The sequence below is a fragment of the Achromobacter sp. GD03932 genome, from assembly GCF_029839485.1.
In the GTDB taxonomy this organism is placed as follows: domain Bacteria; phylum Pseudomonadota; class Gammaproteobacteria; order Burkholderiales; family Burkholderiaceae_B; genus Achromobacter; species Achromobacter bronchisepticus_A.
In genome coordinates, this window is the sequence record NZ_JAOCAT010000018.1 from 1 (window position 1) to 54,186 (window position 54,186).

Sequence of the window (54,186 nt, forward strand, 5' to 3'; positions counted from 1 at the left end):
ACCTCATCCTGCAACCCCATCGCCGCCGCTTTCGCTTCAGACCCGAGATCGGTTACCGCCTGGAGGCTAGCGATATAAGGGATAACCCTTAATAAACATCACCAGCCAAGCCCAAGACTATAGCACGATTTTTGCAGATTACGCAACTGGCTTCTGCCTAATTTGTTGCAATCCTTGCAATAACCGCTGGGCAACATCGCTGCTGCCCTGGCGGCAGGCCGGCTTGGTTTCCCTTAGCTAACCCGCGTGCTTGCTTGGCTTCGCGCTTCAAAACTGCCCGAATCGCGAAGGAGCGAGACTATAGCACGGAATTTTGGCGGGATTGCGAAGGTGACACCCTTTTTTTAGAGGTTTTTTTTTGGGGGACGCACTGCTCGTCCAGCACAACCTCACTGCAAACCCCAAAGAGCGGTACCTATATAGAGAGTGGCTGAAGGCCATAGCTAAAGCCGGAGCTCTGTGGTTTCCTTGATCTGCTGAAGGGCGAAGAATGAACGCATGTCTACCACTGCGGGATGGCGCATCAGCGTATCCATGGCGAAGCGGGAGAAATGCGCCAGGTCGGCAACCTGTATCCGCAGCAGGTAGTCCATGTCTCCGGACATGGCGTAGCACTCCACCACCTCCGGCCATAGCTGCACATCGCGGGCGAAGTCGCTCATGGGAGCATGACTGGATCCGCTGTGCTTGTTCAGACGGATGTTTACGTAGGCGAGCAGGCCCAAGCCGACCTTCTTCGCGTCGATCAGGGCGACGTACTTCTTGATGAAGCCTTTCTCTTCCAGCCGGCGGACCCGCCGCAAACAGGGGCTGGGCGACAGCGACACACGGTCGGCCAACTCCTGGTTGCTGAGGCGACCGTCACGCTGCAGTTCGGCCAGAATCCGTATATCTGTCCTATCCAGCTCAATGTCAGACATTTTCAGCCCTTAATATTTTCTATCCGGCAATATTATTGCTCAACTCAATGGCTTTCGCGACATGTTTGCAATTGTCTGCCCGTCGTTCCTTCCTACAATCTCCGTCTAGACTTGAAGAACAAGTCGTCCTTAAAAACGATGCAAGGGAGCAGACTTATGAGCAGCGCTTTCCAACCCTGGGACAACCCGATGGGTACCGCCGGGTTCGAATTCATTGAATATGCCGCGCCGGATCCCGCCGCGCTGCGCAAGGTGTTCGAACTGCTGGGCTTCAAGGCCATCGCCAAGCACCGCCACAAGGACGTGACCCTGTACCGCCAAGGCGGCGTGAACTTCCTGATCAACGCAGAACCGGATTCCTTCGCCCAGCGTTTCGCGCGCCTGCATGGCCCGTCGATCTGTGCGATCGGCTTCCGTGTGCAAGATGCCAACGCCGCCTACAAGCGCGCCCTGGAACTGGGCGCGTGGGGCTTCGATTCGCACAGCGGCCCGATGGAACTGAACATTCCGGCGATCAAGGGCATCGGCGATTCGCTGATCTACCTGGTGGATCGCTGGAGCGGCAAGGACGGCCACGGCGGTATCGGCGACATCAGCATCTATGACGTGGACTTCGTGCCCGTGGATCCGCAAAACGCCCAAGCCGACCTGAATCACCGCGGCGCCGGCCTGACGCTGGTGGACCACCTGACGCACAACGTGCACAAGGGCCGCATGGCCGAGTGGGCCGAGTTCTACGAACGCCTCTTCAATTTCCGCGAAGTGCGCTATTTCGACATCGAAGGCAAGGTGACGGGCGTGAAGTCCAAGGCCATGACCTCGCCTTGCGGCAATATCCGCATTCCGATCAACGAGGAAGGCACGGAAGAGAAAGGCCAGATCCAGGAATACCTGGACCTGTACCGCGGTGAAGGCATCCAGCACATCGCCATGGCCACGGAAGACATCTACGCCACCATCGAGGCGCTGCGCCAAAATGGCGTGGTGTTCCTGGACACGCCCGAAACCTACTACGAGCTGCTGGACCGCCGTCTGCCGAACCACGGCGAAGACGTGGCGCGCCTGCAGAAGAACCGCATCCTATTGGACGGCGCCCCCGGCGGCGGCCTGCTGCTGCAGATTTTCACCGAAAACCAGATCGGCCCGATCTTCTTCGAGATCATCCAGCGCAAGGGCAACGACGGCTTCGGCGAAGGCAACTTCAAGGCCCTGTTCGAGTCGATCGAACTGGATCAGATGCGGCGCGGCGTGGTGAAGACCGTCGAATAAAGACTTCCCCCGCCAGCGCCCGGTGCTCGGGCATCGGCGCTGGCTTTGAAACCTCACCTTGTGGTGAGGTTTTTTTTGCCTGCTACTTTTGCAGCCGGTCCTGAAACTGCTTGCGGAACTTGGCGACCTTGGGCGCGATCACGAATTGGCAATAGCCTTGCTCGGGATGCAGGGCGAAGTAGTTGCTGTGGTAGTCCTCGGCCTGCCAGAACTTCGCGGGCGGCAGCACGTGCGTCACGATGGGCGCATCATAGATTTGCTGGGCATTGACCTCGGCAATGACGGCTTGGGCCTGCTCGCGCTGCGCCTCGTTCTGCCAGAAGATGGCGGATTCGTATTGCGGACCGACGTCATTGCCCTGGCGGCCCGGCGTGGTGGGGTCGTGGGTCGCGAAGAATACGCGCAGCAAGTCGCTGTAGGACAGTTCAGCGGGATCGAACTCGATGCGGGCCACTTCGATGTGTCCCGTGTCCTTGCCGCAGACCTGCTCGTAGCTGGGATTGTCCACATGCCCGCCGCTGTAGCCGGGCAGCACGCTCTTGACCCCGCGCAGCTCGGCGAACACCGCTTCGACGCACCAGAAGCAGCCGCCGCCAAGTACCGCGACCTCATTGCCCGGAGAGGGTTGTTCTGCCATGACGATTCCTTCCTGATAAAGGGCCGCGGAATGCGGCCCGGCGCTCCGGCTTTGTGCTTGGAGCGCGAGAGAACAAGACTACTGCTTGGGGGGAGCCAGCGACAAGATCCATTCGGCGAGCGCGCGGGCGTCGTCCGGGCTGACCTGGGTTTGCGCGGGCATGGGCACGGCGCCCCAGGCGCCGCGGCCGCCGCCGCGGATCTTGCCTGCCAGGTAATCGACCATGGCTTCGCCCTGCCCCGCATAGCGCTCGGCCACGCTCTTGAGCGGCGGGCCGACGCGCTTGGCTTCGACCTGGTGGCAGGCCATACAGGCCTTGTTCTTGGCCAGATCCAACCCGGTGGTTTGCGCTTGCGCCGCCCCCGCGCCCAGGACGCAGGCGGCGGCCAACAACAGACTACTCTTCAAATGCATCGGTAACTGCCCCACGGCTCGCGGTGCTGGCGAGCTTGCCGAACTTGGCAAGCACACCGCGTGTATAACGCGGCCGGGGCTGCACCCAGGCCTGGCGACGAGCCGCCATTTCTTCGTCGCTGATATTGAGCTGCAACAGCAGCTTGTGGGCATCGATGGTAACCGAATCGCCCTCGCGGATCAGCGCAATGGGACCGCCCACGAAAGCCTCTGGCGCGACGTGGCCCACGACCATGCCCCAGGTGCCGCCGGAAAAACGGCCGTCGGTGATCAACCCCACCGTTTCGCCCAGCCCCTGGCCGACCAGCGCGGAGGTGGGCGCGAGCATCTCGCGCATACCAGGGCCGCCTTTGGGTCCTTCGTAGCGGATGACCACCACATCGCCATCGCGGATCTGACGCGCCATGATGGCCGTCATGGCGTCGTCTTCGGAATCGAAGACGCGCGCCGGGCCCGTGATGACGGGATTCTTCAGGCCGGTGATCTTGGCGACACAGCCTTCGGGGGAGAGATTGCCTTTCAGGATGGCGAGATGACCCTGCGGATACAGCGCCCGGTCCAGCGGCATGATGACGTCCTGGTCCGCCCGGGGCGCGTCGGGCACATCAGCCAGGGTCTCGGCGATGGTCTTGCCGGTGATGGTGATGCAGTCGCCGTGCAGGAGACCCGCATTGAGCAGCAGCTTCATGACCTGCGGAATGCCGCCGGCGCGATGCAGGTCGGTCGCGACATATTTGCCGGACGGTTTCAGGTCGCACAGGACAGGGACGCGCTTGCGGATGCGTTCAAAGTCGTCGATGGTCCACGGCACTTCCGCGGCATGCGCGATTGCCAGGAAATGCAGCACGGCGTTGGTGGAGCCGCCCGTGGCCATGATGACGGACACCGCGTTTTCGATGGATTCGCGCGTGATGATGTCGCGCGGGCGCAAGCCCTTCCTGACCGCCTCGACCAGCACGCGCGCAGACTCCGCGGCGGAGGCGACCTTTTCCTCGTCCTCGTTGGCCATGGTGCTGGAGTACGGCAGGCTCATGCCCATGGCTTCGAACGCGGAACTCATGGTGTTGGCGGTGTACATGCCGCCACAGGACCCGGAACCGGGAATCGCGCACTTCTCGATCTGCTTGAAATCTTCTTCGGGCATGCGGCCCATGGTGTATTCGCCCACGGCCTCGAAGACGGAGACGATGGTGAGATCGTTGCCCTTGTAGTGGCCGGGCTTGATGGTGCCGCCATAGACATAGATGCCAGGCACGTTGGTGCGGGCCAGTGCGATCATGCCGCCGGGCATGTTCTTGTCGCAGCCGCCTATCACGACCACGCCGTCCATCCACTGTCCTTGCGCCGCGGTCTCGATGCAGTCGGCGATGACCTCGCGGGAGACCAGCGAGTACTTCATGCCCTCGGTGCCCATGGACATGCCGTCGGAAATGGTGGGCGTGCCGAATACCTGGGGATTGGCCTGCGATGCGCGGATGGCGTCGATGGCCGCATCGGCCAGGCGTTGCAGGCCGCTATTGCAAGGCGTGATCGTCGAATGGCCATTGGCCACGCCGATCATGGGATTTTCGAAGTCGGCTTCCTGATAGCCCAGCGCGTAATACATGGCGCGGTTGGGCGCGCGCGCGACACCGTGGGTGATGTGGCGGGAACGATCGTTGTTCGGCATGGTCTGTCTCCTGTCGGCCGCCGGGGCTCGGACATGGCAACCGCCCCGGGGGAACTGGCTCGCTTGCGCGCGAATCTTCAATGTTCGCCGGTTATTATCATTCAACTTTATTGTGTCGGGCAGAACATGCTGCAATATCCCCAATTTGATCCCGTCGCCCTGCAGATCGGGCCGCTTGCCATCCACTGGTACGGACTGATGTACCTGGTGGGCTTCGCCCTGGTGTACCTGCTGGGACGCCGCCGCATCACCTCCGGCCACACTACGTCACTGAACGTGAAGGATCTGGAAGACCTGATCTTCTATAGCGTGCTGGGCGTGGTGCTGGGCGGACGGCTGGGTTATGTGCTGTTCTACAAGCCCTCTTACTACCTGTCCCATCCGCTGGAAGTGCTGTACCTGTGGCAGGGCGGCATGTCGTTCCATGGCGGGCTGATCGGCGTGATCGTGGTGATGCTGCTGTTCGCCCGCAAGAAGAAGCTGCCGTTCTTCGCGGTCAGCGATTTCATCGCGCCGCTGATTCCGCTGGGGCTGGGTTTTGGCCGCCTGGGCAACTTCATCAATGGCGAACTCTGGGGCCGGCCCACCGATGTGCCGTGGGCCATGGTGTTTCCGGGCAGCGGCGACGGACTGCCGCGCCACCCCTCGCAGCTCTATGAACTGGGCCTGGAAGGCATCGTGCTGTTTGCACTGCTGTGGTGGTTTTCGAGCAAACCGCGCCCGCTGGGCCAGGTGAGCGGGCTCTTCCTGATGGGTTACGGAACGTTCCGCTTCCTGGTGGAATTCACCCGCGAGCCAGACAACTTCCTGGGCCTGCTCGCGGGCGGGTTGAGCATGGGACAGTGGCTGTCCGTGCCGATGGTCGCCCTGGGCGCCATCATGTTCAGCCTTACTGCAAAACGATCGTCCCGTTGACCGCGATGCTGACCGTGACGTTGCCCGCTTCCAGCGGGACGTCCGGGCTATAGCCGCCCGAGGCATCCTTGGCCATGGCCGCGGCGCCCATCATGCGCGGCATCGGCACGGGGCCGCCCGAGCCGCCCAGTTCCAACTTGGACAGGCGGTAGCCCGAGAAACCGAAGGCGTTGGCTGCGGCCAGCGCGCGGTCCTTGAAGGCTTGCGCGGCTTCCTTGAGCAGCTTGCGCTCTTCGGCCTCGCGCACTTCGCGCGACAGCAGGAAGCTGATGTTGGAGATGGCGGTCTTGTCGGACAGCTTGGACGCCAGAGCGGCCGCGGCTTCGAAGTCCTTCGATTCCAGGATCACTTCGCCCTGGCCGCGCCACGAACCGATCTTGCCCTTGCTGGAAGTGTTCGGCCAGACGTTGTAGCCGCCGGTGCGCACTTCCACGCCCTTGGTGTCGCGCGCACGCTTGACCACGTCGTCCAACGCCGCGCTCAGCTTCTTGCCTGCGGCGGGCTGGTCGGGCGCCTCGACTTCGGCGGACAGGGAAATGCGGACCGTGTCCTGCTTGACTTCAGAAGACGCATTGGCCTGCAGAGTCAGTTCCGGGGCGCGGCTGGCCGACGCTTCCGCTGCGGCGGCGGGCGCCTGGGTCTGCGCATGGGCGAGCGGCGCGGCGCTCAGAGCGGCCACGGTTGCGCACGCCGCGCCGAGTTTGGTCAGCGAGAAAACAGGGTGTTTGAACATGGACTGGTCCTAGAGGGAGGACGAAGGGGAGTGGGGAGGCGCCCGAGGCGGACCTGCTCTTATGGCAGGCCCGCTGGGATAGATGCCCCGCCTGTGCCGTCAAGGCCGGCATCTCGAACCCTGAGGTTCAAGGTGGTCGCGTTCCGAAGAGCGTCGGGTTCGTCTACAGGAGACGATCACTCCAGCTCTGCACTCCCGCAACCAATATGCCAAAAGACATAGGTTCAGAGAATGTATGGCCTAGTCACGAACACGGCAGGGACAAACTGAAAATACTTGAATACTGCTTTATGAACTGTCAGAGCAGTTTTTCCTGACCCGACAAGGCGTCATCGAGTACTGCGTTCATGTCCTCGATTCTACGCTTGAAGTCGCCGACCGCCAAACCGCCCAGCGGACCATCGGGCGCTTTCATGGCGAGCAGCTCGCCCGCGACTTGCAGCGCGGCCATCACGGCGATGCGTTCATTGCTGGAGACCTTGCCCGTGCCCTGGATGCGCAGCATCAGTTGGTCCACGTGGCGCACGGCGGCCAGCAGCGTCGGCTTCTCTTCGGCGGAACACGCCAGGGAATAGTCGCGCCCCAGTATGGTGACATCTACGCGTTCCATCAGTGTTGCTCTCCAGACGGTGCGCCCGGCAGGCGGGCCAGCACGGCGTCGATGCGCTCGCGGGCCGATGCGGCGGCCACGCGCAAGCGCTGTAATTCGGTGTCGCGGGTCTGCAAGCTACCCTGCAATTCGGTTTCACGGGCGGAGAAACGCGACTCGAGCGACTGGCGCTCGGAGGTTTCGCGGGCCAGTTGCTCGCGCAGCGCGGCCTCGGCCTGCTGGGCTTGCTCGAGCATGGAGGTGACCGCGCCGTCGTGATCCTGAAGCTTGCTCTGGAGCGTGACGATTTCGGCCTCGCGCTCGGCGGCGCGCTGCTTGAGCACACGCTGCTCAGCTTCGGTTTCGTTCAAGCGTTGGCGCAACGCGTCACGCTCTGCGTGGAGTTGCCGGGTGCGTTGCACCAGTTGCCCTATGCGGGCGGCGAGTTGGTCTAGATCTTGCAGCATGGGCGCTATCGTAAACCATCCTGAGTTGAACGGGGTCTCTTCACGCAAGGTGAGAAACCCGGCAATATTCAGTAGGATTTATCCCTCCCTCATTCGAAAGCTACGCATCCGGCCGATCCTGCTTTCGTCTTTCTTTCTATAAACTTTCACTTAGCTTTCAAAAAGCCCTCAAACTTCCTGACCCGTTACAACTCGGGGTCGGGAGTTCCCGAATTCTAGGGAAAACCCCAGCCTTTCACCGACCTTACAGGGTTTGCAGCGTGGCGGGCGTCCATTACCATTCGCCCTTTCAAGAATCCCAGCCTTACCTTTCATAAGAACAAATGGCACCCCGAAGTGCCTTTTTTGTGCCTGTCACTCGCCTGTCGGCGGGATTGGCCACAGACCTTTTTATCTACATGCTGTAAACAGGAGCCAACCAATCATGCAGCTACGCAATCGACAGGACTTCTGGTCGGGGGTGATGTTCATCGCCCTTGGACTGGGATTCGCCTGGCAGGCCAGCAGCTACCAAATGGGTACTGCCGCCCGAATGGGCCCAGGGTATTTTCCTTTCTGGCTAGGCATAGTTCTGGCATTGCTGGGCGCCATCGTGCTGCTTGGCTCGATGTCCAAGAAGGCGCACGAAACCCACGTCGACAAGTTCGATTGGCGCATCGTGTTCCTGGTGGTCGGATCGGTCGTGCTCTACGGCTTCATCCTCAAACTGCTGGGCATCTACATCTCGGTATTCGTTCTGGTTGTGGTCAGCAGCCTGGCCAGCCATGAGTTCAGCCTGAAGGTCGCCGTCGCCAACGGCATCTTCCTGGTGGTGTTCTCGTATCTGGCATTCGTCAAGGGGCTGGGGCTGATTTTCCCGCTGTGGCCGTCGTTTCTGGGCATGAACTAAGGAGCCTTCGGCCATGGAATTGTTTGACAACCTCATGCTGGGCTTCTCGGTGGCGTTCACGCCCGAGAACCTTGCCTATGCCTTGCTGGGCTGCATCCTGGGCACGCTGATCGGCGTGCTGCCGGGCATCGGCCCTGTCCCGACCATCGCTATGCTGCTGCCGATCACGTACGTGCTGCCCCCGGTGGCCGGCCTGATCATGCTGGCAGGCATCTACTACGGCGCCCAATACGGCGGCTCCACAACGGCAATTCTCGTGGCATTGCCAGGGGAAACGTCCGCGGTGGTGACCGTGCTGGACGGCCACCAGATGGCCCGCAACGGCCGTGCTGGCGCCGCGCTGGCAATCGCCGCGCTGGGTTCGTTCTTCGCAGGCTGCGTGGCCACGCTGCTGCTGGCCGCCTTCGCGCCCCCGCTGGCTGAAGTCGCGTTCAAGTTCGGCCCGGCCGAGTACTTCTCGCTGATGTGCCTGGGCCTGGTCGGCGCCGTGGTGCTGGCTTCGGGTTCGCTGCCCAAGGCCATCGCGATGATCCTGCTGGGTCTGCTGCTGGGCATGGTGGGCACCGACGTGAACTCGGGCGTCGCCCGCTTCGACTTCGGCATCCCCGAACTGCAAGACGGCATCGACTTCGCCATCGTGGCCATGGGCGTGTTCGGCTTCGCCGAAATCATGACCAACCTCGAGCAGAAGGAAAACCGCGTCGACATCACCGACAAGATCGGCTCGCTGTATCCCAACAAGCAGGAATTCAAGGAAGCCGCCCCCGCTGTGCTGCGCGGCACGGCTCTGGGTTCGGCCCTGGGCATCCTGCCTGGCGGTGGCGCCGTGTTGTCGTCGTTCGCTTCCTACACGCTGGAAAAGAAGATCTCGCGCAATCCGGAACGCTTCGGCAAGGGCCACCCGGCCGGCCTGGCTGGCCCGGAATCGGCGAACAACGCCGCTGCCCAGACCTCGTTCATCCCGCTGCTGACCCTGGGCATCCCGGGTAACGCCGTGATGGCGCTGATGGTCGGCGCGATGACCATCCACAACATCCAGCCCGGCCCGCAAGTCATGACGAGCCACCCGGAGCTGTTCTGGGGCCTGATCGCCTCGATGTGGATCGGCAACCTGATGCTGGTGGTGCTGAACCTGCCGCTGATCGGCCTGTGGGTCAAGCTGCTGAAAGTACCCTACCGCATCCTGTTCCCGGCGATTCTGGTCTTCTGCACGATCGGCGTGTACTCGTTGAACTACAACACGTTCGACATCTTCACCACCGCCATCTTCGGCATCATCGGCTACGTGTGGTCCAAGCTGAAGTGCGAAGGCGCACCGCTGCTGCTGGGCCTGGTGCTGGGCCCCATGATGGAAGAGAACTTCCGTCGCGCCCTGCTGCTGTCGCGCGGCGACTTCACGACCTTCGTGACGCGTCCGCTGTCGGCCTCGCTGCTGGCCGTCGCCGTCTTCCTGGTGATCCTGGTGGCCCTGCCGGCGATCCGCAAGAAGCGCGAAGAGACCTTCGTCGAAGAAGACTAAAGCGCAGCCTGCCGCCTCGCTGCGGCAGTCCCGCCCTGAAAACCCCCGGGTTCCGCCTCGGGGGTTTTTCTTTGCGCGCACGGTATTCGGTCCGATAGACGCTACCAATCAATACAACTCAATACGGGTTATGTTCAAACGCAGTTCGCGTACGTTAAGCTAGGGGTTTACCCCACGCGATGATTCGAGATGAATTTCAACTGGAACAACCCCTATCCCACCACCCGGCACCCAGTGTTCGCACGCAACGTGGTTGCCACCTCGCAGCCGCTGGCCGCCCAGGCAGGCTTGCGGATCCTGGCGCAAGGCGGCAACGCCGTCGACGCGGCGATCGCCGCGGCCGCCACGCTGGCCCTGACGGAGCCGGTCAGCAACGGGCTGGGATCGGATTGTTTCGCCATCGTCTGGGACGGCTCGAAGTTGCATGGCCTGAATGCCTCGGGTACGGCGCCGGCAGCCTGGAACATGGATTACTTCCGGCGCAAGCACCAGGGCGCCATCCCGACGCGCGGCTGGGACAGCGTGACGGTGCCTGGCTGCGTGGCGGGCTGGGCCGCCCTGCATGAAAGGCTGGGCCGGTTGTCCTTTGCCGATGTGCTGGCGCCCGCCATCGAATATGCCGAGCGCGGCTTTGCCGTGTCGCCCATCGTGCAGGAAAAGTGGGCGGCGCAGGCCGACCTCCTGCAGCCGCAGCCAGGCTTTGCCGAGCATTTCCTGCCACGCGGCCGCGCACCGCAGGTCGGCGAGCACTTCTTGCTGCAAGGCGCGGCCGCCACGCTCAAGCGCATTGCGGCCAGCGGCGGCCGTGACTTCTACGAAGGCGAGACCGCCCACAAGCTGGTGGCGCATGCCCAGGCCCACGACGCCGCGCTGACGCTGGCGGATCTGCGCGATTACGCGCCGCAGTGGGTGGCGCCGATCAGCCAAGCCTACCGCGGCCACACGCTGCATCAGATTCCGCCCAACGGCCAGGGCATCGCCGCCCTGATCGCCCTGGGCATCCTGCAGAACTTCGACGTGGCGGCCCGTCCGGTGGATCACCCCGCAACCCAGCACCTGCTGATCGAGGCGATGAAGCTGGCGTTTGCCGATGTCTACGCGCACGTGGCCGACGCGCAGCACATGCAGGTCACGCCCGAACAGATGCTGGCCGCGGACTATCTGGCGCAGCGGGCGCGCCTGATCGACCCCAATGCGGCGCAGGCCCACGCCAGCGGCCACGCGCCGCGCGGCGGCACGGTCTACCTGACGGCCGCGGACAAGTGCGGCATGATGGTCAGCTTCATCCAGTCGAACTACATGGGCTTCGGCTCCGGCGTGGTGGTCCCAGGCACCGGCGTCAGCCTGCAGAACCGCGGCCATTGCTTCAGCACCGACCCTGGCCACCCCAATGCGGTGGCGGGCGGCAAGCGCCCCTTCCACACCATCATCCCGGGCTTCCTGATGCGCAATGGCGCACCCGTCATGAGTTTTGGGGTCATGGGGGGCAATATGCAGCCTCAGGGGCAGGTGCAGACGCTGGTGCGGATGCTGGACTACGGCCAGCAGCCGCAGGCCGCCTGCGACGCGCCTCGCTGGAAATGGAACCATGGGCTGTCGCTGGACGCGGAGGCCGGCCTGCCCGCGGCCGTCGCCGAGGGGCTGCGCGCCCGCGGCCACGTGCTCGAAAGCATGGCGGATCCCTACATGGACTTCGGCTCGGGACAGTTCATCTGGCGCCTGGGCGACCCGGCGGTGGACGGGTATGTCAGCGCCAGCGACAGCCGGCGCGATGGACTCGCCGCGGGCTTTTGATTGCGTTAAGGTTAGGGCCTGTTTACTGGCGCCAGCGCCCCTGATGGCCCCAATCACATAAAGCGGAGTCCCCTGCATGGCAACGATCGGTACCAAGAGCTACGACGCTGTCGTACCCCAGAAAGTCACTTTCCTCGGTTTGGGCGTGATGGGCCTGCCCATGGCCGGCCATCTGGCGCGTGCGGGACATGACGTCACGGTCTACAACCGCTCGCCGGCCAAGGCCCAGGCCTGGGTCGCCGAGTTCGGCGGCAAGAGCGCAGCCACGCCGCGCGAAGCCGTGGCCGGCGCGCAGATCGTGTTCGCCTGCGTCGGCAATGACGACGACCTGCGCAGCGTGGTGCTGGGTCCCGACGGCGCGTTCGCCGGCATGACGCCAGGCGCGGTCTTCGTCGACCACACCACCGCGTCCGCCGACGTGGCGCGCGAACTCTACGCGCAGGCCAAGGACCTGGGCCTGAATTTCGTCGACGCGCCGGTGTCGGGCGGGCAGGCCGGCGCGGTCAACGGCGTGCTGACCATCATGTGCGGCGGTGAACAAGCCGTGTTCGATGCGATCAAGCCCGTGGCGCAGAGCTTCGGCCGCGCGGTCACGCTGGTGGGTCCGCCCGGAGCCGGCCAACTGGCCAAGATGGTCAACCAGATCTGCATCGCAGGCGTGGTGCAGGGTCTGTCCGAGGCGATCGCCTTCGGCCAGGCTGCCGATCTGGACATGAAGCTGGTGCTGGACGTGATCAGCAAGGGCGCCGCGCAGAGCTGGCAAATGGAGAACCGCGGCGGCACCATGGTCGACGACAAGTTCGACTTCGGCTTCGCGGTGGACTGGATGCGCAAGGATCTGGGCCTGGTGCTGGCCGAAGCCCGCCACAATGGCGCGCGCCTGCCCCTGACGGCCCTGGTGGACCAGTTCTATGGCGACGTGCAGAAGCTGGGCGGCGGCCGCTGGGACACCTCCAGCCTGATCAAGCGCCTGCGCGACTGAGCCCTGCCCTTGCGGCAAGAAAAAAGGCGAACCGCGAGGCTCGCCTTTTGCTTTGGACGCCTGCGCTTACGCGGCCAGGCTGTCCTGCTGCGCGGCGGGCAGCAGCGCGTCGATGCGCTGCTTGGCCTGCGCCATGCCTTCCAGCGCTGCCACTTCGCCCATGGCCATGCCTTCGGCGGCGATGAAGGTGACGTCGGTCATGCCCAGGAAGGCCAGCATCTGGCGCAGGTAAGGCGTCATCGTGTCCGAAGGCGTGCCTTCGGCCTTGCCGCCGCGAGCGGTCAGCACGAACACCTGCTTGCCCTTGACCAGGCCTTCGGGCACGCCTTCGGGGGTATAGCGGAAGGTGACGCCGGCGCGGGCGAGATGATCGAGATAGCTCTTGAACTGGGCGGGCATGTTGAAGTTGTAGACCGGAACGGCGAAGACCACGCGATCGGCCTCCATCAATTCGGCTACCAGTGCATCGCTCATCTCAACCAGGCGTTGCTGGTCCACGCTGCGGGCATCGGCCGGGGTGAACAGCGCGCCAGCGGTGTTTCCGTCGAAGTACGGGATGGGCTGGGCGCCGATGTCGCGAACCTTGATGGCCGCGGCCGGATTAGACGCCTTGACGCGGTTGATCAGGTGATCGGCCAATTGCTTGCTGTTGGAACGATCGCCGAGAATAGAGGAAAGGATAACCAGGGTCTTCATTGCAAATTTCTCCAGTGAGGGCCCGCTCGCTGCGGGCGGTCAGGATCCGTAGGCTTTGATCAGATCCCGAGTGCATGGCGTCACTGTAGACGGGTTAATTGTTCACATAAATCCGGTTATGATGAACTATTCGTTCCAGGAATAGAACAATCATGCAAGATCTCAACGACCTCTACTACTTTTCCCAGGTAGTCGAACAGGGGGGCTTCAGCGCCGCGGCCAGGGTGTTGGACATCCCGAAATCCCGCTTGTCGCGCCGGATCTCGCACCTGGAGGAAAGCCTGGGCGTGCGTCTTTTGCAGCGCACGACGCGGCGCTTGCGCCTGACCTCGGCCGGCGAGCGTTATCTGCACTATTGCCGCGAAATGGCCGCATCGGCGCGCGCCGCCGACGACGCCATGCGGCAACTGCAGGCCGAGCCCACCGGCCCCGTGATCGTGAGCTGCCCCGTGTCCATCGCGCAGGACGTGCTGTCGCCGCTGTTGCCCGAATTCCTGGACGCCTGGCCCGCCGTGTCGGTGCAGTTGCTGGTGACCAACCGCCGCGTGGACCTGATCCGCGAGGGCGTGGACCTGGCCCTGCGCGTGCGCACCAAGCTGGATACCGACGCCGAACTGGTCGTGCGCCACTTCGGCACGGCGCGCGGCACGCTGGTCGCCAGCCCCAGCTATCTGCAGCGCCATGGCACGCCCGACAGCCCGCAGGATCTCGCCACGCACACCACGCTGAGCTTCAGCGATCCGCAAAACGAAGTGCGCTGGCCGCTACGCAACGACAAGGGTGAAGAGGTGCACGTGGAATTGAAGCCGCAGCTGTCATGCAACGACTTCATCGTGCTGACCGAGGCCGCGGTGCGCGGCCGCGGCATCGCCCTGCTGCCCTCGATCGCCACGCATGAACAGCTGCGGCGCGGCCAGCTGGTGCAGGTTCTGCCGCAATGGCAGTCGCCCGAGGGCATCGTGCATTGCATCTATCCGTCGCGGCGGGGCATGATGCCCGCCGTGCGCGCCCTGCTCGATTTCCTGTCGGAGCGCCTGCCCGCGATGTATCAGCGGCTGGAAAAGGCTCCGCTGCCGCCGGCTCAGTAGCCGCGCGAGCGGTCCACCACGCCGGTGATGGCTTCGCCGCGCTGCAGCTGCGCGACCTTGCCCGCGATCTGGCGGATGCTCTCGTCGCGCAAGGTGCGCGCCGCGATGTGCGGCGTCACATGCACGCGCGCATCGCGCCAGAACGCGTGGTCCTTGGGCAAGGGCTCGGTGTGGAAGACGTCCAGCGTGGCGCCGTCGATCTCGCCTTCTTCGAGCATCTGCACCAGATCGTCCTCGACCAGATGCTCGCCCCGGCCGACGTTGACCAGATGCGCATGCGGCAGCAGTTGCGACAGCGTTTCGCGGTTGAGGATGCCGACCGTGTCCGGCGTGAGCGGCAGCACGTTCACCAGGAAGCGCGTGCGGGCCAGGAACGCCGGCAAGGCGGCCGCTCCCGCAAAGGTTTCGACGCCGGGAATCTCGCGCGGCGTGCGCGACCAACCCGCCACGGGGTAGCCGAATTCGGCCAGGGTCTGAGCGACCCTGGCGCCTACCTGCCCCAGGCCCAGCACGCCCACCGGCCAGTCCGCCTGCCGCGAACCTTCACGGGTGTCCCAATGCTGCCGCGCCTGCGCATGGTCGAACGCTTCGAAATCGCGCGAGACGCGCAGCAGCGCATACAGCGCGTATTCCGCCATCTGCACCGACATGCCCGCGTCTTCCAGGCGGACGATGCGCACCTGCGGCGGAATCTCGGGCATCTTCAGCAAGGCGTCGACGCCCGCGCCCAGATTGAACAGCGTGGTCAGGCCGGTTTCGTGCTTGAAGAGTTCGGCCGGCGGACGCCACACCAGCGCCGCCTGCGCGCCCGAGGGCGGGCCGTCCGGATTCCACACGGAAATGCGGCATCCGGGCATGGCGGCTTCCAGCAGCGGAACCCAGGCGGCGGGATCATGGTGGGGACAGGCAAAGAGTATGTGCATGGTGGCTCTGTGTGCAGGCTCGGGAAGCCTCAAGCATGAGGGATGCCGCCGCACAAATCAAACGGCCCGGCATATGGCCGGGCCGCGTGCAGACAAACGGAAAAGCGCTCAGGCCGCCTGCGGCACCTCGGGCTTGCCTTTGCCCTTGTTCTTGTTGCGGCGCAGGAAGGCCCACACCTGCAGGAACACCAGCAAGGCGCTCGCGCCGATGAACCACGCGCTGATCGGGCGCTCCACGAACACCGCCAGATCACCGCGGGACAGCAGCAACGCGCGGCGGAAGTTCTCTTCGACCATGGGGCCAAGCACGAAGCCGAGCAGGATGGGCGCGACCGAGAATTCCAGCGTCATGAGGATGGCGCCGATCACACCGAAAGCCAGCACCTCCCAAATCTGGAAGAGACTGTTCTGGGTGCTGAACACCCCCACCGCGATGAAGAACAGCGCCGACGGGAACAGGTAGCGGTACGGCACCTGCAGCAACTTCACCCACACGCCGATCAGCGGCACGTTCAGCACCATGAGCAGCACGTTACCCACCCAGAAGCTGGCGATCAGGCCCCAGAAGATGTCCGGATGCTCGGTGATCAGCTGCGGGCCGGGCTGGATGCCCTGGATCAGCAGCGCGCCCAGGATCAGCGCCATCACGGCGTCGCCGGGGATGCCCAGACTCATCGTGGGGATGAAGTCGACCTGCGTCTTGGAGTGCGAGGACGCTTCCGGCGACGCCACGCCGGCGATCATGCCGGTGCCGAACTTCTCGGGCGTCTTGGAGATCTTGCGCTCCAGCGCATAGGCCACGAAGGTGGTGATGGTGGGGCCGGTGCCGGGCATGGCGCCGAACAGCGTGCCTACCGCCGTGCCGCGCACCATGGGCCAGAACGCGGTCTTGAGTTCCTGCTTGCTGGGCCGCATGTCGCGCAGGCGCAGCTTGGCGCCGCTGCCGATGATGGTCATGCGGTTGACGCTCATGAGGAAGTCGGCCACGCCGAACAGGCCCATGGAAATCGCCACCAGTTCCAGGCCGTCGGACAGGTCCAGCAGCCCGAACGAAAAGCGGATGGTGCCGGTATTCACGTCCGTGCCCACCACGCCGCACATCAGGCCGAACAAGGTCATCGCCACGCCCTTGAGCGGCGAGCCGCGCGACATCGTGGCGCCGGCCAAGAGGCCCAACAGCATGATCGAAAAGATCTCGGTGGGACCGAACTTGAACGCCACTTCAACCAGCAGCGGCGACGCGAAGATCATGACGATGATCCCCACCGACGCGGCGAAGAACGAACAGATCATCGTGATGCCGAGCGCGGTTCCGCCCTTGCCCTGTTTGGTCAGCGGATAGCCGTCCAGGCAGGTGACCGCGTGCGGCGGATGCGAAGGCAGGTTGAGCAGGATCGCGCCGATGGCGCCGCCGTACTGCGAACCGTAGAAGATGCCGGCCAGCATCAGGATGGCGGGCACCGGATGCATTACGTAGGTCAGCGGCAGCAGAATGGAAATGGCCGACAGCGCGCCCATGCCGGGCAGCACGCCGATGAGGTTGCCCACCAGCACGCCGAAGAACGACCACATCAGGTTGTGCCACTGGAAGGCGACGCCGAAGCCGTACCAGAGGTCCATCAAAGATTGAGAAATCATGGCGCTTCAACCCCAGCGAAACAGCGGAAGCTGCAACTGCAACGCCCACCAGAAGACGACGACCGCGATGACGGTCATGGCGATCGACAGCAGCAGAGCCTGCTTGATCGTGTTGTTGCGGTCGCCCAGCGCCGAAATGAACACGATGGCGAACGTGGCGGGCAGCAAGCCGCCGTAGTGGCCCAGCAGCAGGAAGGCCAGGATGCCCAGCAGGATGCAGGCGCCGCCGCGGAAATCGGGCAGGCCGTGGCCATGGCCGTCGCCGGGCGGCGGCGCGGACGACTCGCCCGAACGCGCCGAGATGGCGATCAGCACGCCGGTCAGCGCCAGCAGGCCGCCGAGCGCCGCCGGGAAAAATCCGGGGCCCATGTGGCTCAGGGTGCCGATGTGATAGTCGGTGCCGCCGTAAATCGCCCCCAGCCCAATGAGGACCATCAGCGCTCCGCCGTAATAGTCCTTTCTATTGATTGTCTTTTGCACTTCATCCTCCTTCGTAGTGCGGCCGCACGCCTCGCCGGGATACACGCTCGAACGAGCGCCGCCCGGTGCCTGACGACAGGTCCGGACGCAGATTACGGAAGGAAGCTGCTAATCCGCTTTCTATGCGCTGTCGTGCTCCTGAATCCGGGGGTTATCCCTGAACGGAAGCCGCACATGAATGCGGAAATGCGGAGAAGTTACTGATCGCCCTTGAGCTCGACATCGAGCGGACGAGGATATTGCGAGACGATGGCCGCTAGCGGCAGCCACAGCACGGAAGCCAGGCCGACGCCACCTTGCGCGTTCGGTTCGCCGTCGCGCAATTCGATGTCGCCATCGTTGCGGCGTGCGTAAGCGCGGGCGATCGCCAGCCCCAGGCCCGAGCCCGACGAGGCGACCGGCTTGTCCGTGCCGACCCGCTCGAAACGCGCGAAGGCGCGCTGGCGCAGTATCGGGTCCAGCCCCGGCCCGTTGTCGGAAACGGCAACCTCGGCGCGGTTGTCGCGGCAGCAGACCGACACGGTGATGCGCGCGCCAGCAGGCGCGTAGTGGATGGCGTTGTGCACCAGGTTCGACAAGGCTTCGTGCAGTTCGGCCTCGTTGCCCGACACCGGCGCGGGGGTTTCCTGACCCTCTTCGGAACCCGCCTGCACCCAGCCCAGGTCCTGCTGCTTTTCATGCGCCAGCGGCAGGTACTGCAGCACCACCTCGCGCGACACGGCGTTCATGTCCAGCAGTTGCCTTGGCAACTGGTCGGCCTGGTTGGCGTGAGCCAGCGACAGCAGCTGTTCAGTCAGGCGGCGCGTGCGGCCCAGCTGGTCGACGATGCCGCGCAGGCCCTCCTGCGCCCGGGCCGGATCGCGTTCGCGCAGCGCGTACTGCGCCTGCGTCAGCATGATGGCCAGCGGCGTGCGCAATTGATGCGAAGCATCGGCCAGGAACTGCGACTGCTCGTCGAGGACGCGGCGGTAGCGGGCGATATGGTGATTGACCGCATCGACCAGCGGCGCCACTTCGCTGGGCACGCGCGAGGCGTCCAGCGGCGTCAGGTCATCGGGGCGGCGCGCGCGGATATCGTTGCGCAGCCGGCGCAGCGGCTTCAACGCCCACGACACGCCCCACCACACCAGCAGCGCGACCAGCGCCAGCATGCGCGTGTCGCGCAGGATTTCCTGGCGCCGGGCGTTGTTCTCGGCCTCGATGCGCTTGCCTGTGCTTTCGGCCACCACGACCAGCACCTGGCGGTGCTGCCCCTGGTAGTACAGGTCGCGCACCACCGCGACGACGCGCACGGGATCGTTGCGATAGACGCTGTCGTAGAAAACGGGCTGGCTGTTGGAACGCGGCCAGGCAGGCGGACGCGGCATTTCCGGCATGCCGAGCAAGGTCTTGCCCGGCTCGGTGGGGACGGCGGCTCCGTCCGGCAGCGGCGGATCGATCTCTTCGATGCGGAAATACTTGCGCAGGCCCGCGCGGGACTCGAGCATCACCTGCGCGTACAGCGGCGTAGCGACCTGCAGGTTGCCGTCAGGCGTGAATTCCAGGCTGCTTTCCAGCACCCGGGCAGGCTCGACCAGGGCGCTGTCGTAGGCTTCGTTGGTGATCTCGGCCAGCGTGCGGTAGTCGTTCACGCTGTCCACGACCAGCAGCACGATCACGCCCGGCAGCAGCAGAATGATCAGCAGCGCGCGGATGCCCACGCGCGGCAGCTCGGATAGCCGCAGCCTCACTCAGGATTCCGCGGACTCGCTGGCGACGCTTTCCAGCATGTAGCCCAGCCCGCGCACGGTGACGATGCGCACGTCGCTGCCGGCCAGCTTCTTGCGCAGCCGATGCAGCACCACCTCGATGGCGTCGGGATTGGCTTCGCTATCGTGCGTGAACACCTTGCCGAACAGCTGGGACTTGTCCACCGGATAGCCGCTGCGGGTAAGCAAGGCGGCCAGGGCGGCATGCTCGCGCGGCGTCAGGAACAGCAGCGAGCCGTCCAGGGTGAAGGCGCGGCTTTCGCTGTCGTAGGACAGCGAGCCGCATTGCAGGCGCGGATGCTGGCGGCCGCGGCTGCGGCGCACCAGCGCCGTCAGGCGCGCTTCCAGTTCCTCGAGCGCGAAGGGCTTGGTGAGGAAGTCGTCCGCGCCCAGGTTCAGGCCGCGCACGCGGTCCTGCAGAGCGCCTTGGGCAGTCAACAGCAGCACAGGGGTGCGGTCGTCGCGGTTGCGCATTTCGCGCAGCACCACCAGCCCGTGCTTGTCGGGCAGGCGCAGGTCCATGACGATGGCGTCGTATTCGGTACCGGCCATGAAGGCTTCGGCGGTGCGGGCGTCGGCCGCGTGGTCCGGCACGAACCCGCTCTGGGCGAGCGCGCGCATCAACCAGGACGCCATGTCCCGTTCGTCTTCAACCAACAATATGCGCATGACCGTCCGTTCCTTCAGGCAGATTCTCTGCTGCCCGTTGCCCGTGCACCCGCTGGCGCAAGTAGCGGGTTTCGTGATGGCGCCGGAAGAGGATAGCCGACAGCTCGTTCAGCGCCTGGGTGTAGACATCGCGCTTGAACTCGATCACGGCATCCAGGGGCACCCAATACTGGCTCCAGCGCCAGGCATCGAATTCCGGATGCTGCGTCGCGCGCAAGCACACGTCACTGTCACGTCCTACCAGGCGCAACAAGAACCAAATCTGTTTTTGTCCTTTATAGTGGCCACGCCACTCACGCCGGACGAAGTGATCGGGCACGTTATAACGTAACCAATCGCGTGTACGCCCCAAAATACGGACATGCTCGGGCTTCAAGCCCACCTCTTCATGGAGTTCGCGATACATGGCCTGCACCGGGCTTTCGCCATACTTGATGCCGCCTTGGGGGAACTGCCAGGCATGTTCCCTGATACGCTTGCCCCAAAAGACCTCGTTTCTACCGTTGACGAGAATGATGCCGACATTGGGGCGGTAGCCTTCGCGGTCAAGCATGGGCCACCCCCACCGAATTCAATACAATTACGATCGATTATACGTATCTGCAGCCACCTTTAAACATGCGCGCATCCAACTACCACATCAACACCCTCAAAGAAGCCCCTTCCGAAGCCGAAGTCGCCAGCCATCAGCTGATGACCCGGGCAGGGATGATCCGCAAGCTCGCGGGCGGCATCTACACCTACATGCCCCTGGGGCTGAAAGTCATCCGCAAGGTCGAGGCCATCGTCCGCGAAGAAATGAATGCCGCGGGTGCGATCGAGCTGCTGATGCCGGTGGTGCAGCCGGCCGAGCTCTGGCAGGAATCGGGCCGCTGGGAGCAATACGGCGCCGAGCTGCTGCGCATCAAGGACCGGCACCAGCGCGATTTCGTGCTGCAGCCCACGTCCGAGGAAGTCATCACGGACATCGCGCGCAACGAAATCCACAGCTATCGCCAGCTGCCGGTGAACTTCTATCACATCCAGACCAAGTTCCGGGACGAGCGCCGCCCGCGCTTCGGCCTGATGCGCGGCCGCGAATTCACCATGAAGGACGCCTATTCCTTCGACCGCGACGAAGCCGGCGCTCAGGCCAGCTACGACACCATGTTCAACGCCTACATGCGCATTTTCGGCCGCCTGGGTCTGGAATTCCGCGCCGTGGCCGCTGACACGGGCTCGATCGGCGGCACCCGCAGCCACGAATTCCAGGTGATCGCCGACACCGGCGAAGACCTGCTGGTCTACAACGCCGATTCGGACTACGCCGCCAACATGGAGCTGGCCGAGGCCCCCGGCCTGTACCCGACCCGCGCCGAGCCCGCCCAGGCCATGGCCGAAGTGCCCACGCCGGGCGCCGCCAAATGCGAAGACGTGGCCAAGCTGCTGGGCCTGCCGCTGGAGCGCACGATCAAGTCCATCGTGCTGGCCACCGACGGCGAGAAAGGCGCCGACATCTGGCTGCTGCTGCTGCGCGGCGACCACGAACTCAACGAAATCAAGGCCGGCAAGCTGCCCGGCCTGGCCGGCTTCCGCTTCGCCACGGAAACCGAGATCGTCGAAACCTTCGGCTGCAAGCCCGGCTACCTGGGCCCGGTCAAGACCGTCCGTCCCGTGCACGTCATTGCCGACCGCACCGTGGCCAACATGGCCGATTTCGTCTGCGGCGCGAACAAGGAAGATTTCCACATCCAGGGCGTGAACTGGGGCCGTGACCTGCCCGAGCCCGAGCTGGTGGCGGACCTGCGCAACGTAGTCGCCGGCGACCCCTCGCCGGACGGCAAGGGCACCCTGTCGATCCAGCGCGGCATCGAAGTCGGCCACGTGTTCTACCTGGGCAAGAAGTACTCGGAAGCCCTCAAGGCCACCTTCCTGGACGAAACCGGCAAGCCCGCCGTCCTGGAAATGGGCTGCTACGGTATCGGCGTGACCCGCATCGTGGGCGCGGCCATCGAGCAGAACCACGATGCCCGCGGCATCATCTGGCCGCGCGCGATCGCCCCCTTCGAAGTGGTAATCTGCCCGGTCGGCTGGGGCAAAAGTGAAACCGTGCGTGACACCGCGCAAAAGCTCTACGAATCCCTCCTGGCGCGCGGCGTGGACGTCATCCTGGACGACCGCGATGCCCGCCCGGGCGTGATGTTTGCTGAATGGGAGCTGATCGGCGCGCCGCTGCGTGTAACAGTTGGAGAACGCGGCCTGAACGATGGTGTGGTGGAATTGCAGGCCCGTCGGGAAACCGAAGCGGCCAAGATTCCGGTAGAGTCCGCGCTTGAAGCCGTGCTGACGAAACTCGACACGCTGTAAACCTTATAGTAACTACGGACTTTCCGCGTCCCGACTGCCCTTTTCTATCCATCGTGACCGATCCGAAGTCCGCCGAATCCGTCCTGCAGGTCCGTGTCTACTACGAAGACACGGATGCAGGCGGAGTGGTTTTCTACGCCAACTACTTGAAATTCCTGGAACGCGCACGCACCGAGTGGCTGCGCAATCTGGGGGTCAACCAGTCCAACCTGGCGGCCAGCGAACAACGTCTATTCGTTGTCCGCTCCCTGGACATGTCCTACCGCAAGCCGGCCAGGCTGGACGATTTACTTACCATACGCAGCCGGATCACACGACTCGGCCGCGCTTCGATACACTTCGCGCAACGCGCGGAACGCGACGGGGAACTGCTTGCCGACGGCAACATCCAAGTCTGCTGCGTCGATGCCATTCACATGCGGCCGGCGGAGTTGCCGGCTGACGTTCGCGCCAAACTGGAATTCATTCAGGAATAACCATGCAAGTCACCAACGACATGTCGTTGCTTTCGCTGATTTCGCACGCCAGCGTGCCGGTCCAGCTGATCATGCTGATGCTGTTGGGCATTTCGATCATGTCCTGGACCTACATCTTCGCCAAGCGGCTGGCGATCAAGCGGGCCCATGCCCAGACCCGCCGCTTCGAAGACGATTTCTGGTCGGGCGGCGACCTGTCCATGCTGCAACAGGCCGTGGCCTCGCGCCGCGACGAGCAAGGCGCGCTGGCCCGCATCTTCGATGCCGGCATGACCGAATTCCTGAAGGCCCGCCGCGGCAATGCCTCCGGCGACGCCACCGCCCTGCTGGACGGCCCGCGCCGCGCCATGCGCGCCGCCTACCAGCGCGAGATGGATTCGCTGGAATCGCACCTGAACTTCCTGGCTTCGGCCGGCTCCGTGTCCCCTTACATCGGCCTGCTGGGCACGGTCTGGGGGATCATGCACGCCTTCATCGGCCTGTCGAACATGCAGCAGGCCACCCTGGCCTCGGTGGCTCCCGGCATCGCGGAAGCGCTGATCGCCACCGCCATCGGCCTGTTCGCGGCCATTCCCGCCGTGGTCGCCTACAACCGCTTCACGAACGACATCGATCGCATCTCGATCCGTTTCGACAGCTTCGTCGATGAATTCCTGAACATTCTGCAACGGCAGGTGCGCTAATGCCCTCGGTAAGCTCACGCGGCAGGTCCGGCCGCCGCATGAAGGCCGACATCAACGTGGTGCCGTACATCGACGTGATGCTGGTGCTGCTGGTCATCTTCATGGTGACCGCTCCTCTCATCACGCCCGGCCTGATCCAGCTGCCCTCCGTCGGCGCGGCTTCGGACGTGCCGGTCAAGCCGCTGGAAGTCCAGATTTCGGAAGACGGCAAGATCGCCCTGCGCATGCGCGAACCCGGCGCCACCATGCAGGACATCGCGCGCCCCGAGCTGGTGGCGCAAGTGCGTTCGCGCATTACCGCGGAAACCCCGGTGGTCATCGCCGCCGACGGCAAGGTGCCCTACGAAACGGTCGTGAAGGTCATGGATGAACTTCGCACCAGCGGCATCACCCGCCTGGGTCTGCTGGTGGACCAGTCCGCCGGCGCATCCCAGCCTGCTCCCGCGAAAAAACGCTAACGCGACGCCTTCCGCCGGCGACGCCGGCTTGCAACGCTCATGACGCCACCCATAATCCGACACCGCAGCGGCCCCCCGGCCACCCCGCCCAACCACGACAACCGGAAGGCATTGATCCTGGCCGTGGCCGTGCACGTGCTGCTGCTGATCGTCTTGATCTTTGGCGTGAACTGGCGCTCCGAGAGCCCCGGCCCCGTGCAGGTGCAGCTCTGGGCAGACGGCAATTCGCCCGTCTCGCCGCCGCCCACGCCGCAACCCGAACCCCCGAAGCCTCAGCCCAAGCCGGAACCGAAGCCGGAGCCTGAAAAGGCGCCCGAGCCTCCCCCGCCGCCTCCCCCTCCTCCCAAGCCTGAGCCCGAAGCCCAGCCTAAGACCGAGGAAGTCGACCCCGAGATCGCGCTGCAGGAAGCCAAGAAAAAGCGCGAACAAGAGGAAAAGGCACGCCAGGCTGCCGAAGCCGCCAAGGAAAAGGCGCGCCTCGACGAAGAACGCAAGCAGGCCGAACTGAAAGAAAAGAAGCGTCTGGAGCAGGAACGCCAGGCTGCTGAGAAGGCTGCTGCCGAAAAGGCCGCCGAGAAAGCCGCCGCCGACAAGGCTGCCGCCGAGAAGAAGGCCAAGGACGACGCTGCCAAGAAGGCCGCGGCGGACAAGGCCGCCGCCGAAAAGGCCGCTGCCGACAAGGCTGCCGAGGAAAAAGCCGCGGCCGAAAAGGCTGCCGCCGAGAAAAAAGCCGCGGCCGAGAAGAAGGCCAAGGAAGAGGCGGCCAAGAAGGCCGCCGCCGACAAGGCGCTGAAGGATGCCTTCCGCAACGACGCCCTGGGCGCCGCCGGCATCCCCGGCGGCACGGCCGACCGCAATCAGGCGGGCGGCGGACGCGACAGCGGCTATGGCGCCAAGGTCCGCGCCTGCGTGCAACCCGGGGTGGCTTATCCGCCCCCGGCCCGCAGCGGATCGGAAAATCCCACGGCACAATACCGGGTACAGTTAGGTTCCGACGGGAAGGTCAATGGCGTCACCTTGACCAGTTCTTCGGGCAATGCCGGCTTCGACCGCGCGGTCGAGACGGGCATCCGCCGTTGCAACCCCTTCCCGAAGCCCTCGACGGGCCGCTACGAACCCATTATTGACGTTGTGTACAGAATGTATGATTGACAGGAGATTGATGAATATGACTCCCGCTTATAGCCGACGAGTACCCCCCCTCGCTCTCTGGCGATCGTATGGACTCGGGCTGCTGATGCTGACCTTGGCCTGCCTGATGGCCATCAAGCCCGCCCATGCGCAGCTGCGCGTCGATATTTCCGGTACCGGCGCCACCCAATACCCCGTCGCCATCGCCGACTTCGCCGTCGACGACACCCATGGCCGCGCCCTGGCCGAAGTCATCCGCGCCGACCTGACCCGCACGGGCCAGTTCCGCCTGATCAACGCCGCCGGTTCCGGCCTGAACGTCGACTCCCCCATCGCCTATGACGACTGGCGTGGCAAGGGCGCCGATTTCATCGCCTACGGCAGCATCACGCGCGGCGCCGATGGCCGCTACGACGTCCGCTACCGCCTGGCCGACACGGTCAAGAAGGGCCAGTTGGACGGCGTGGCGTTCTCGGGCACCGAGCAGGAACTGCGCCGCGTGGCGCACCAGATCGCGGACCGCATTTACGAGAAGATCACCGGCGTTAAGGGCGTCTTCTCGACCCGTATCGCGTACGTGCTGAAGAAGGGCGCCACCTACGAACTGCAGGTGGCGGACGCCGACGGGCAGAACCCGCAAGTCGCCCTGCGTTCGCGCGAGCCCATCATTTCGCCGTCCTGGTCGCCCGATGGCACCAAGCTCGCCTATGTGAGCTTCGAATCCGGCAAACCTGTCGTCTACGTGCACAATCTGGCCACCAGCGCCCGTTCGCCTGTCGCCAACTTCAAGGGCAACAACAGTGCACCGGGCTGGTCGCCCGATGGCAGCAAGCTGGCGGTGGCTTTGACCCGCGATGGTTTGTCGCAAATTTACATCGTTGGCGCGACCGACGGCTCGAATCCGACCCGAGTTACGCGTTCTCCCGGGATTGACACCGAACCGAGCTTTACGCCAGACGGTGCTTCCATTATCTTTACGAGTGACCGCAGCGGCGGGCCGCAGATCTACCAGACCGGCTCGAGTGGTGGCGAAGCACGCCGCCTCACGTTTAATGGTGGTTACAACATATCACCCCGAATTTCCCCCGATGGATCGACGCTACTGTACGTTGCAAGACGCGACGGCGCGTTTCGAATCGCATCGTTGAACCTGTCCTCAGGCTCCGAGACCTTGTTGACTGATGGTCGTGACGATCAGTCCCCGAGTTTTGCGCCGAATGGAATGCAAGTCCTTTACGCCGCCATCCAAAATGGCCGTAGCGTGCTTGCTGGTGTCTCGAGCGATGGCCGCGTACGGCAGACGCTTTCGGTACTGAATGGGGAAATACGTGAACCGACTTGGGGCCCATTTACCCGATAACACGTGTGACTCTCTTTGCAAAGGAACTATCATGAAGTCGCGCATTGCCAAAAGCCTAACCATCGCCGCTCTGGCTGCCGCCCTGGCAGCTTGCAGCTCCGTCCCTCTCGACGATAAAGCGGGTCAGGGCGGAGGCGCTGGCCAAGGATCCTCGGCCTCTGGCCAGATCCTTGATCCCTTCAACCCCCAAAGCATCCTGGCGCAACAGCGCTCGGTGTACTTTGACTTCGACAGCTACACGGTGTCGGACCAGTACCGCAGCTTGGTCGAAACCCACGCCAAGTACCTGGCCTCGCATCAGCAGCAGACCATCAAGATCGAAGGCAACACCGACGAACGCGGCGGCGCTGAATACAACCTGGCCCTGGGCCAGCGCCGTGCCGACGCTGTGCGCCGCATGATGACCCTGCTGGGCGTCAGCGACAACCAGATCGAAACCATCAGCTTCGGTAAAGAAAAGCCGAAGGCGACTGGTACGTCGGAAGCCGACTTCGCGGAAAACCGCCGCGCCGATATCGTTTATCGCCGCTAAGCTTTTTCGTATAGTCTAGAGCCCTACCACGCGTCGGGACGGTCAACCGGCCGTCCCGACGTTTGTTTTTATACCCGGGAATTTTCATGCGCGATAACGTTCTGTCCCTGCGTCCTCTGATTGCGGCCACCGGCTTGGTGCTTGCGGCCCTTGCGGCGCCCGCCCACGCTTTTTCCGACGATGAGGCCCGCCGGGCCATCCTGGATTTGCGCCAACAGGTGCAGCAGCAGAACGAACAAAGCCAGCGCGCCAAGCTGCAATTGGCCGATCAGATCCAGGCCTTGCAGCAGGAAGTCGCCCAACTGCGCGACCAGCTCGAACTGGTGTCGCGCCAGCAGCCCTCGGCCAAGCCGGGCGGCGCGGCGGGCAGCGCCAATCCGCCGGGAGCCTCCGCCGGCGACCCCCAGGAACAGGCCGCCTATGACGGCGCGATCGACCTGTTCCGCAAGGGCCAGTACAAGGAAGCGTCCGAATCGCTGGCCGCCTTCACCGCCCTGTACCCCGCCAGCCAGCTCGCGCCCAGCGCCCAGTTTTACCTGGGCAGCAGCCGCTATGCGCTGAAGGACTTCAAGGGCGCCATCGAGCAATTGAACGCCATGGTCCAGAAGGCCCCGGACAACGCGCGCGCGCCCGACGCCCTGCTGGTGATCGCCGGCAGCCAGATCGAAATGAACAATCGCGCCGGCGCCAAGACGACGCTGCAGCGCATTGTTCGCGACTACCCGACCACGCCGGCCGCCAGCACGGCCAAGAGCCGTCTGCAGCTGCTGCAGTAATGCCGCCTGCCGCGAGCGCGGTTGCCGCATACCGGCACATCCTGCGCCGCCGGGCAGGGCTTATCGCCCTGCTGCTGGCGGCGCTTTTCATTGCGCTGCTGGCCGACTTTACCGTCGGCCCCTCGGGCCTGCCCTGGGGCGAACTGTGGCAGACGCTCACTGCACCCGGCGCGGCTGATCCAACCACCCGAGTCATCGTGTGGGACATCCGCCTGCCGTCGACGTTGATGGCCGCCCTGGTCGGCATGGCGCTGGGGATGGCGGGCGCGGAAATGCAGACCATCCTGAACAACCCCTTGGCCAGCCCATTTACGCTGGGCGTGTCGTCCGCCGCGGCCTTTGGCGCCTCGCTGGCCATCGTGCTGCAGCTGGGCCTGCCCGGCGTTCCCGCTGGCTGGCTGGTGGCCGGCAACGCTTTCCTGTTTGCGCTGCTGGCGGCCTTGATGCTGGACGCCGTGACCCGTTGGGGCGGCATGAATACCTCGGGCGTGGTGCTGTTCGGCATCGCCATGCTGTTCACCTTCAATGCGCTGGTGTCGCTGGTGCAGTTCATGGCCAGCGCCGAGGCGCTGCAGAACCTGGTGTTCTGGACCATGGGCAGCTTGTCGCGTTCCAGCTGGACCACGGTCGGCGTGCTGGCGGCGGCCTTTGCCGTGGCGCTGCCGCTGGCCATGCGCCAATCCTGGAAACTGACCGCGCTGCGCCTGGGCGAGGACCGCGCCGCGAGCTTCGGCGTGGACGTGCGCCGCGTGCGCGTTGCGGCGCTGGCCCGGGTCAGCCTGCTGTCGGCGCTGGCGGTGGCCTTTGTCGGCACGATAGGCTTCATCGGGTTGGTCGCGCCGCACATTGCGCGGCGGCTGTTCGGCGAGGACCACCGCTACTTCCTGCCGGGCAGCGCGTTGGTAGGCGCGGTGATCCTGTCCCTGGCGTCGATCGCCTCCAAGAACCTCATGCCGGGCGTGGTCGTGCCGGTGGGCATCGTGACCGCCCTGGTCGGCATACCCTTTTTCGCGTCGGTGGTGCTGCGCCGGCAGATGCCATGACCGCGCCGCGCACCGCTACCGCAACGACGCTATCCGTGCGCGGCCTCACGGCCGGCTACGGACGCTCGGACGTGCTGCATGCGCTGTCGATACCCGAGTTGCCCGCCGGCCAGGTGACCGCTCTGCTCGGCCCCAACGGCAGCGGCAAATCCACCCTGCTCAAGACCCTGGCGGGCCTGGTCCGCGTGCGCGCCGGACAGGTCACGCTGGACGGCCGCGACCTGCTGCGCCAGAGCTTCGGCGAACGCGCGCGCCACGTGGTCTACTTGCCCCAGGGCCTGCCCGCGGCCGTGCACCTGCGGGTGTTCGAATCCGTGCTGGTGGCGGCCAAGGCGGGCGACAGCCTGGGTACGCCGGTGGACATGCAAGCCATAGACCGGCTGCTGGAGCGCCTGGGCATTGCCCATCTGGCCTTGAAGTACCTGGATTCGCTGTCCGGCGGACAGAAGCAGCTGGTGGGACTGGCGCAGGCCTTGATCCGCCACCCGCGCGTGCTGCTGCTGGACGAACCGCTGTCGGCGCTGGACCTGAACTACCAGTTCCACGTCATGCAGCTGCTGCGGCAGGAAACCCTGGAACACGGCCTGATCAGCGTCATCGTGCTGCATGACCTGAACGTGGCGCTACAGCACGCCGACCGGGCCGTCATGATCCATGACGGCCGGCTGCACGCGGCGGGCCTGCCGGCGGACGTGATCACGCCGGCATCGCTGGCGGCGGTCTACGGGGTGGAAGGACGGGTGGAGGCCTGCTCGCGCGGCCTGCGGCAGGTGCTGATCGACGGGCTGCAAGCGCGCCCGCACTGAACGCGGGACAGCGCGATGTCAGGCGCGCAGCGCCACGTCCACGACCGGCGCGCCGGTCATGTCCGCCAGTTGCCGCGGCGTCAGGTTGAACACCGCATGCGGATGCCCCGCGGCAGCCCACAGGCTGTCGTAGTTGAAGAGATCCGCGTCCAGCAGCATCACCGGCTTGACCGCATGGCCGATGGGACACACGCCGCCGATCGCATAGCCGGTCATGTCGCGCACGAACTTCGCGTCCGCCTTGGCCAGCGGCCCCACCTGCGAGGCCACCTTGGCCTCGTCCACTCGGTTCGCGCCGCTGGCAATGACCAGCACCGGCGCGTCATCCGAGGCGCGCCGGAAGATGATGGACTTGGCGATCTGCGCGACCTCGCAGCCTAGCCCCGCCGCCGCTTCCGCCGAGGTCTTGCCGGTTTGCGGCAGGACGACCACGGGCTTGTCATGCCCCAGTTCCAGCAACAGGCGCGCGACGCGCTGGGCGGATTCGGGCAAGGCGGCAAGGGACTCAGGCGACATCGGGACGGCTCCGTTGAGTTGGGAAATAGGCGCGGCCAGCGCGCCGGGACATCGGAAACGAGTTTATCAGCGCGGAGGCGCGGCGCCTGCGGGCTAGAATGCGCTCCTGGCTTTCCCACACGACACCCATGCGTTCCGAACCCGTCCTGCCCCTGCAAACCGCCCTGATCGGCGGCTACGCCATGTCCTACACCGAGTACGGCAGCGGCGCGCCCCTGGTGCTGGTGCACGGCTCCTTGTCCGACTGCCGCTACTGGAAGTCGCAGATGGCGCCGCTGGGCAAGTCGTTCCGCGTGCTGGCGGTCTGCCTGCGCCGCTACTGGCCCGAAACCTGGGACGGCGAAGGCGAGGGTTTTTCAGTCGAACAGCATGCCAGCGACGTGCTGGAGTTCATCGATACGGTGGCAGGCGAACCGGCCCATCTGGTGGGCCATTCCCGCGGCGGCCGCGTGGCGCTGGAGGCCGCATTGCAGCAGCCTGCCGCGCTGCGCAGCCTGACCCTGGCCGACCCGGGCCTGCCCTTGCCTGGTGACGACGACCTGCGCGGCGGCTTTCGCCAGCGCGCGCTGGCGCTCATCCGCGACGGCGAGATCGAAGATGGCCTGGCGCTGTTCGTGGATACCGTCACCGGACCCGACACCTGGCAACGCATGGTGCCGTGGTTCAAGGAAATGGTGCGCGACAACGTCGGCACGCTGTTCGGACAGGCCGAGGAAAAGCCCGAAGCGCTGACGCCCGGGCAGATCGGCACGCTGAAGCTGCCGACCCTGCTGATTGGCGGCGCGCTCAGCCCCGCGCCCTATCCGGCCGTTTTGGATGCCCTGTCGCAATGGCTGCCGCAAGCGCAGCGCGTGACGATCACCGGATCGTCGCACGGCATGAACCTGGGCAATCCGCGCGCCTTCAACGGCGCGATCGAGGCATTCATCAACGGCTGACGCTGGCGCTGCCCGGCCGTGGCACGCCTCAGGGCTCGACCGAAGGCGTGTGCTTCAGACGCCGCAACACGAAGGTGGAACGGCTGTGCCGCACGCCGCGCAGCTTGTAGAGCCGCTTGCGCAGGAACTCCTCGTAGCCTTCGGTTCCCGCCACCGCCACCTTGATCAGATAGTCGTACTCGCCCGTCACGAGAAAGGCCTCGACCACTTCCGGCAGCCGCGTGATCTCTTCGCCGAAGCGCGCCAGCGTGTCGTCATCGTGGTGTTCCAGCGTCACCTCGATCATGACGGTGTCCGGCAAGCCCAGCGCCTTCTGGTTCAAGAGGGCGGCGTAGCCCTCGATCACGCCCGCCTCCTCCAGCGCCTTGACCCGGTTCCAGCAAGGCGTGGGCGACAGGCCCACCTGCTCGGCCAGTTTCAGGTTGGTGAGGCGCCCGTCCGCACGCAGCGCGCGCAGGATCTTGCGGTCGGTTTCGTCGATTTTGGGCGATGTGGACATGGGAAGGCCGATAGAAAAGATATTTTCCCTGGAAAAACAAATTCTACAAGACAGATATTTTCCTGAATCAGCAAATACGGCGTGAATCAGGAAACCTATTTTGCCCTCCTGCCCGTAGACTCTCCTGCAAGACGGTCACCTATCCCGCCCGTCCGATTTCGGCGTCCACGCTGCGGCACAACCCGGCGCAGACGCCGGCAGTATCAACGCAGCACGCCGCGCGCCGATCCGCACGGCAGGAAACCATGTCTCTCGCAGCAGCAGCACCCGCAAGAACCGGCCTGGGCCTTTCCGGCACCGCCATGCTTTTGGCCGCTCCGGCGCTCTTCGCCTCCAACATGGTGGCGGCCCGCTGGGCCCATGATGCCAACCTCCCCCCCGTTTTCCTGGCCTTCGGCCGCTGGCTGATCGCCCTGCTGATCCTGCTGCCGCTGGCCGCGCCCGCCCTGCGCGCGCATCGCAAGACCTTGTGGCGCGCCCTGCCGTCGCTGGCGCCGCTGGCGGTGCTGGGCATGGGCGTGGCCGTGGCGCCGCAGTACATCGGCGCCCAGAACACCAGCGCGACCAACATCGCCCTGATCTTTTCGTGCAGCCCCATCCTGGTGGCGCTGCTGGAAGCCATCATCTGGCGCAAGCCGCTGTCCGCCCTGCGCGGCGCGGGCCTGGCGCTGGCCTTGGGCGGCGTACTGGTGGTGCTGGCACGCGGTGACGCGCAGACGCTGGCCCGCCTGGATTTCGGCCAAGGGGACCTCTGGGTGCTGCTGGCCGCCACTGGCTGGGCCTTCTACACCGTGTTGCAGAAGCGGCTGAGTCTGCCCGCGGTGCCGGACAGCGCCCGGCTGGCCGCCATGATGCTGGGCGGCGTGCTGGCCCTGGCGCCCTTTGCCGCGATCGAGGCCGCGGCCGGCGCCACGCCGCCCTGGGGCGATCCGCGACTGGCCGCGGTGCTGCTGTTCCTGGCGGTGGTGCCCAGCCTGGGCGCGTACTACGTGTACGGCCGCCTGATCAGCCAGGCCGGGCCGGCCACCGCGGGGCTGTCGATGTTCCTGGTGCCGGTCTATGCCGCGCTGCTGGCCTGGCCGCTGCTGGGCGAAGCCCCGCAGCTGTTCCATGCCTACGGTTTCGTGATGATCCTGCTGGGCGTGAAGCTGGCCTCGTCGCGCATGCGCGCGGCGGCGGCCACGGCCGCCGCCCCGGCCTGAAGCGGACGGCTCAGCGGCCGGTGCCCTGAGCCGCCATCACTTCCTGCGCCACCTGGCGCGGCGCCTCGGCATAGTGCTTGAACTCCATGCTGTAGGTCGCACGCCCCTGGGTCAGCGAGCGCAGCGAGGTGGAGTACCCGAACATCTCGGCCAGCGGCACTTCGGCGCGCACCAGTTTGCCGCCGCCGCCCGCGATATCCTCCATGCCCTGCACCATGCCGCGCCGCGAGGACAAGTCGCCCATGACGTTGCCGGTGAAGTCCTCGGGCGTTTCCACCTCGACCTGCATCATGGGTTCCAGCAGCACCGGATCGGCGCGGCGCATGCCTTCCTTGAAGGCCATCGACCCCGCCATCTTGAAGGCGTTCTCGTTCGAGTCCACGTCGTGGTACGAGCCGAAGAACAGCGTCGCCTTCACATCCACCACCGGATAGCCCGCCAGCACTCCGGCATTGAGGGCTTCGCGTATGCCCTTGTCGACGGCCGGAATGAACTCGCGCGGCACCACGCCGCCCTTGATGGCATCGACGAATTCATAGCCCTTGCCGGGCTCCTGCGGTTCCAGCTTGAGCACCACATGGCCGTACTGGCCGCGCCCGCCTGATTGCTTGACGAACTTGCCTTCGACCTCGTTGCAGGTCTTGCGTATGGTTTCGCGGTACGCGACCTGGGGCTTGCCCACCGTGGCCTCGACGCCGAACTCGCGCTTCATGCGGTCGACCAGGATTTCCAGGTGCAGCTCGCCCATGCCGGAAATGATGGTCTGGCCGGACTCTTCATCCGTGCGCACGCGGAACGACGGATCCTCTTGCGCCAGTCGGCCCAGCGCGATGCCCATTTTTTCCTGGTCGGCCTTGGTCTTGGGCTCCACGGCCTGGGAAATCACGGGCTCCGGAAACACCATGCGTTCCAGGATGATGATGTGGGCGGGATCGGTCAGCGTGTCGCCAGTGGTAACGTCCTTGATGCCCACGGCCGCCGCGATGTCGCCCGCGTAGACCTCGGTGATCTCGCGCCGCTCGTTGGCGTGCATCTGCAGGATGCGGCCCAGCCTTTCCTTCTTTTCCTTGATGGGATTGAAGACCGAGTCGCCCGACTTCACCACGCCCGAATAAACGCGGAAGAACACCAGTTGGCCGACAAAGGGGTCGGTCATGATCTTGAAGGCCAAGGCCGAAAACGGCTCGTTGTCGGTGGGATGCCGTTCGATTTCATGATCGCGCACGTCGTGGCCCTTGATCGCGGGCACGTCCACGGGTGAAGGCATATAGTCGATGACCGCGTCCAGCATGGCCTGCACGCCCTTGTTCTTGAACGCGCTGCCACAGAGCATCGGCACGATCTCGTTGGCGACCGTGCGCATGCGCAGGCCCTGCTTGATTTCATCCTCGGTCAAGGGTTCGCCCGACAGGTATTTTTCCAACAGGGTTTCGTTGGCCTCGGCGGCCTTCTCCACCATCTTGTCGTGCCATTCCTGGGCCTGGGCCTGCATCGAGGCGGGAATGTCGCGGTACTCGAAGCGCACGCCCTGGCTGGCCTCATCCCAGATGATGGCCTTCATCTTGACCAGGTCGATCACGCCTTCGAAATGGTCCTCGGCGCCCACCGGCAGCTGGATGGGCACGGCGTCGCCCTTCAGGCGTTCGGCGATCTGGCGCTGCACGCGCAGGAAGTCGGCGCCGACCCGGTCCATCTTGTTGACGAAGGCCAGCCGCGGCACCTTGTACTTGTTGGCTTGGCGCCAGACGGTTTCGGATTGCGGCTGCACGCCGCCCACGGCGTCGTAGACCATGACCGCGCCATCCAGCACGCGCATGGAACGCTCGACCTCGATGGTGAAGTCGACGTGGCCCGGCGTGTCGATGATGTTGATGCGGTGTTCGGGATAGTTGCCCGCCATGCCCTTCCAGAAGGCGGTGGTGGCGGCCGACGTGATGGTGATGCCGCGTTCCTGTTCCTGCTCCATCCAGTCCATCACGGCGGCGCCGTCATGCACCTCGCCGATCTTGTGGGTGATGCCGGTATAGAAGAGGATGCGCTCGGTGGTCGTCGTCTTGCCCGCGTCGATGTGGGCGCTGATGCCGATATTGCGGTAAAGCTCGATACGCGTCTTGCGAGTCATGGCCTCTTCCCTTGCAGTGAACTACCGGGCGAAGACGGCAAGCCCGACCGGGCCTTGCCGCGGCGGGCGCCATGCCGCGTAGGGTGCTTGAGAATCGCGGAACCGCGCCCGCACTGATGCGTAAATATTACGCGCGGCGCGACAAGAAACAAGCCTAGTCCCTGCAAGGGCCAAGGATAAAAAAAGCCCCTCCAACGGGAGGGGCTCGTTTGCCATGCACCAGCCTGGGGCGAGCCTCAGGGGCTGCCCGCAGCGGCGTACCGTGCAGGCTACTTCTTTTCTTCCTTGACGCGGTACACCAGCACGGCGGTGCTGGCCAGCGACAGGACCTTGGCGGTGACGCTGCCCAGCAGCAGGCGCGACAGGCCGCTGCGGCCGTGGCTGCCGATGAAGATCAGGTCGCAGCCGGCGTCGGCGGCGGCTTGCACGATGCCGTCGGCAACGTTGAAGTTCGATACGGCGCGCGACTCGGACTTCACGCCGGCGGTGTCGGCGCGGTCGGTGATCTGCTTGAGGTACTTGTCGGCCTGCTCGGCGGAGGCCTTTTCGTAGTCTTCGTCGGTGATGGCGTAGGCGGCAGCCATGCCGTCAAAGCCGATCGTGGCTGCGAAAGGCTGGGTCACGTAGAGCGCGACGACTTCAGCGCCCACGGAACGCGCAAAGCAAATGCCGGCATTGGCGGCTTGGGCCGAGAGCGGAGAACCGTCGGTGGGAATCAGGATCTTCTTGAACATCTTGCCTGCTCCTGTTTGTGAGGTACCTCCATGCTACCGGAAACGCGCCAGGTTCACATCAACCGAACCCGGCGCGCCTTGACGCGCGTCAAGCGCGATCAGCCCAGCTGCTGGGCGGCGGCGAACAGATTGGTGCAGCGGGTGCCGGTGCGGCAGTACGCCAGGACCGGGCCCGGCAGCGTGCGCAGCAGCTCGGCGAAACGCACCACGTCGGCGGCGGTCATGGCGCTGCCCACCACGGGCTGGTATTCGATCTGCAGGCCGGCGGCCAGGGCGGCCTTGGACACGTCCGCGGCGGTGGGCTGGTCCGGGCCGCCTTCAAAATCGGGACGGTTGATGATCACGCTCTTGTAGCCGGCGGCGGCGACGTCCGCCATGTCGTCCGGGCCGAGCTGGGGCGCGACGGCGAAATTCTGGGTCAGGGGTTTGATGGGTGCGGACATGGCGGTTCCTTCAATGGCTTCAAAGAGACAGCTTTCTATTATTGATTGCTGGAGGCGTTTTGCGCGAAGATTTTTTCCAGATCGGTCCAGACGCCGCGATGATCGGCGATCGTGACCGAAAAGCGCAGCATCGTGGACGGCGCCTGGGACGGGGAAAACAGCGTGCCCGGAGCCAGCAGCATGCCGTGGTCGGCCGCCACGCGCGCCAGCGCCTCGGTATCGCGGCCGTAATCGGCCCAGACGAACATGCCGGCGTGCGGCTCGTGGTGCACCGTCAACCCCAGTTTCAGCAACCCTTTCAGGCAGCGCTGGCGGGCGTCGTCCACCCGCAGGCGCACGCGCTCGATGTGGCGGCGGTACTGCCCTTCCATCAGCACCCGGTGGATCACCCGCTCGCCGAGTTCGGGCGAGGTCAGGCCGGCCAGCATCTTCAGGTCGGCGAGCTTCTGCAGGATGTCGGGATTCGCCGCCAGATAGCCCACGCGCAGGCTGGCCGCCAGCATCTTGGAATAACCGCCCACCAGGATCACCCGTTTCAGGCGGTCCAGCGCGGCCAGCTTCATGGCGCCGCCCGGATGCAGTTCGCCGTAGGTGTCGTCCTCGACCACGAGAAAATCGTGGCGTTCGGCGATGCGCAGGATGTCGTAGGCGGCGCCGGCCGACAACGTGTGGCCGGTGGGGTTGTGCACGGAACTGTTGATGATGAAGAGCTTGGGCTTGTGTTGGGCAGCCAGCTGTTCGAGCAGCGCCGTATCGGGGCCGTCGGGGCCGCGCGGCACGCCGATCAGGCGCGCGCCGAAGGCGGCCAATCGGCCGAAGATGACGAACCAGGCCGGGTCTTCGACCAGCACGGTGTCGCCCGGTTTGACCAGGTGCCGCGCGATCAGGTCCAGGCCGTGCGTGACGCCGTTGGTCGTCAGCAGGTTGAGTTCCGGATGCGCAGGCACGCCATCGTTCTGCAGGAAGGCGGCGATCTGCTGGCGCAGCGGCGCGAAGCCCTGCGGGTGGCCATAGCTGACCAGATGGCCGCGCACCGAACGGCCCACGGCGCGCACCGCGCCCGCCACCATCTCGGGGTCGAGCCAGTCCGCCGGCAGCAGCCCCGCGCCGCCCGGCATGCCTGAAGGGTTGGTGTCGCGGAACATGCTGCGCAACAGCCAGGCGACATCGATCCGGGCAGGCGGCGTGAACGCCGCGGGCGCCGCGCTGGCCACGGCGGCCAGGTGGCCGCTGCGCGCCCGCACGAAGAACCCCGCGCCGCGCCGCGACTGCACCAGGCCGCGGGCCACCAGGCGGTCGTAGGCCTCGACCACGGTGAAGCGGCTGACGCCCGACTGTTCGGCCATCTTGCGGATCGACGGCAGCCGGGTGCCGGGCCGCAGACCCTGTTCATCGATGCGGCGCGCCAGCCCATCTGCCAGCTGTGTCACCAAGGTGGCGTCGGCCTGGCGCACGGGTTGCCAGGGCATGGGGGAGGTCGCGGCGGCGGCAACTGTCATGGGGATTTCACCAGGCCAGTAAGTAAAGTGATATGCAAAAGTGTACCGGTACTGTACCGATAACTATGCGTAGAGTGACAGCAATGCCGAAAACCCGCAATAGCGAATGGGCGCGATGCCCGCGGCGTTCCCCAACCTTGGTGGCTGTGATGACCCGTCCCGCTTTCTATCCGACCTCCCAGGCTGCGCCTGGCGCGCCCGCTGGGCTGTGGGAGGGGTACGGCTATGGCTTTCTGGGGGTGCTGGTCTTTTCCCTGACGCTGCCCATGACCCGCCTGGCCGTCGGCGAGCTGGCGCCGCTGCTTGTGGGACTGGGCCGGGCGCTGCTAGCGGCGGTGCCGGCCATCGCCGTGCTCTGGTTGACGCGCGCGCGCCGCCCGAACCGCGAGGAATGGCCGGGCGTGATCCTGGCCGCGCTGGGCATCGTGGTGGGCTGGCCGCTGGCATCCTCGCTTGCCATGCAGACCGTGCCCGCGTCGCAGGGCGCCGTCTTCAACGGGCTGCTGCCCCTGTCGACCGCGGCCTTTGCCGCGCTGCGCAGCGGCGAGCGCCCCTCGCCCGCCTTCTGGGCCTGGGCCGTGCTGGGCGCCGCGCTGGTGACGGCCTATGCCCTGCGCCAGGGCGAAGGCGCCCTGCAGCCGGGCTATCTGTGGCTGTTGCTGGCCGTGGTCCTGGGCGGCATGGGCTATGCCGAGGGCGCGCGCGCTTCCCGCACGCTGGGCGGCGGGCGCACCATCTGCTGGGCGCTGGTGATCAGCGCGCCCGTGGTGGCCGCGCCGGTCGGCTGGATGGCGGCGCAGCAGGCCAGTTGGCCCAGCGCCCCGGTGATCTACGCCAGCGCCTATCTGGCGCTGGGTTCGATGTTCCTGGGCTTTTTTGCCTGGTATCGCGGTCTGGCCGTGGGCGGCATCGCCCGGGTCGGCCAGGTGCAGTTGCTGCAACCGTTCCTGACGGTGGTGGCGGCCGCATTGTTGTTTGGCGAATCCGTGGAGCCGGCGACGTACGTCTTCGCGGCTGCCGTGATCGCCGTTATCGCCGGCGGACGCCGCGCCATCGTCAGGACCAAAGAATGAATCTGCTCCCCTCCAACTGGGCCGACGTGCCCCTGATGTCCCTGTCCCTGCTGGGCCCGCTGGCCATGTTCGCCCTGGTCAGTTCCATTACCCCCGGACCCAACAACGTGATGCTGGCCTCGTCCGGCCTGAACTTCGGCTTCCGCCGCAGCGTGCCGCATCTGCTGGGGGTGAACCTGGGCTTCACCTTCATGATTTTCCTGGTGGGAATCGGGCTGGGCTCGGTGTTCCAGCAGGTGCCGCAGCTTTACACCGTGCTGAAGTACGCGGGCGCGGCCTATCTGCTGTACCTGGCGTGGAAGATCGCGAATTCGGGCGAAATGGACGACGGCGAGGCGCGCGGAAAGCCGTTCACCTTCCTGCAGGCCGCCGCCTTTCAGTGGGTCAACCCCAAGGCCTGGGTCATGGCCGTGGGCGTGATCGCCACCTACACGCCGCAGAATGGCTTCTTCGCCAATCTGGTCATCGCCACCGTCGTCTGCGGCATCGTCAACCTGCCCAGCATCGGCATCTGGGTGACCTTCGGCACGGCGTTGCGCCGCGTGCTGCACAAGCCCTGGGCGATCCGCGCCTTCAATGTGGGCATGGCGCTGCTGCTGGTGGCGTCGCTGTATCCGGTAGCGCTGGAAATGCTGCACTGACGCGGCGCTCAGGCCAGCAACCCCACAACCACGGCGGGCGTGACCAGCACATTGAACAGCCCCGCCATCACCATCACCAGGCCCGCGACGGCGCCTTCATCGGCCGCCAGTTCGCGGGCCTTGGCCGTTCCGGCGCCGTGCGCGCCCATGCCGAACAGCGCGCCGCGCGCCAGCGCCGAACGCAGCGGCAGCCAGCGCCGCATCAACTGGCCCAGGGCCGCGCCGAACACGCCCGTGACGATCACGAAGACGGCCGTCAGGTCCGGCACGCCGCCCACGTGCGACGACACGGCGACCGCGAACGGCGTGGCCACCGAACGCGGCAGCAGGCTCAGGCGCAGGTCCGGCGACAGGCCCAGCAGGCTGCCCAGCATCCAGGCGCTGGCGCCTGCGATCAGGCTGCCCACCGCCACGCCCGCCACCAGCACCGGCCAGTAACGGCGGATCAGCGCGCGCTGTTCATACAAGGGCAGCGCGAAGGCCACGATGACCGGGCCCAACATCGCCATCAGCCAGTGCGACCCCGCCATGTAGTCCCGGTAGCCGGTGTGCAGCGCAAGCGCCAGCGCCAGCAGCAGCGCGGGCGCCACCACCAGGGTCGACGTGCACCAGTAGGCATAGCGCCGGTAGAACAGGCGCGCGCAGACATAGGCCAGCACCGTCGCGGCGGGCCAGAACAGCAGATTGAAATCAGCTGGCATGGCGATTCATCCAGCGATAGCAGAGATCGATGGTCAACGCCGTGCCGGCCATCACCAGAACCGTGCCCAGGAGGATGACGGCCAGCAGCTTCAAGCCCAGCACGCCCAGGAATTCGCGGTGGTCCAGCAGCGACATGACGGCGGGCACGAAGAACAGCAGCATCTCGCCCAGCAGCCAGCTGGCGCCGCGATGCACGTTGCGCACCCGCAGGCGGCGCGTGGCCAGCAGCGCCAGCACCAGCGCCATGCCAATGACGCCGCCCGGCACGGGCAGACCCAGCAACTGGGCCAACGCCTGACCCAGCAAGGAGAAGAGGACCAGCAGACAGATTTGCAGCACGCGGCTGCGGCGCAGCGTGCTGCGTAGAAGAAGGGCGAGGCGTGGGCGAGGCATGAGACGAAGTTCCTGCGGCAAGCAGATGTTTTACGCCTACGGTGCTCATAGATAAAATGAATTCGATGAATTCAAGTTATTCCAGATAGGCATACACATGGAACTGCGTCCGTTGCGCGCCCTGGTAGAAGTGGTCCGCCAGGGCGGTTTCTCTCAAGCCGCCCGGGCCGTCTTCGCCACCCAGCCCACCGTCAGCAAAGCGGTGCGCCAGCTGGAAGACGAACTGGGCATGCCGTTGCTGGACCGCCACGCCCAGCCGCCGCGGCTGACCGCGGCCGGCGAAATCGTCTACCGCCGCGCCGTGGCCATGCTGGCGCAGCGCGATGATCTGTACGCCGAACTGGACGAACTGAAGGGGCTCAAGCGCGGCGTGCTGCGCCTGGGCCTGCCGCCGCTGGGCAGCAGCACCCTGTTCGCCCCCATGTTTGCGCGCTTTCGCAGCCGCTATCCGCAGATTGAAATCAGCCTGGTGGAACACGGCAGCCGTCGCCTGGAGGAAATGGTGATGGCCGGCGAGATCGAACTGGCCGCCTCGCTCAAACCGGTGCCCGACATCTTCGAATGGCAGCCCGTGGCGCGCGAGCCGCTGGTGGCGCTGATGCCGGCCGACCACCCCAAGGCGCACGCCGCAACGGTCGGATTGAGCGATCTGCGGGACACGCCCTTCATTCTGTTCGAGACCGGCTTCGCCCTGAACCGCATCATCCACGACGCCTGCCAGCGCGCCGGCTTCTCCCCCACCGTGGCCGCGCGCAGCGGCCAGATCGATTTCATCGCGGCGCTGGTGGCGGCCGGCCTGGGCGTGGCCTTCCTGCCGCGCCTGAAGGCCCGCGAAGAGCTGCACGCCGGCGTGGCGCGCGTGCCGCTGCGCGATGCCGGCACGGACTGGGAGATGGTGCAGGTGTGGCGCCGCGGCGGCTACCTGTCGCATGCCGCCCAGGCCTGGCTGGCCTTGACCCGGCAAGTCCATCCCGAAGTATGCTGATGCCGGAACCCAGCCGCCCCGCCCGGGTCAGACTATCCATGCCAGCCCTACCCCGCCTTTCTCCCCGCCGCCTGTTCGCCGTTGCCTTGCTTGCAGGCGCCAGCGTGGTCGGCTGCACCCAGCTCGATTCCTGGCAGCGGCAGACTATTTTCTCCCCCCAGTCCGAACCGCAGACCTGGTGGCGCGAACCCGCCGCCGGCACCCAGGTTTATGACCTGACGCTGGCAGGCGGCGACAAGGTGCGCGCCTGGTACTGGCAAAGCCCTCAAGCCGGCGCGCCCACCGTGCTGTACCTGCATGGCGCACGCTGGAATCTGAACGGCAGCGCCTTCCGCATCGACGGCTGGACGCGCATGGGCTATTCCGTGCTCGCCATCGACTACCGCGGCTTCGGCGCGTCGACCCCGCGTCTGCCGTCCGAGGAAAGCGCGCTGGAAGACGCCGTGGCCGGGCTGAAGGAGCTGGCGCGCATCCAGCCCGATCCGGCGCGCCGCTTCATCTACGGCCATAGCCTGGGCGGCGCAATCGCCATCGACCTGGCCGTGCGCCCCGACCAGCCGGCATTCGCCGGCCTGATCGTGGAATCCAGCTTCACCAGCATCGGCGCGATGCTGGCCACGCTGCGCTGGGGCAAAGTGCCTGGCGCCAGCCTGCTGGTCACGCAACCATTCGCTTCCGTGGAAAAGCTGGCGCGCATGCGCACCCCCATGCTGTTCATGCACGGCACCGCCGACCGCGTGGTGCCGCACACCATGAGCGACGAGCTCTACGCCGCCGCAGGCAACGTTGCGCCCGAGCTCAAACGCCTGGTCAAGATCGAAGGCGCCTCGCATTCCGGCGCCTTCCGCAGCGGCGCGCAATACGAGACCGCGGTGAAGACCTTCATGCAGGACGCGAGCCGCGCGTATCCGCGCAAGGCCGGCTAGCCTCCGCAGTCCGCCAGCCCGGCCTGGGCTGCCTCTTTCCCTCGCCTCCATCCGACCTCTCTACGGCCGCCGGCAAGCACGACGCCTGCCTTGCCCGTGCGCGCAAGGCGCACGCTTCCCGCTCATCCCCAGAAATCGCGCATCGGCTTGTCTCCGCCTCCGGGTTGACCCGCCCCGGGAAATCCCCAAATCAAAATATCTTCTAAATATATTTATCAGATATTAGACTTTGCACCTGCTCGCCGCTCCGCCATTGAAGCGACGGCATCTTGAGGAGAAGCCAGTTGAGTAACGTGCATTGGCAGGGCGTCTTCCCTGCCGTAACGAGTAAGTTCCATGCCGACGAGACCCTCGACTTCGAGGCGATGCGCAAGCACTTCGGCTTCCTGATCGACAACGGCGTACACGGCCTGGTCACCTGCGGTTCGCTGGGCGAAGCCAGCACCCTGAGCCTTGAAGAAAAGCTGGAAGTGACGCGCTGCGCCGTGGAAGTCAGCGCCGGCCGCATTCCGGTCCTGGCCAACGTGTCCGAGACCAGCACCCGCGAAGCGCTGCGCTTCATCAAGGCCGCCGTGGAACTGGGCGTGGACGGCTTCATGCTGATGCCCTCGCTGATCTACGTGGCGGACTCGCGCGAAGCGATGCAGAGCATCCGCACCATGGCCGAAGCCGCGCAGAAGCCCTGCATGATCTACAACAATCCCGTCGCCTACCGCGTCGATCTCAAGCCCGAGCACATGGCCGAACTGGCCGACTGCAAATGGCTGGTCGCCATCAAGGAAAGCAGCGACGACGTGCGCCGCCTGACCGACCTGCGCAACGCGCTGGGCACGCGCTATCAGCTGTTCATCGGCGTGGACGACCTGTCGTTCGAGGCGCTGGCGCTGGGCGCGGACGGCCTGCTGGCCGGGCTGGTCACCGCCTTCCCGCGCGAAACCGTGGCCCTGTACGACCTGATGAAGGCGGGCAAGTGGCAGGAAGCGCTGGCGCTGTACCAATGGTTCACGCCGCTCCTGCATCTGGATGTGTCGACCAAGCTGGTGCAGAACATCAAGCTGGCCGAGACCCTGGCCGGCGTGGGCAATGAGCACGTGCGCCGCCCGCGCCTGCCGCTGGCCGGCGCCGAACGCGAACGCTGCGCCGCCATCATCCAGGCGTCGCTGGCCAAGCGCCCCGCGCAGTACCAGTCGAAGTAAGGCCGGGCTCCGGAAGAAGCACGAACCTCCTGGCGCGTGGCGGGACCGCGACGCGCCAGGGCCTGTCCCCAGCAAGCCCAACGGACATCATGCAAAGCGACATCATTCTTCAGACCCGGGGCCTGAGCAAGGAATTCCGCGGCTTCGTCGCCGTCAACAACGTCGACATGAGCGTGCGCCGCGGCGCCATCCACGCGCTCATCGGCCCCAACGGCGCGGGCAAGACCACCTTCTTCAATCTGCTGACCAAGTTCCACATCCCGACGCGCGGCGAGATCCTCTACGACGGCGTGGACATCACGCAGGAACGCCCCGCGCAGACCGCGCGTCGCGGCATCGTGCGCTCGTTCCAGATCTCTGCCGTCTTTCCGCAGCTGTCGGTGCGCGAGAACGTGCGTGTGGCCCTGCAGCGCAAACTGGGCGTGGACTATTGCTTCTGGCGGTCGGAACGCACGCTGGAAAGCCTGCATCACCGCGTCGAGGAACTGCTGGACCAGGTCGGCCTGCGTACGCATCTGGACGTGGCCGCGGGCGACCTGCCCTATGGCCGCAAGCGCACATTAGAGATAGCCACCACGCTGGCGCTCGAACCCGAGCTGCTGCTGCTGGACGAACCCACGCAAGGCATGGGCCACGAGGACGTGGACCGGGTCAAGCACCTGATCAAGCAGGTCAGCGCCGGCCGCACCATCCTTATGGTCGAACACAACATGAAAGTGGTGGCGGACATCTCCGACACCATCACCGTGCTGCAGCGGGGCGAGATCCTGGCCGAAGGCCCCTACGCGACCGTATCGGAAAACCCGGCGGTGCGCGAAGCCTACATGGGAGCCGAAGATGAATGAAGCCGCCGCAGCCTCCAGCATGCTGGAAATCCGCAACCTGCACGCCTGGTACGGAGAATCGCACATCCTGCACGGCATCGACCTGGACGTGAAGCCGGGCGAATGCGTGACCCTGCTGGGCAGGAATGGCGCGGGCCGCAGCTCCACGCTGAAGTCCATCCTGGGCCTGGTGGGCCGGCGCAGCGGCTCGATCAGGATCCAGGGCCAGGAGACCGTCGGCCTGCCGCCCCACAAGATCGCGCGCCGCGGCATCGGCTATTGCCCTGAAGAGCGCGGCATCTATGCATCCTTGACCGCCGAGGAAAACCTCATGCTGCTGCCCTCGGTGGGGCCGGACGGCATGTCGGTGGCAGAGATCTACGACATGTTCCCCAACCTGAAAGAACGCGCGCACAGCCCCGGCACGCGGCTGTCGGGCGGCGAACAGCAGATGCTGGCGATGGCGCGCATCCTGCGCACCGGCGCCCGCCTGTTGTTGCTGGACGAAATCACCGAAGGCCTGGCCCCCGTCATCGTGCAGTCCCTGGGCCGCGTGATCCGGCAATTGAAAGAGCGCGGCTACACCACCGTGCTGGTCGAGCAGAACTTCCGCTTCGCCCAGCACCTGGCCGACCGCCATTACGTCATCGAGCACGGCCAGGTGGTGGCGGTGATAGACCGCGCCGAAGTCCTGCAATCGCAGGACAGGCTGAACGCCCTGCTCGGCATTTGAGTATTCCAGACGCATTCCTTCCGACCGCAGTCCCCTTCCTACACGGAGCGTAGTCAGATGAAATTGAATCGAATCTCAGCAGCGCTGTTCGCCGTCGGCATGATCGGCGCCGCCCAGGCCCAGACCAAGATCAGCGATGACGTGGTCAAGATCGGCGTCCTGACCGACCTGTCCGGCGTCTATTCCGACCTGGCCGGCAACGGCTCCGTGATCGCGGCCCGCATGGCCGCCGAGGAAATGGGCAACAAGGTGCTGGGCAAGCCGGTGGAAGTGGTTTCCGCCGACCACCAGAACAAGCCCGACGTCGCCGCCAACCTGGCCCGCGAATGGTTCGACCAGGGCAAGGTCGACATGATCACCGACTTCCCCACCGCGTCCACCGCGCTGGCGGTGATGGAAATCGCCAAGCAAAAGAACCGCGTGACCATGCCGTCGGCCGGTCTGTCCACCGCGATCCTGGGCGAGAAGTGCTCGCCGCTGAATGCGCAGTGGACCACCAACACCTACGCCCTGGCCGCCGGCACCGCGCGCGCGCTGGTCAAGGAAGGCAAGAAGAGCTGGTACTTCATCACCGCCGACTACACCTTCGGCCACTCGCTCGAAAAGGACGGTACCGAAGTCATCCAGGAAAACGGCGGCAATGTGGTGGGCGTGTCGCGCCATCCCTTCCCCGGCAACGACTTCTCTTCGTTCTTGTTGAAGGCGCAGGCCTCCAAGGCCGACGTGATCGCGCTGGCCAACGCCGGCAACGACACGGTCAACGCAGTCAAGCAGGCCAACGAATTCGGCATCAACAAGAAGCAGATCGTGGCGCCGCTGCTCACCTACATCTCGGATGTGCACAGCATGGGCCTGGCCAAGGCGCAGGGCATGTACCTGACCGAAGCCTTCTATTGGGACTATGACGATGCCTCGCGCGCCTGGGCCAAGAAATTCTTCGAGAAAGCCAAAAAGATGCCGACCGCTTCGCAGGCCGGCGTGTATTCGGCCACGCTGTCCTATCTGAAGGCGATCGAAGCCGTCGGCACCGACGATGCGCCGGCCGTGATGGCCAAGCTGCGCGAGATGACCATCAACGACGCCGTGATCCGCAATGGCAAGCTGCGCGCCGACGGCGCGCTGGTGCACGACATGCTGCTGTTGCAGGTCAAGACGCCCAAGGAATCCAAGGCGCCCTGGGACTACTACAACGTGAAGTCGGTGCTCAAGGGCGAGGACGTGTTCCCCAAGCCCCAGGCCGCGTGCTCGTTGAACAAGACCTGATGCCGCCACGCGCCGCACGCATGGCGTGCGGCGCCGGCTGCCATGGCCGCGGCGCATCGCCGCGCGCTTCCCGGAAATCGACGCGACACCTTTCCGCCCGCCGCCTACCATGTTCGACATCTCGCTTTCCGCCTTGCTCGCCCAACTGCTGGTGGGCCTGATCAACGGCTGCTTCTACGCCATCCTCAGCATGGGGCTGGCCATCATCTTCGGCCTGCTCAACATCGTCAATTTCACACACGGCGCCCAGTTCATGATGGCGGCCTTTCTGGCCTGGATCGGCTTTACCCAGCTGCCGCAGCTGCTGGGGCCGGGCGTGCAGATCAACTTCTGGGCCGCGCTGATCCTGGCGCCCCTGCTGGTGGGACTGGTGGGCGTCGTGATCGAGAAGACGCTGCTCAAGCGCCTGTACCACCTGGACCACCTGTACGGCCTGTTGCTGACCTTCGGCATCGCGCTGATGATGGAAGGGGGCTTTCGCTACTTCTACGGCATCTCGGGCGTGGGCTATGAGCCGCCCGAGGTTCTGCAGGGCGGTTTCGACCTGGGCTTCATGTTCCTGCCCGCCTATCGCGCCTTCGTGGTGGTGGCATCGCTGGTGCTGTGCCTTGCCACCTGGTATCTGTTCGAACGCACCCGGCTGGGCGCCATGCTGCGCGCCGGCACCGAGAACCCCAAGCTGCTGCAGGCCTTCGGCGTGAACGTACCGGTGATGATCACCCTGACCTACGGTTTCGGCGTGGCGCTGGCCGGCGTGGCCGGGGTGCTGGCCGCGCCCGTCATGCAGATCAACCCGCTGATGGGCTCGAACCTGTTGAACATCGTGTTCGCCGTGGTCGTGATCGGCGGACTGGGCTCCATCATGGGCGCCATCGTCACCGGGCTGACCCTGGGCCTGCTGGAAGGGCTGACCAAAGTGTTCTATCCCGAAGCCTCGACGGTAGTCGTCTTCATCGTCATGGCCATCGTTCTGCTGACGCGCCCCGCCGGCCTGTTCGGCAAGGAGAAATAAGGTGCAGCGCATACCCTCCTCGATCCGCATCCTGGCGCTGTTGCTGGTGCCGGCCCTGCTGGTGCCGCTTTTCCCGCAGATCGTCTATCCCGTGTTCGTCATGAAGGTGCTGTGCTTTGCGCTGTTCGCGTTGGCCTTCAACCTGCTGACCGGCTTTACCGGCCTGGTGTCGTTCGGCCATGCGGCCTTCTTCGGCTGGGCCGGCTATGCGGCCGGCGAAATGATGATCCTGTTCGGCGCCCGCGGCCTGCCGCCCGAGATCGCCATCGCTTGCGGCGTGGCCATGGCCGCGGCCATCGGCTGGGCGATCGGCTGGCTGGCGATCCGGCGCACCGGCATCTACTTCGCGATGATCACGCTGGCGCTGTCGCAGGTGGCGTACTTCATGGCGGTTCAAGTGGGCTGGACGCGCGGCGAGGACGGCATGCAGGGCATTCCGCGCGGCAAGTTCCTGGGCCTGGTGGACCTGAGCGTGGACGCCAACATGTATTACTTCACGCTGGGGGTCTTCGTGCTGGGCTTTCTGTTCGTCTACCGGGTGATCCATTCGCCCTTCGGCCAGGTGCTCAAGACCATCCGGGACAACGCGCCGCGCGCCATATCGCTAGGTTACGATACAGACCGGTGCAAGCTGCTGGCGTTCGTGCTGTCGGCCTCGGTCGCCGGCCTGGCCGGCTCGCTGAAGGCGCTGGTGCTCCAGCTGGTTGCATTGAACGACGTTTCGCTCGCTACTTCCACCGAAGTGCTGCTGATGACGCTCCTGGGCGGCATCGGCACGGTATGGGGGCCGGTGGTGGGCGCGACGCTGGTCGTCAGCTTGCAGAATTACCTTGCCACCCTGGGCGACATCGTCACCATCGTCATCGGACTGATTTTCGTGTTGTGCGTGTCGTTCTTCCGGCGCGGCTTCGTCGGCGAATGGCTGGCCTACGCGCAGTGGCGCAAAACGAAGGAAAACAATAGTTGATGGCAGCAGCAGAATCCAAACGGCGCGCCGCCGATGTCGCCTACGACCAGATCGAAAGCATGATCGCCACGCTGCAATTGCAGCCGGGCAGCGCGGTCGTGGAAGCGGATCTGGTGGAAATGACCGGCCTGGGACGCACGCCGCTGCGCGAGGCGCTGCTGCGCATGGTGGCCGCCGGGCTGATACGCCAGGAGCCGCGGCGCGGCCTGCGCGTGTCCATGATCCAGCTGGCGGACCACATGGACCTGATCCAGACCCGCCGGGCGCTGGAACAGCTGATCGCCGCCAGCGCCGCGCGCCGCGCCACTGCGGCGCAGCGCAGCCAGATCGTGGACTGCGCGACGCAGATGATCCGGGCGGCGGAAGGCGGCAATCTCGACGACTACATGCATGCCGACCAGATGCTGGACCACGTCTGCCACCAGGCCTGCCGCAACGCCTCGGCCGTGAACGCGGTGGCGCCGCTGATCATCCAGTGCCGCCGCTTCTGGTATGCCTACCAGCACGAGGGCGACATCGCCGAAGGCGCGCGCCGCCACATGCTGATGGCCGAAGGCATCGCCACCGGCAACGAGTCCGCGGCCATCAAGGGCGCGGACTCGCTGATGGACTACCTGGAGATGTTCACGCGCAAGGTGATTGACGCGTGACGGCCGGCGCGGCCTGCCCCTTGCGGCGGGCCAGCCACTGCAGCACCCGCGGCCGCGAGCGGTCGTAGGCCAGGTTGTAGAGGAAGGCGTAGGGCAGATAGAACAGCACCAGCGCGATATCCAGCACAAAGGCCTGCCACAGGCTGATGTTGAGCCACCAGGCCGCCAGCGGGATCACGATCAGGATCAGGCCCAGCTCGAAGCCGAAGGCATGCACCACGCGCAGCCGCAGCGTACGGGTCCAGCCCATGCGGTTCTCGATGCGGTCAAAGCCCGCGTTGTAGATCATGTTCCAGACCAGCGCGATCCAGGCGATCACCGCGGTCAGCACGCCCATTTCGAACAGGGACTTGCCCATGGCCCAGGCAGCCGCCGGGGCGCACAGGCCGATGGCGATGATTTCGAACAGAAAGGCGTGGAGGAAACGTTCTTTAATGGATTTCTTGGCTTGCGTCATGACCCACCTGCGGTCGGTTGATACTCAGTGGCAGGGATTTTCGACGACATTTCCGTTACCATAAAGATTGTTTTCATCGGAAAAACCGATAATCACGGAGCCTCCGTCTATGCGCCACTCCCTGGAATCCCTGGCGGCGTTCGCCCAGGTCGCCTCCGAAGGCACGTTTTCGGCTGCCGCCCGCAAGCTCGGGAAAAGCCAGTCCACCATCAGCGAAACCATCGCCAACCTGGAGGTGGACCTGAACGTGGCGCTATTCGACCGCAGCCAGCGCCAGCCCGTGCTGACCGAGGCGGGCCGCGTGCTGCTGGGCCAGGCCTTGCAGGTGCTGGCCGCCAACGACAGGTTGAATCGCAGCGCCAGCCAACTGTCCGAAGGCCTGGAGCCCCGGCTGACGGTAGTGCTGTCCGACACGTTCCAGTCCGAGACCTTCGAGAACATGCTGAGCCAGATCGACCAGCGCTATCCGGCGCTGCGCTTCGAATGCCTGATCGCGGAATACGAGGATGTGGTGGCGCTGGTGCAGCAGGGCCGCGCGCACCTGGGGCTGATGGCCGCCCAGGAGAGCTATCCGCCCGACGTCGCGCACGCCGCCCTGGCGGAGCTTTCTGAAATCGTCCTGTGCGTGAGCCGCAAGCACCCGCTGGCCAAGCTGCCCCGGGTCACGGAGGACCAGCTGAAATCCGAACGCGCGCTGCGCCTGAGCACGTACGAACTGGGTGACAAGGAGACCGAACCCGCGTACGCGACCTGGTCGGCGCCCGGCTATCTGATGCTGATGGACATGGCGACCCTGGGGTTTGGCTGGACCGAACTGCCGCGCTGGATGTTCCAGCGTTTCGGCCAGGATCAGCTGGTGGAGCTGAAGGCGCCAGGCTGGCCGCGCCACATCCGCGTCGACGCGGTCTGGTCGCGGCGCCGCGCGCTGGGGCCGGCAGGCGCCTGGCTGCTGCAGAGCCTGACGGGCGGCTAGAGCCAGCCCGCGCCGCAACGGCCTTGCAGCCGATCAGCGCGCCGTGGCCGGCAAGCGCGAGATGTGCACGCCGTTGGCGTTGAGCCAGTCGCCCAGCTTGGGGCTGGCCAGCACGTCGAACTCCGCGCGGCGCTGGCGCGACATGGCGCAGTCATCCTGGCTGCCCATGGCCGGATGGCACATGACCAGGTCGCAGTCGCGCGCGTTGAACAGCCAGTTCTGCAGCAGGTCCGCGTAGCGCCGCTTGCCGCCTTCGAAGCCATAGACGCCCAGCAGCCGGCGGTTGGTGCGCATGCCATCCTTTTGCGCCTCGCGCGCCAGCGCGCTCGAACCGAGCGCGCCAATGACGCGCGCCTTGAGGGCTTCTTTCAGGGGAATGCCAACCTGCATGCCCGGCGCCGTCTGGCGCAGCCAAGGCATGTGATCGCCATAGCGTTGCTTGAGCAACAGCAGCAGCCGTTCGCGGATGCCCGGCAGCTGATGCACGTGCTGGTGCCCGTCGACATAGTCCGGCGCGCGGCCGAACGCGGCCTCGAAAGCATCGAACTGGCACGCCAGCTGCGCATCGATCCAGGCGGCGTCGAGTCCGCCCGCATAGGCGCTCAGGATCAGCCGGCTCAGCGTGGGCATGGGCTCGGCGCCAGGCGTAAGCGCTTCCGTGAAGTTCACGTGCAGGCCGATATCCACGTTCATCGGGGCCAGGCGCCCGGCGTTCGACGCGAACGACGGACCCAGCGTGAGGCAGCTGACCGCGCTCAGCCGGCCCATGCCGGCCAGCGCAATCATGCCTTCATCGATATCGGCATTCATGCCAAAATCATCACCGCAGACCACGATACGTTTGCTCATTGCTATACCTTTGACTTCATTTCCGCCACGCCCTTCATGCGCGCCCTGCTGCAACAAGTAAGCACCTTCATTGCCGTCGGATGCGCCGCCGCGGCCACCCACTGGGCTGTCGCCGTGGGTTGCGTCGAACTCTTCCGCATGCCGCCCCTGGCCGCCAACCTGATCGGCTGGCTGGTTGCATTCGCGGTTTCCTTCACTGGCCACTACCGGCTTACGTTCCGACATTCCAAAACTCCGTGGACGGTAGCAGCGCGGCGTTTCTTCCTTGTGTCAGCAGCCGGCTTCATCATCAACGAAGCCGCATACGCCTGGCTACTGCATAGCACTACCATCCGTTACGACATCCTGCTTGCCTTGATCCTGCTCGGGCTCGCCGTGGCGACCTTCATCGCTAGCCGGCTTTGGGCGTTCCGCCACAAACCCGCTGCCTGAGGGCCGCGTCCACGTCGACGCGCCACATTACATACTTCACGCTGCTGACCACCGGCGCCAGCCCCTGCAACGGCGCATAAACCTGGTTGTCCGCCGCGGTACCCCATACCCAGTAGCGGCTGCCTTCGGCTGCCTGACACAGGCGCGCGTTGAACTCCGCGGGGCTGAGCAGCACCTGTCCGCCGGTTTCGGGGTCGAACTGGGCGGCGTCATACAGCTCCTTGCGCCAGTTGTCCCGCACGGGCACCTCCGGATTGAGCCAGTCGTCCACCACCCAGGCGGGCCGCGGCGCCCGGGCGTACAGCGCCAGGTCGAACGGATAGGTGTGCAACGACACGAAGGTATCGTCCGGCCGCGCCTGCTCCCGCACCACCTTGGCCAGCGGGCCCGCGCTGCCGCGCGCATTGTTGGCGGCGATGCCCACCGCGCTGACGCAGATCCCCACCGCCACCGCGGCGCTCAGGCGCAGCAGGCGGGTGGCCGAATCGGCGTCGGCGCGCCTGGCTCCCTGGATCACTTCGGCCAGAAGGAAAGCCAGCGGCGCCAGCGCCGGCAGGACATAGCCCACAAGCTTGGAATTCGGCAGCGAAAAGAACGCCAGCACGACGGCAAACCACAGCACCGCCAGGCGCCGCAAGCTGCGCGAGGGACCGGCTTCCCAGAACGTCTTGCGCAGGATGCCGCCGCCCCAAAGCGACCAGGGCAAGCTCAGCCCGGCCACCACCGGCAGATAGAACCAGAACGGCTGCGCATTGTTAAAACCAGTAGCGGCAAAGCGCTGGAAGTGCTGATAGACAAAGAAGTAGTCGTAGAAACCTGGATAGCGCCACTGCATCAGCACGAACCACGGCGCCGCCACGGCGATGAACACCAGCAGCGCGGGCGGCCAGAACAGCGCAGCCAGGCCGCGCCACCGGCGTTCCCACACCAGCCAGATCAGCAGGATGGCGCCCGGCAGCACCAGGCCGATCAGCCCCTTGGCCAGCACGGCAAGCGCGGCCAGCGCGCCAGCCGCCACGGCCATCGCGTGCCAGGCTTCTCCGCGCTCCTCGCGCAGCACCGTATCCGTTGCCGCCAGCACGCACAGCGTGATCATGCCGGCCACCAGCATGTCCAGATTCGCGAACTGCGCGCCACCATAGAAAAACGGCATGGTGGCGAGGATCAGCACGGTCGTCATGGCGGTCGCGGGATCGCGGTAGCGGCGCACAAAGGCGTACATCGCAGCCGCCGCGGCCCACGCTGCCAGCCAAGAGGGCACCCGCGCCGCCCAGGGATGCACGCCGAACACCGAAAAGGACAGCTCAGTCAGCCAGTAGTAAAGCGGCGGCTTGTGGAAATACGGCATGCCGTCCAACAGGGGCACCGCATGCGAACCGCTGCGCAGCATGTCCCAGGCCACACCGGCATAGCGCCCTTCATCGGGCAGGGTCAGGGGCCTGATCCAGGCCAGGAAAGCAAGCCACGCGCCTATCGCGATCAGGAAGCGTCCCGCTGGCGGGGTCCAATCGGAGCGCCGCCAGAACGTCGTGGCGAACATGTCAGTCCAAGCCTTGGCCCGGCCGGGAAGCCCTGCCCTGGCGCCGGCGCACGACGAACAGCGGCCGGCCCTTCACCTCATCGAAGATCCGCGACACGTATTCGCCCACCACGCCCAGGGAAATCAGATTCACGCCGGCAAAGAACAGCACCGCCGTGACGATGGTCGTCCAACCGGAAACCTCGTTGCCGAAGAACAGGTACTCGCCGACCAGATAGGCGGCATAGGCCAGCGCCAGCATGGCAAAGGCCACGCCGACCAGGCTGACCAGGCGCAGCGGCCAGGTCGTGAAAGCGGTCAGGCCGTCCAGCGCCAGCCGGACCAGGCGCATGCTGCTGAAACGGCTGTCGCCGTGCATGCGCTCCTCGGGGGTATAGGCCAGCGCCTCGCCCTTGAAGCCAACCCAGGCGTACAGGCCTTTCATGAATCGGGTGCGTTCGGGCAGCGCGATCAGCGCGTCCACCACGCTGCGGTCCATCAGGCGAAAATCGCCCGCGTGCGCCGGCACGTCCACGCCGCGCGCGCCGCTCAGCAACTTGTAGAACCAGCGCGCGCCAGCGCGCTTGGCCCAGGATTCGTCGGCGCGGGTCTCGCGCACGGCGTAGACCATTTCGGCCCCGGCGGCCCAGCGCGCCAGCATTTGCTCGATCAAGGCGGGAGGATGCTGCAGATCCGCATCCAGGCAGATCACCGCATTGCCCGTGGCGGCTTCCAGGCCGGCGCTGATCGCGGCTTCCTTGCCGAAGTTGCGCGACAGCTGTACGTAGCGAAAACCATCGTGTTCGGTCCATTCGGCCATCAGCGCTTCCGTGCCGTCCGTGCTGCCGTCATCGGCCACGATGATTTCCCAGCTGGTGCACAGCGCCTCCAGGCGGTTGCGCAGCAGAGGCAGCAGCACCTGCAGGTTCTCGCATTCGTTCAGGCACGGAATGACGCAGGTCACGCAAGTGTCGTACGGCACGCGAGC

General features: G+C 65.4%; 58 protein-coding genes and 1 other RNA gene (1 of these 59 only partly in view). 32 read left to right on the plus strand and 27 right to left on the minus strand.

What is annotated here, in order from left to right:
- Positions 1–443 precede the first annotated feature (443 nt).
- Positions 444–920, minus strand: a complete 477-nt coding sequence (locus N5C88_RS17420) for an Lrp/AsnC family transcriptional regulator (RefSeq protein ID WP_054458545.1) — start codon at positions 918–920, stop codon at positions 444–446.
- A gap of 156 nt (positions 921–1,076) precedes the next feature.
- On the opposite strand from N5C88_RS17420, the gene hppD reads away from it, so the two are divergent.
- Entirely contained in the window at positions 1,077–2,189 is a 1,113-nt protein-coding gene (hppD, locus tag N5C88_RS17425; protein WP_059373040.1) for a 4-hydroxyphenylpyruvate dioxygenase, read from the plus strand.
- Between the two features lie 82 nt (positions 2,190–2,271).
- On the opposite strand, the gene msrA is transcribed toward hppD, so the two are convergent.
- The 3 genes from msrA to ilvD all read right to left on the minus strand — a co-directional run bounded on the left by msrA (position 2,272) and on the right by ilvD (position 4,909).
- Positions 2,272–2,826, minus strand: coding sequence for a peptide-methionine (S)-S-oxide reductase MsrA (msrA, locus tag N5C88_RS17430; protein ID WP_059373039.1), 555 nt, complete (start codon positions 2,824–2,826; stop codon positions 2,272–2,274).
- Between the two features lie 78 nt (positions 2,827–2,904).
- The gene (locus N5C88_RS17435) at positions 2,905–3,240 is read right to left on the minus strand and encodes a c-type cytochrome (RefSeq protein WP_280015886.1); all 336 of its coding nucleotides are present in this window, start codon (positions 3,238–3,240) and stop codon (positions 2,905–2,907) included.
- Positions 3,224–4,909 carry a dihydroxy-acid dehydratase gene (gene ilvD / locus N5C88_RS17440; RefSeq protein WP_280015887.1) on the minus strand — a complete coding sequence of 562 codons (1,686 nt, stop codon included), beginning with the start codon at positions 4,907–4,909 and terminating at the stop codon, positions 3,224–3,226. The genes N5C88_RS17435 and ilvD overlap by 17 nt, the downstream gene beginning before the upstream one ends.
- Positions 4,910–5,035: 126 nt before the next feature.
- On the opposite strand from ilvD, the gene lgt reads away from it, so the two are divergent.
- Positions 5,036–5,824 carry a prolipoprotein diacylglyceryl transferase gene (gene lgt / locus N5C88_RS17445; protein WP_059373036.1) on the plus strand — a complete coding sequence of 263 codons (789 nt, stop codon included), beginning with the start codon at positions 5,036–5,038 and terminating at the stop codon, positions 5,822–5,824.
- Here lgt and N5C88_RS17450 read toward each other — a convergent pair.
- The 4 genes from N5C88_RS17450 to N5C88_RS17465 all read right to left on the minus strand — a co-directional run bounded on the left by N5C88_RS17450 (position 5,799) and on the right by N5C88_RS17465 (position 7,613).
- Positions 5,799–6,557, minus strand: a complete 759-nt coding sequence (locus tag N5C88_RS17450; protein ID WP_118932592.1) for an SIMPL domain-containing protein — start codon at positions 6,555–6,557, stop codon at positions 5,799–5,801. The genes lgt and N5C88_RS17450 overlap by 26 nt on opposite strands.
- A gap of 80 nt (positions 6,558–6,637) precedes the next feature.
- Positions 6,638–6,822: non-coding RNA, 6S RNA (gene ssrS / locus N5C88_RS17455), on the minus strand.
- 33 nt (positions 6,823–6,855) lie between these two features.
- Complete coding sequence (locus N5C88_RS17460) at positions 6,856–7,167, minus strand: cell division protein ZapA (RefSeq protein ID WP_006388757.1); 312 nt, start codon at positions 7,165–7,167, stop codon at positions 6,856–6,858.
- The gene (locus tag N5C88_RS17465) at positions 7,167–7,613 is read right to left on the minus strand and encodes a hypothetical protein (RefSeq protein ID WP_054458532.1); all 447 of its coding nucleotides are present in this window, start codon (positions 7,611–7,613) and stop codon (positions 7,167–7,169) included. Before N5C88_RS17465 ends, N5C88_RS17460 begins: the two co-directional genes overlap by 1 nt.
- Positions 7,614–8,037: 424 nt before the next feature.
- Between N5C88_RS17465 and N5C88_RS17470 the strand changes: the two genes are divergently transcribed.
- From N5C88_RS17470 to N5C88_RS17485, 4 genes are all read left to right on the plus strand, one after another.
- Positions 8,038–8,502, plus strand: a complete 465-nt coding sequence (locus N5C88_RS17470) for a tripartite tricarboxylate transporter TctB family protein (RefSeq protein ID WP_059373032.1) — start codon at positions 8,038–8,040, stop codon at positions 8,500–8,502.
- Between the two features lie 13 nt (positions 8,503–8,515).
- Positions 8,516–10,021 carry a tripartite tricarboxylate transporter permease gene (locus tag N5C88_RS17475; protein WP_054458528.1) on the plus strand — a complete coding sequence of 502 codons (1,506 nt, stop codon included), beginning with the start codon at positions 8,516–8,518 and terminating at the stop codon, positions 10,019–10,021.
- A gap of 189 nt (positions 10,022–10,210) precedes the next feature.
- On the plus strand, positions 10,211–11,815 hold the full coding sequence (locus tag N5C88_RS17480; protein ID WP_280015888.1) for a gamma-glutamyltransferase family protein: 1,605 nt from the start codon (positions 10,211–10,213) through the stop codon (positions 11,813–11,815).
- Positions 11,816–11,891: 76 nt separating this feature from the next.
- Entirely contained in the window at positions 11,892–12,797 is a 906-nt protein-coding gene (locus N5C88_RS17485; protein WP_118932590.1) for an NAD(P)-dependent oxidoreductase, read from the plus strand.
- 66 nt (positions 12,798–12,863) lie between these two features.
- Here the strand turns inward: N5C88_RS17485 and N5C88_RS17490 are convergent, their stop codons facing one another.
- A complete protein-coding gene (locus tag N5C88_RS17490) occupies positions 12,864–13,493 on the minus strand; it encodes an NAD(P)H-dependent oxidoreductase (RefSeq protein ID WP_059373026.1) in 630 nt (209 codons plus the stop codon).
- A 152-nt stretch (positions 13,494–13,645) separates the two neighbouring features.
- On the opposite strand from N5C88_RS17490, the gene N5C88_RS17495 reads away from it, so the two are divergent.
- The gene (locus tag N5C88_RS17495) at positions 13,646–14,581 is read left to right on the plus strand and encodes a LysR family transcriptional regulator (RefSeq protein ID WP_059373024.1); all 936 of its coding nucleotides are present in this window, start codon (positions 13,646–13,648) and stop codon (positions 14,579–14,581) included.
- On the opposite strand, the gene N5C88_RS17500 is transcribed toward N5C88_RS17495, so the two are convergent.
- From N5C88_RS17500 to N5C88_RS17525, 6 genes are all read right to left on the minus strand, one after another.
- Positions 14,575–15,504, minus strand: coding sequence for a glyoxylate/hydroxypyruvate reductase A (locus N5C88_RS17500; RefSeq protein WP_059373023.1), 930 nt, complete (start codon positions 15,502–15,504; stop codon positions 14,575–14,577). The genes N5C88_RS17495 and N5C88_RS17500 overlap by 7 nt on opposite strands.
- Positions 15,505–15,612: 108 nt before the next feature.
- On the minus strand, positions 15,613–17,142 hold the full coding sequence (locus N5C88_RS17505) for a tripartite tricarboxylate transporter permease (protein WP_059373021.1): 1,530 nt from the start codon (positions 17,140–17,142) through the stop codon (positions 15,613–15,615).
- A gap of 6 nt (positions 17,143–17,148) precedes the next feature.
- Complete coding sequence (locus N5C88_RS17510; RefSeq protein WP_118932598.1) at positions 17,149–17,577, minus strand: tripartite tricarboxylate transporter TctB family protein; 429 nt, start codon at positions 17,575–17,577, stop codon at positions 17,149–17,151.
- 242 nt (positions 17,578–17,819) lie between these two features.
- On the minus strand, positions 17,820–19,322 hold the full coding sequence (locus N5C88_RS17515) for a sensor histidine kinase (RefSeq protein WP_118932597.1): 1,503 nt from the start codon (positions 19,320–19,322) through the stop codon (positions 17,820–17,822).
- A 30-nt stretch (positions 19,323–19,352) separates the two neighbouring features.
- Entirely contained in the window at positions 19,353–20,039 is a 687-nt protein-coding gene (locus N5C88_RS17520; RefSeq protein WP_008157866.1) for a response regulator, read from the minus strand.
- Complete coding sequence (locus tag N5C88_RS17525; RefSeq protein ID WP_042796390.1) at positions 20,020–20,592, minus strand: RNA pyrophosphohydrolase; 573 nt, start codon at positions 20,590–20,592, stop codon at positions 20,020–20,022. Before N5C88_RS17525 ends, N5C88_RS17520 begins: the two co-directional genes overlap by 20 nt.
- A gap of 65 nt (positions 20,593–20,657) precedes the next feature.
- Between N5C88_RS17525 and N5C88_RS17530 the strand changes: the two genes are divergently transcribed.
- From N5C88_RS17530 to N5C88_RS17575, 10 genes are all read left to right on the plus strand, one after another.
- Positions 20,658–22,385, plus strand: a complete 1,728-nt coding sequence (locus tag N5C88_RS17530; protein ID WP_054458515.1) for a proline--tRNA ligase — start codon at positions 20,658–20,660, stop codon at positions 22,383–22,385.
- Between the two features lie 53 nt (positions 22,386–22,438).
- Complete coding sequence (gene ybgC, locus N5C88_RS17535) at positions 22,439–22,861, plus strand: tol-pal system-associated acyl-CoA thioesterase (protein ID WP_059373015.1); 423 nt, start codon at positions 22,439–22,441, stop codon at positions 22,859–22,861.
- 2 nt (positions 22,862–22,863) lie between these two features.
- Positions 22,864–23,544, plus strand: a complete 681-nt coding sequence (tolQ, locus tag N5C88_RS17540; RefSeq protein ID WP_054458511.1) for a protein TolQ — start codon at positions 22,864–22,866, stop codon at positions 23,542–23,544.
- On the plus strand, positions 23,544–24,002 hold the full coding sequence (gene tolR, locus N5C88_RS17545; protein WP_059373013.1) for a protein TolR: 459 nt from the start codon (positions 23,544–23,546) through the stop codon (positions 24,000–24,002). Before tolQ ends, tolR begins: the two co-directional genes overlap by 1 nt.
- 39 nt (positions 24,003–24,041) lie before the next feature.
- Positions 24,042–25,154 carry a cell envelope integrity protein TolA gene (tolA, locus tag N5C88_RS17550; RefSeq protein WP_118932589.1) on the plus strand — a complete coding sequence of 371 codons (1,113 nt, stop codon included), beginning with the start codon at positions 24,042–24,044 and terminating at the stop codon, positions 25,152–25,154.
- 16 nt (positions 25,155–25,170) lie between these two features.
- Positions 25,171–26,493 carry a Tol-Pal system beta propeller repeat protein TolB gene (gene tolB, locus N5C88_RS17555; protein ID WP_059373061.1) on the plus strand — a complete coding sequence of 441 codons (1,323 nt, stop codon included), beginning with the start codon at positions 25,171–25,173 and terminating at the stop codon, positions 26,491–26,493.
- Between the two features lie 31 nt (positions 26,494–26,524).
- Positions 26,525–27,025 (plus strand): peptidoglycan-associated lipoprotein Pal, encoded by a 501-nt coding sequence (gene pal, locus N5C88_RS17560; protein WP_042796384.1) that lies wholly within the window; start codon positions 26,525–26,527, stop codon positions 27,023–27,025.
- Between the two features lie 86 nt (positions 27,026–27,111).
- Positions 27,112–27,801: a tol-pal system protein YbgF gene (ybgF, locus tag N5C88_RS17565; RefSeq protein ID WP_013391489.1), complete on the plus strand. Its 690-nt coding sequence runs from the start codon at positions 27,112–27,114 to the stop codon at positions 27,799–27,801.
- Entirely contained in the window at positions 27,801–28,844 is a 1,044-nt protein-coding gene (locus tag N5C88_RS17570) for an iron ABC transporter permease (protein ID WP_118932587.1), read from the plus strand. Before ybgF ends, N5C88_RS17570 begins: the two co-directional genes overlap by 1 nt.
- On the plus strand, positions 28,841–29,650 hold the full coding sequence (locus N5C88_RS17575) for an ABC transporter ATP-binding protein (protein WP_280015890.1): 810 nt from the start codon (positions 28,841–28,843) through the stop codon (positions 29,648–29,650). The genes N5C88_RS17570 and N5C88_RS17575 overlap by 4 nt, the downstream gene beginning before the upstream one ends.
- Positions 29,651–29,668: 18 nt before the next feature.
- Here the strand turns inward: N5C88_RS17575 and N5C88_RS17580 are convergent, their stop codons facing one another.
- Positions 29,669–30,166 (minus strand): YbaK/EbsC family protein, encoded by a 498-nt coding sequence (locus N5C88_RS17580; RefSeq protein ID WP_118932586.1) that lies wholly within the window; start codon positions 30,164–30,166, stop codon positions 29,669–29,671.
- A gap of 128 nt (positions 30,167–30,294) precedes the next feature.
- Between N5C88_RS17580 and N5C88_RS17585 the strand changes: the two genes are divergently transcribed.
- On the plus strand, positions 30,295–31,104 hold the full coding sequence (locus N5C88_RS17585) for an alpha/beta hydrolase (protein WP_280015891.1): 810 nt from the start codon (positions 30,295–30,297) through the stop codon (positions 31,102–31,104).
- 28 nt (positions 31,105–31,132) lie between these two features.
- On the opposite strand, the gene N5C88_RS17590 is transcribed toward N5C88_RS17585, so the two are convergent.
- Positions 31,133–31,603, minus strand: coding sequence for an Lrp/AsnC family transcriptional regulator (locus N5C88_RS17590; protein ID WP_059372995.1), 471 nt, complete (start codon positions 31,601–31,603; stop codon positions 31,133–31,135).
- 245 nt (positions 31,604–31,848) lie between these two features.
- Between N5C88_RS17590 and N5C88_RS17595 the strand changes: the two genes are divergently transcribed.
- On the plus strand, positions 31,849–32,805 hold the full coding sequence (locus tag N5C88_RS17595; protein WP_280015892.1) for a DMT family transporter: 957 nt from the start codon (positions 31,849–31,851) through the stop codon (positions 32,803–32,805).
- A gap of 10 nt (positions 32,806–32,815) precedes the next feature.
- Here the strand turns inward: N5C88_RS17595 and fusA are convergent, their stop codons facing one another.
- The 4 genes from fusA to N5C88_RS17615 all read right to left on the minus strand — a co-directional run bounded on the left by fusA (position 32,816) and on the right by N5C88_RS17615 (position 37,603).
- On the minus strand, positions 32,816–34,927 hold the full coding sequence (gene fusA, locus N5C88_RS17600) for an elongation factor G (RefSeq protein ID WP_059372992.1): 2,112 nt from the start codon (positions 34,925–34,927) through the stop codon (positions 32,816–32,818).
- Between the two features lie 269 nt (positions 34,928–35,196).
- Positions 35,197–35,661, minus strand: coding sequence for a universal stress protein (locus N5C88_RS17605; RefSeq protein ID WP_013391481.1), 465 nt, complete (start codon positions 35,659–35,661; stop codon positions 35,197–35,199).
- A 98-nt stretch (positions 35,662–35,759) separates the two neighbouring features.
- A complete protein-coding gene (locus tag N5C88_RS17610) occupies positions 35,760–36,104 on the minus strand; it encodes a TIGR01244 family sulfur transferase (RefSeq protein WP_042796377.1) in 345 nt (114 codons plus the stop codon).
- Positions 36,105–36,142: 38 nt separating this feature from the next.
- Positions 36,143–37,603, minus strand: coding sequence for a PLP-dependent aminotransferase family protein (locus N5C88_RS17615; protein ID WP_059372989.1), 1,461 nt, complete (start codon positions 37,601–37,603; stop codon positions 36,143–36,145).
- Between the two features lie 149 nt (positions 37,604–37,752).
- Here N5C88_RS17615 and N5C88_RS17620 point away from each other — a divergent pair, with 149 nt between their 5' ends.
- Positions 37,753–38,676 carry a DMT family transporter gene (locus tag N5C88_RS17620; RefSeq protein WP_118932583.1) on the plus strand — a complete coding sequence of 308 codons (924 nt, stop codon included), beginning with the start codon at positions 37,753–37,755 and terminating at the stop codon, positions 38,674–38,676.
- Positions 38,673–39,317: a LysE family translocator gene (locus tag N5C88_RS17625; RefSeq protein ID WP_059372984.1), complete on the plus strand. Its 645-nt coding sequence runs from the start codon at positions 38,673–38,675 to the stop codon at positions 39,315–39,317. Before N5C88_RS17620 ends, N5C88_RS17625 begins: the two co-directional genes overlap by 4 nt.
- 8 nt (positions 39,318–39,325) lie before the next feature.
- Here the strand turns inward: N5C88_RS17625 and N5C88_RS17630 are convergent, their stop codons facing one another.
- Both N5C88_RS17630 and N5C88_RS17635 read right to left on the minus strand, forming a co-directional pair.
- The gene (locus tag N5C88_RS17630; RefSeq protein ID WP_059372982.1) at positions 39,326–40,018 is read right to left on the minus strand and encodes an LrgB family protein; all 693 of its coding nucleotides are present in this window, start codon (positions 40,016–40,018) and stop codon (positions 39,326–39,328) included.
- Positions 40,008–40,412, minus strand: a complete 405-nt coding sequence (locus N5C88_RS17635; RefSeq protein ID WP_280015893.1) for a CidA/LrgA family protein — start codon at positions 40,410–40,412, stop codon at positions 40,008–40,010. The genes N5C88_RS17630 and N5C88_RS17635 overlap by 11 nt, the downstream gene beginning before the upstream one ends.
- Positions 40,413–40,509: 97 nt before the next feature.
- Here N5C88_RS17635 and N5C88_RS17640 point away from each other — a divergent pair, with 97 nt between their 5' ends.
- The 9 genes from N5C88_RS17640 to N5C88_RS17680 all read left to right on the plus strand — a co-directional run bounded on the left by N5C88_RS17640 (position 40,510) and on the right by N5C88_RS17680 (position 48,968).
- Positions 40,510–41,397, plus strand: a complete 888-nt coding sequence (locus N5C88_RS17640; protein ID WP_280015894.1) for a LysR family transcriptional regulator — start codon at positions 40,510–40,512, stop codon at positions 41,395–41,397.
- Between the two features lie 38 nt (positions 41,398–41,435).
- On the plus strand, positions 41,436–42,323 hold the full coding sequence (locus N5C88_RS17645; protein WP_280015895.1) for an alpha/beta fold hydrolase: 888 nt from the start codon (positions 41,436–41,438) through the stop codon (positions 42,321–42,323).
- Positions 42,324–42,607: 284 nt separating this feature from the next.
- A complete protein-coding gene (locus tag N5C88_RS17650) occupies positions 42,608–43,519 on the plus strand; it encodes a dihydrodipicolinate synthase family protein (RefSeq protein ID WP_059372975.1) in 912 nt (303 codons plus the stop codon).
- Between the two features lie 86 nt (positions 43,520–43,605).
- A complete protein-coding gene (locus N5C88_RS17655; RefSeq protein WP_054458476.1) occupies positions 43,606–44,364 on the plus strand; it encodes an ABC transporter ATP-binding protein in 759 nt (252 codons plus the stop codon).
- Positions 44,357–45,076 (plus strand): ABC transporter ATP-binding protein, encoded by a 720-nt coding sequence (locus tag N5C88_RS17660; RefSeq protein ID WP_118932579.1) that lies wholly within the window; start codon positions 44,357–44,359, stop codon positions 45,074–45,076. Before N5C88_RS17655 ends, N5C88_RS17660 begins: the two co-directional genes overlap by 8 nt.
- A gap of 57 nt (positions 45,077–45,133) precedes the next feature.
- Positions 45,134–46,339 carry an ABC transporter substrate-binding protein gene (locus N5C88_RS17665; protein WP_280015896.1) on the plus strand — a complete coding sequence of 402 codons (1,206 nt, stop codon included), beginning with the start codon at positions 45,134–45,136 and terminating at the stop codon, positions 46,337–46,339.
- Positions 46,340–46,448: 109 nt separating this feature from the next.
- Positions 46,449–47,351, plus strand: a complete 903-nt coding sequence (locus N5C88_RS17670; protein ID WP_059373059.1) for a branched-chain amino acid ABC transporter permease — start codon at positions 46,449–46,451, stop codon at positions 47,349–47,351.
- 1 nt (position 47,352) lies between these two features.
- Positions 47,353–48,318 carry a branched-chain amino acid ABC transporter permease gene (locus N5C88_RS17675; protein ID WP_059372969.1) on the plus strand — a complete coding sequence of 322 codons (966 nt, stop codon included), beginning with the start codon at positions 47,353–47,355 and terminating at the stop codon, positions 48,316–48,318.
- Positions 48,318–48,968: a GntR family transcriptional regulator gene (locus N5C88_RS17680; RefSeq protein ID WP_251877968.1), complete on the plus strand. Its 651-nt coding sequence runs from the start codon at positions 48,318–48,320 to the stop codon at positions 48,966–48,968. Before N5C88_RS17675 ends, N5C88_RS17680 begins: the two co-directional genes overlap by 1 nt.
- Here the strand turns inward: N5C88_RS17680 and N5C88_RS17685 are convergent.
- Positions 48,943–49,425: a multidrug/biocide efflux PACE transporter gene (locus N5C88_RS17685; RefSeq protein WP_059372966.1), complete on the minus strand. Its 483-nt coding sequence runs from the start codon at positions 49,423–49,425 to the stop codon at positions 48,943–48,945. The two genes, N5C88_RS17680 and N5C88_RS17685, sit on opposite strands and share 26 nt — an antisense overlap.
- Positions 49,426–49,534: 109 nt before the next feature.
- On the opposite strand from N5C88_RS17685, the gene N5C88_RS17690 reads away from it, so the two are divergent.
- Complete coding sequence (locus tag N5C88_RS17690) at positions 49,535–50,398, plus strand: LysR family transcriptional regulator (protein WP_059372963.1); 864 nt, start codon at positions 49,535–49,537, stop codon at positions 50,396–50,398.
- Positions 50,399–50,431: 33 nt separating this feature from the next.
- On the opposite strand, the gene N5C88_RS17695 is transcribed toward N5C88_RS17690, so the two are convergent.
- The gene (locus tag N5C88_RS17695; RefSeq protein ID WP_059372961.1) at positions 50,432–51,247 is read right to left on the minus strand and encodes a ChbG/HpnK family deacetylase; all 816 of its coding nucleotides are present in this window, start codon (positions 51,245–51,247) and stop codon (positions 50,432–50,434) included.
- Positions 51,248–51,283: 36 nt separating this feature from the next.
- On the opposite strand from N5C88_RS17695, the gene N5C88_RS17700 reads away from it, so the two are divergent.
- The gene (locus tag N5C88_RS17700) at positions 51,284–51,679 is read left to right on the plus strand and encodes a GtrA family protein (protein WP_118932577.1); all 396 of its coding nucleotides are present in this window, start codon (positions 51,284–51,286) and stop codon (positions 51,677–51,679) included.
- On the opposite strand, the gene N5C88_RS17705 is transcribed toward N5C88_RS17700, so the two are convergent.
- Positions 51,639–53,219, minus strand: a complete 1,581-nt coding sequence (locus N5C88_RS17705; protein ID WP_280015897.1) for a glycosyltransferase family 39 protein — start codon at positions 53,217–53,219, stop codon at positions 51,639–51,641. The genes N5C88_RS17700 and N5C88_RS17705 overlap by 41 nt on opposite strands.
- Position 53,220: 1 nt before the next feature.
- A protein-coding gene (locus N5C88_RS17710; protein WP_059372958.1) for a glycosyltransferase family 2 protein crosses the window boundary here: on the minus strand, positions 53,221–54,186 show its 3' portion. It continues 87 nt past the right edge of the window; the window shows 966 of its 1,053 coding nt (coding positions 88–1,053); its start codon lies off the right edge, out of view; its stop codon occupies positions 53,221–53,223.

Excerpts from the sequence above, each read along its gene's own strand:
- N5C88_RS17420 (WP_054458545.1), bottom strand. The coding sequence starts at position 920 with ATGTCTGACATTGAGCTGGATAGGACAGATATACGGATTCTGGCCGAA.
- hppD (WP_059373040.1), top strand. The coding sequence starts at position 1,077 with ATGAGCAGCGCTTTCCAACCCTGGGACAACCCGATGGGTACCGCCGGG.
- msrA (WP_059373039.1), bottom strand. The coding sequence starts at position 2,826 with ATGGCAGAACAACCCTCTCCGGGCAATGAGGTCGCGGTACTTGGCGGC.
- N5C88_RS17435 (WP_280015886.1), bottom strand. The coding sequence starts at position 3,240 with ATGCATTTGAAGAGTAGTCTGTTGTTGGCCGCCGCCTGCGTCCTGGGC.
- ilvD (WP_280015887.1), bottom strand. The coding sequence starts at position 4,909 with ATGCCGAACAACGATCGTTCCCGCCACATCACCCACGGTGTCGCGCGC.
- lgt (WP_059373036.1), top strand. The coding sequence starts at position 5,036 with ATGCTGCAATATCCCCAATTTGATCCCGTCGCCCTGCAGATCGGGCCG.
- N5C88_RS17450 (WP_118932592.1), bottom strand. The coding sequence starts at position 6,557 with ATGTTCAAACACCCTGTTTTCTCGCTGACCAAACTCGGCGCGGCGTGC.
- N5C88_RS17460 (WP_006388757.1), bottom strand. The coding sequence starts at position 7,167 with ATGGAACGCGTAGATGTCACCATACTGGGGCGCGACTATTCCCTGGCG.
- N5C88_RS17465 (WP_054458532.1), bottom strand. The coding sequence starts at position 7,613 with ATGCTGCAAGATCTAGACCAACTCGCCGCCCGCATAGGGCAACTGGTG.
- N5C88_RS17470 (WP_059373032.1), top strand. The coding sequence starts at position 8,038 with ATGCAGCTACGCAATCGACAGGACTTCTGGTCGGGGGTGATGTTCATC.
- N5C88_RS17475 (WP_054458528.1), top strand. The coding sequence starts at position 8,516 with ATGGAATTGTTTGACAACCTCATGCTGGGCTTCTCGGTGGCGTTCACG.
- N5C88_RS17480 (WP_280015888.1), top strand. The coding sequence starts at position 10,211 with ATGAATTTCAACTGGAACAACCCCTATCCCACCACCCGGCACCCAGTG.
- N5C88_RS17485 (WP_118932590.1), top strand. The coding sequence starts at position 11,892 with ATGGCAACGATCGGTACCAAGAGCTACGACGCTGTCGTACCCCAGAAA.
- N5C88_RS17490 (WP_059373026.1), bottom strand. The coding sequence starts at position 13,493 with ATGAAGACCCTGGTTATCCTTTCCTCTATTCTCGGCGATCGTTCCAAC.
- N5C88_RS17495 (WP_059373024.1), top strand. The coding sequence starts at position 13,646 with ATGCAAGATCTCAACGACCTCTACTACTTTTCCCAGGTAGTCGAACAG.
- N5C88_RS17500 (WP_059373023.1), bottom strand. The coding sequence starts at position 15,504 with ATGCACATACTCTTTGCCTGTCCCCACCATGATCCCGCCGCCTGGGTT.
- N5C88_RS17505 (WP_059373021.1), bottom strand. The coding sequence starts at position 17,142 with ATGATTTCTCAATCTTTGATGGACCTCTGGTACGGCTTCGGCGTCGCC.
- N5C88_RS17510 (WP_118932598.1), bottom strand. The coding sequence starts at position 17,577 with ATGGTCCTCATTGGGCTGGGGGCGATTTACGGCGGCACCGACTATCAC.
- N5C88_RS17520 (WP_008157866.1), bottom strand. The coding sequence starts at position 20,039 with ATGCGCATATTGTTGGTTGAAGACGAACGGGACATGGCGTCCTGGTTG.
- N5C88_RS17525 (WP_042796390.1), bottom strand. The coding sequence starts at position 20,592 with ATGCTTGACCGCGAAGGCTACCGCCCCAATGTCGGCATCATTCTCGTC.
- N5C88_RS17530 (WP_054458515.1), top strand. The coding sequence starts at position 20,658 with ATGCGCGCATCCAACTACCACATCAACACCCTCAAAGAAGCCCCTTCC.
- tolQ (WP_054458511.1), top strand. The coding sequence starts at position 22,864 with ATGCAAGTCACCAACGACATGTCGTTGCTTTCGCTGATTTCGCACGCC.
- tolR (WP_059373013.1), top strand. The coding sequence starts at position 23,544 with ATGCCCTCGGTAAGCTCACGCGGCAGGTCCGGCCGCCGCATGAAGGCC.
- tolA (WP_118932589.1), top strand. The coding sequence starts at position 24,042 with ATGACGCCACCCATAATCCGACACCGCAGCGGCCCCCCGGCCACCCCG.
- tolB (WP_059373061.1), top strand. The coding sequence starts at position 25,171 with ATGACTCCCGCTTATAGCCGACGAGTACCCCCCCTCGCTCTCTGGCGA.
- pal (WP_042796384.1), top strand. The coding sequence starts at position 26,525 with ATGAAGTCGCGCATTGCCAAAAGCCTAACCATCGCCGCTCTGGCTGCC.
- ybgF (WP_013391489.1), top strand. The coding sequence starts at position 27,112 with ATGCGCGATAACGTTCTGTCCCTGCGTCCTCTGATTGCGGCCACCGGC.
- N5C88_RS17570 (WP_118932587.1), top strand. The coding sequence starts at position 27,801 with ATGCCGCCTGCCGCGAGCGCGGTTGCCGCATACCGGCACATCCTGCGC.
- N5C88_RS17575 (WP_280015890.1), top strand. The coding sequence starts at position 28,841 with ATGACCGCGCCGCGCACCGCTACCGCAACGACGCTATCCGTGCGCGGC.
- N5C88_RS17580 (WP_118932586.1), bottom strand. The coding sequence starts at position 30,166 with ATGTCGCCTGAGTCCCTTGCCGCCTTGCCCGAATCCGCCCAGCGCGTC.
- N5C88_RS17585 (WP_280015891.1), top strand. The coding sequence starts at position 30,295 with ATGCGTTCCGAACCCGTCCTGCCCCTGCAAACCGCCCTGATCGGCGGC.
- N5C88_RS17590 (WP_059372995.1), bottom strand. The coding sequence starts at position 31,603 with ATGTCCACATCGCCCAAAATCGACGAAACCGACCGCAAGATCCTGCGC.
- N5C88_RS17595 (WP_280015892.1), top strand. The coding sequence starts at position 31,849 with ATGTCTCTCGCAGCAGCAGCACCCGCAAGAACCGGCCTGGGCCTTTCC.
- fusA (WP_059372992.1), bottom strand. The coding sequence starts at position 34,927 with ATGACTCGCAAGACGCGTATCGAGCTTTACCGCAATATCGGCATCAGC.
- N5C88_RS17605 (WP_013391481.1), bottom strand. The coding sequence starts at position 35,661 with ATGTTCAAGAAGATCCTGATTCCCACCGACGGTTCTCCGCTCTCGGCC.
- N5C88_RS17610 (WP_042796377.1), bottom strand. The coding sequence starts at position 36,104 with ATGTCCGCACCCATCAAACCCCTGACCCAGAATTTCGCCGTCGCGCCC.
- N5C88_RS17615 (WP_059372989.1), bottom strand. The coding sequence starts at position 37,603 with ATGACAGTTGCCGCCGCCGCGACCTCCCCCATGCCCTGGCAACCCGTG.
- N5C88_RS17620 (WP_118932583.1), top strand. The coding sequence starts at position 37,753 with ATGACCCGTCCCGCTTTCTATCCGACCTCCCAGGCTGCGCCTGGCGCG.
- N5C88_RS17625 (WP_059372984.1), top strand. The coding sequence starts at position 38,673 with ATGAATCTGCTCCCCTCCAACTGGGCCGACGTGCCCCTGATGTCCCTG.
- N5C88_RS17630 (WP_059372982.1), bottom strand. The coding sequence starts at position 40,018 with ATGCCAGCTGATTTCAATCTGCTGTTCTGGCCCGCCGCGACGGTGCTG.
- N5C88_RS17635 (WP_280015893.1), bottom strand. The coding sequence starts at position 40,412 with ATGCCTCGCCCACGCCTCGCCCTTCTTCTACGCAGCACGCTGCGCCGC.
- N5C88_RS17640 (WP_280015894.1), top strand. The coding sequence starts at position 40,510 with ATGGAACTGCGTCCGTTGCGCGCCCTGGTAGAAGTGGTCCGCCAGGGC.
- N5C88_RS17645 (WP_280015895.1), top strand. The coding sequence starts at position 41,436 with ATGCCAGCCCTACCCCGCCTTTCTCCCCGCCGCCTGTTCGCCGTTGCC.
- N5C88_RS17660 (WP_118932579.1), top strand. The coding sequence starts at position 44,357 with ATGAATGAAGCCGCCGCAGCCTCCAGCATGCTGGAAATCCGCAACCTG.
- N5C88_RS17665 (WP_280015896.1), top strand. The coding sequence starts at position 45,134 with ATGAAATTGAATCGAATCTCAGCAGCGCTGTTCGCCGTCGGCATGATC.
- N5C88_RS17670 (WP_059373059.1), top strand. The coding sequence starts at position 46,449 with ATGTTCGACATCTCGCTTTCCGCCTTGCTCGCCCAACTGCTGGTGGGC.
- N5C88_RS17680 (WP_251877968.1), top strand. The coding sequence starts at position 48,318 with ATGGCAGCAGCAGAATCCAAACGGCGCGCCGCCGATGTCGCCTACGAC.
- N5C88_RS17685 (WP_059372966.1), bottom strand. The coding sequence starts at position 49,425 with ATGACGCAAGCCAAGAAATCCATTAAAGAACGTTTCCTCCACGCCTTT.
- N5C88_RS17690 (WP_059372963.1), top strand. The coding sequence starts at position 49,535 with ATGCGCCACTCCCTGGAATCCCTGGCGGCGTTCGCCCAGGTCGCCTCC.
- N5C88_RS17695 (WP_059372961.1), bottom strand. The coding sequence starts at position 51,247 with ATGAGCAAACGTATCGTGGTCTGCGGTGATGATTTTGGCATGAATGCC.
- N5C88_RS17700 (WP_118932577.1), top strand. The coding sequence starts at position 51,284 with ATGCGCGCCCTGCTGCAACAAGTAAGCACCTTCATTGCCGTCGGATGC.
- N5C88_RS17705 (WP_280015897.1), bottom strand. The coding sequence starts at position 53,219 with ATGTTCGCCACGACGTTCTGGCGGCGCTCCGATTGGACCCCGCCAGCG.